Source organism: Cupriavidus sp. GA3-3 (assembly GCF_000389805.1).
Taxonomy (GTDB): domain Bacteria; phylum Pseudomonadota; class Gammaproteobacteria; order Burkholderiales; family Burkholderiaceae; genus Cupriavidus; species Cupriavidus necator_D.
Genome location: NZ_KB944471.1, coordinates 229,519 through 286,843, shown reverse-complemented (window position 1 = coordinate 286,843; position 57,325 = coordinate 229,519). Strand labels below are relative to the sequence as shown.

Genomic DNA, 57,325 nt, shown 5'->3' with positions numbered 1-57,325 from the left:
ACAACATCGTGAAATCGCAATATTTCGCACGCGCCGGACAACTTTTTGCGGCCTCGGCGCTGACGGCCCTGCTGGCCGCCTGCGCCAATTCGCCGATGCCGGCACCTGTGGTTGACCGTACCTCCACTTCCGGTACCACGGCCGCGACGCTGGAACCGGCACCCCCCGGATACTATCGGGTCAAGCGAGGCGATACCCTTTACCGAATCGCGCTGGAGAACGGCCAGTCGTATCGCGATGTGGCAACGTGGAACAACCTGACCAATGTGAACCAGATCGAGGTCGGCCAGCTGCTGCGCATCGTGCCGCCGGGTGCCGACGTCAACACTGCGCCCGGCGTGGCCACCATGCCGGTGGCGCCGGGCACGGTGCAGGCGCAGCCGATCGACCAGGCCCGCCCGGCCGCCACGCCGGTGCCGCCGGCTGCGGCCGCTTCGGCGCCTGCGGCAACGCCCGCCGCGCCCGCCGCGGCCGCGGCGCCGGTCGCCGATGGCTCGATGAAGCTGGCCTGGCCGGCAACCGGCCAGACGGTCGGGAAATTCGACGACAAGGGCAATAAAGGCATCGATATTGCGGGCAAGAAGGGCGATGCGGTGCTGGCCGCGGACGATGGTCGGGTGATTCACGTTGGCCCCTTGCGCGGCTACGGGAATCTTGTCATCATCAAACACAACGAGACATTTCTTACTGCTTACGGGCACAACGACAAGGTGCTCGTGGCTGAGCAATCCGCGGTCCGAAAAGGCCAGAAGATTGCGGAGATGGGCAACAGCGATACCGACCGGGTAAAGCTTCACTTCGAAGTCCGCAAGAACGGAAAACCGGTTGATCCGATGCGGTACCTGCCGCCACAGTGAGGGTTCATGCCACGCCAGAAAACTGTCTCCTCCGGAACCGTAAGCAGGGCTCGCCGTCCCAAGCAGCCGGAAGTGAAGGCTGGTGTGGCACATCCCGACGCGCGCGCCGATGCTGAAGGCTTCGAGCCTGATCTCGCCGCCGAACTGATTCCCGTGACCGACGAGCCCATCGCCACGTCCACTTCGGTGGGCCTGCGCGAGGCCGACCTGCTTGCCGACGACAGTGAGCGCATCGTGCGCGACGACGACGAGGACGAGTCGGAAGACGAGGAAGAAGAGAGCGCGGAAAATGGCACCGACAGTGCCGCCCCCGAGCATGATGATTTCCGCACCGTGCTGCATACCGAGCTGGCTGCGGACACCGTCCAGCACTACCTGAACCGCATCAGCATCAAGCCGCTGCTGTCGGCCCCGGAAGAGCTGCATTTCTCCACGCTGGCCAAGGACGGCGACTTTGCCGCGCGCCAGGTCATGATCGAGCGCAACCTGCGGCTGGTGGTCAGTATCGCCAAGGGCTACCTCAATCGCGGCGTGCCGCTGCTCGACCTGATCGAGGAAGGCAATCTCGGCCTGATGCACGCGATCGAGAAATTCGATCCGTCGCGCGGTTTCCGCTTCTCGACGTACGCGACCTGGTGGATCCGCCAGAGCATCGAGCGCGCCATCATGAACCAGGCGCGCACGGTCCGCCTGCCGGTCCACGTGATCCGAGAACTCAACCAGGTGCTGCGCGCCAAGCGCCATCTGGAGAAGGGCGGCACCGACGGGCGCGACGCCAGCCTTGAAGACATCGCCCACCTGCTGGGCAAGACGCCGGACGAAGTGCAGGACGTCCTGGCACTCAACGAACATACCACCTCGCTCGATACGCCGTTCGATCTCGATCCCGGCTCGAGCCTCCTGGATTTCCTCTCCGACGAGCACAACGCCGCCCCCGACCAGGAGGTGGCGCACCGCGAGCTGGAAGGGCTGATGAAGCTCTGGCTGGCGCGCCTGTCGGAAAAGCATCGCTATGTGGTGGAGCGCCGCTTCGGCCTCAACCATATCGAGCCCGCCACGCTGGAAGAGCTGGCCGAGGAAATGGGCCTCACGCGCGAGCGCGTGCGCCAGATCCAGCAGGAGGCGCTGGTCAAGCTCAAGCGGCATTTCGCTTCGCAAGGTGTCAGGAAGGACGCTGTTCTATGACCCCTGTGCTGGTATTCGACATCGAGACCATTCCCGATGTTGCCGGCCTGCGCCGTTTGCATGACCATCCCGATGCGATGAGCGACGCCGAAGTCGCCGAGCATGCGTTTGCCGCCCGCCGCGAAAAGACCGGCAGCGATTTTCTCCCGCACTACCTGCAGCGCATCGCGGCGATTTCCTGCGTGCTGCGCCGCACGCACCGCGACGGCTCGGCGGTGTTCCACGTCGGCTCGCTCGGCACGCCGGAAGACGGCGAGGCCACGCTGATCCAGAAGTTCTATGAACTGATCGCGCGCTACAGCCCGCAACTGGTTTCATGGAACGGCGGCGGCTTCGACCTGCCGGTGCTGCATTATCGCGGCCTGGTCAACGGCGTCACCGCGCCGCGCTACTGGGAGATGGGCGAGGGCCGCGACGACGACAGCCGCGACTTCAAGTGGAACAACTACATCAGCCGCTACCACATGCGGCACTTGGACCTGATGGACCTGCTGGCGATGTACCAGCCCCGCGCCAGCGCGCCGCTGGATGACCTGGCCAAGCTGTGCGGCTTCCCGGGCAAGCTGGGGATGGACGGCAGCAAGGTCTGGCAGGCGTTCCAGGCCGGCCAGCTCGATGAGATCCGCGCCTATTGCGAGACCGACGTCGTCAACACCTACCTGATGTACTGCCGCTTCCAGCTGATGCGCGGCGGCATGTCGCCGCGCGAGTTCGACATCGAGATGGAGTTCGTCCAGGAGTCATTGGCCGAACTGCCCGGCGAGCAGTGGATGGAATACCTGCAGGCATTCCGGCTGCAGCGTCTCACGCCCGATGCCGAAGACCTCGACTGAGCACGGCGGCGACGCGCCGCCGACACGAATTCACAAATCCAGCGACAGCAGGATCGGCTGGTGGTCCGAGCTGGCCGTATCGGCATCGACCTCGCAGCGCCGGATCCGCCCGGCGAGATTCTCGGTCACGAACATGAAATCGCAGGCGAACGGCGGCTCCGGCCATTGCTCCTTGTCGTACAGGGCGCAGGTCGGCGCATGCGGCTGGCCTGGGTGTGTGTGCAGCCAGGCATCGCGCCAGGGCGGCGTGGCATCGTCAAAGGGCTCGAGCACACGGCGGTAGGCGATATCGTCAGGCTTGCTATTGAAGTCGCCGCACAGGACGGCCTCGGCCGGGCGCGGCTCCGGCGTGAACGGGCCCGGCCATTTCTCGCTGCGGCCGGGGCGGCGCGCATGGTCGCAGGCTTCGGCGTGCCAGGTGCGCAAGGCTTCGGCCTGGGCGGCGCGCTGGTGTGATGAGTAATACTCCAGGTGCGTGCAGATCACGCGCAGCCGCCGGGTGCTGACTTCGACCGAGGCTTCCAGCGCCACGCGCGGCATCGAGGCCACCTGCGGGTCCGCCGGCCAGGGCAGGGCGTGGCGGAAGACTTCGCGCACCGGCAGGCGCGTGGCGATGAGGTTGCCGAACTGCTTGCGTCCTCCGGTGGCGGTGCGCCGGTCGACACCAGGCGCGTAGAGCAGGTGGTAGCCGGGCAGCAGGGCAGTCAGCTCCGTCACCTGGTCTTCCCCCGGGCTGCCACGCAGTTCACCGAAGCCGCGCGTGACCTCCTGCAGGCAGATGACGTCGGCATCGGCAATGCCGCGCAAGGTGTCGACCTGCCGGCCCAGGTCGACATGCCCGTCGGCGCCGCGACCCCATTGGATATTCCAGGAAATCAGTTCCATTTGCCGTCTCCGTCACGTCGCCGGGAAGCAGCCGCCGATGCCGGCCTGGTCTGGCATACAATCCCGCTTTCACAAAACAATACGTCAGGTTTCGTCTGGTGTCCCAAGCCGTGTCCTCCCCACAAGAAACGCCGGCAGCCCCGGCCGCTGTTGCCGATCAAGGTGCTGCTCCCGTCGCAAAAGAGTCCCGTGTCCGCGCCGACGCTGGCGCCCCCGCGGCCGATCCCGCGGTGTCGATCGACAGCCTCGACATGGAGGCCCGCGGCGTTGGCCGCCTGCTGAATGAGGACGGCACGCCCGGCAAGGTGATCTTCGTCGAAGGCGCGCTGCCCGGCGAGACCGTCAGCTACCGCAGCTTTCGCCGCAAGCCCAGCTACGAGCAGGCCCACCTGGTCGAGGTCCGGCAGGAATCGGTGATGCGCGTGAAGCCCGGCTGCCAGCATTTCGGGGTCTGCGGCGGGTGCTCGATGCAGCATCTCGATTCGCGTGCCCAGCTGGCGATCAAGCAGCGCGTGCTGGAAGACAACCTGTGGCACCTGTCCAAGGTGAAGCCCGACGTGGTGTTCCGTCCCATCGCCGGGCCGGACTGGGGCTATCGCTACCGCGCGCGGCTGACTGTGCGCCATGTGGCCAAGAAGGGTGGGGTGCTGGTCGGCTTCCATGAGCGCAAGAGCAGCTATGTGGCCGACATGACCCGTTGCGAGATCCTGCCGCCGCACGTGTCGGCCATGCTGGTGCCGCTGCGCGAGCTGGTCGGCGGCCTGTCGATCCGCGACCGCATGCCGCAGATCGAGCTGGCCGTGGGGCAGGAAGTCACCGCGCTGGTGCTGCGCATCCTGGAGCCGCTGACCGATGCCGACAAGGACCTGCTGCGCGCCTTCGCCGACCAGCACAAGGTGCAGTTCTGGCTGCAGCCCAAGGGTCCGGATACGGTCTACCCGTTCTACCCGGCCGATGCCGAGCTGGCCTATACGCTGCCGGAATTCGGCATCCGCATGCCGTTCAAGCCGACCGATTTCACCCAGGTGAATCACCAGATCAACCGTGTGCTGATCGGCCGCGCGCTGCGCTTGCTGGACGCGCAGCCGCAGGACCGCCTGCTCGACCTGTTCTGCGGCATCGGCAACTTCACGCTGCCGCTGGCCACGCAGGGCAAGTCGGTGATGGGCATCGAAGGCAGCGAGGCGCTGACCACGCGTGCGCTGGCCAACGCCGAATACAACGGGCTGGCGGCCAGGACCGAGTTTGCATGCCGCAACCTGTTCGAGGTCACGGCCGAGGACATTGCCGCGCTGGGCCGCTTTGACCGCTGGCTGGTCGATCCGCCGCGCGAAGGCGCGCTGGCCGTGTGCAAGGCGCTGGGCGAACTGGCGCAGCAGGGCAGCAACGTGCTGCCGCAGCGCATCGTCTACGTCTCGTGCAGCCCAGCCACGCTGGCGCGCGACGCCGGCCTGCTGGTGCACGGGGCGGGCTACCGGCTCGCCGGCGCGGGCGTGGTCAACATGTTCCCGCACACCTCGCACGTGGAGTCGATCGCGGTGTTCGAGCGCGGCTGATCGCGCAAGTCGCACCAAAGAAAAACCGGCCATCAGGCCGGTTTTTTCATGCTGCAGGGGAGGTTGCCGTCACTCGCGGCTGCCGCCGAAGATGCCCAGCAGCGCCAGCAGGTTGACGAAGACATTGTACACGTCCAGGTAGATTGCCAGCGTGGCGGTGATGTAGTTGGTCTCGCCGCCGTTTACCACGCGCTGCACATCGAACAGGATGTACGCCGAGAAGATACCGATGGCGATCACCGACACCGTGATCATCAGCGAGGGCAGCTGCAGCCAGATATTGGCGACGCTGGCCAGGATCAGCAGGATCACGCCGACGAACAGGAACTTGCCCAGGCCGGAGAAATCACGCTTGCTGACCGTGGCGATGGTCGCCATTGCGCCGAATACCGCCGCCGTGCCGCCAAAGGCATACATGATCAGCGCCGGCCCGTTGGAGAACTGCAGCGTCACGCCGATCAGCCGCGACAGCATTAGCCCCATGAAGAACGTGAAGGCCAGCAGCAGGACCACGCCCATGCTGCTGTTCTTGGTCTTCTCGATACCGTAGAAGAACCCGAACGCAATGCCCAGGAACAGGATCAGCGACAGGAACGGGTTGCCCGCCATGAAGCTGAAGCCGGTGGCCACGCCGATCCACGCGCCGAGCACGGTGGGGATCATCGAGAGGGCCAGCAGCCAGTAAGTGTTGCGCAAGACCCGGTTGCGAACGACGACGTCAGTGACGGTCGACGCACTGTTGCCGAAACCGTAGGTGTTCAGCTTGTTATCCATGGTGACTCCTGTCTCAAAACGGTGAGGCGCCGGGCTGCGAGGCTTCGGATGCGAAGATTCGTATGGAACCCGGACGGAACCATCGTCAATGTGGCACCTGGGAGGCTAAATTGCAAGGGCGAGGTAACCCATGAGTCACCTATTGCATGCTTTGCGCCGTTCGGTGCCGCTCACATTGGATGTTAGCCGGGGCGGCGTGTTCCTGGCATGACAAGCTTGTAATGCGCTCATTGGCGCACTTTGCGCCCGGTTGTGCGGCAAGGGCGGCCCGACACACGCCAGAGCAGGGAAGACCCTCGAAAGGGTCATAGTCTTCGTGCTAGAATCGCACGTTTAATCCATTTGTAACCCCTTCATTTTTCGGAGTTTTTCATGGCGATCGAACGCACCCTGTCGATTATCAAGCCGGATGCCGTGGCCAAGAATGTCATTGGCCAGATCTACGCCCGTTTCGAGGCCGCCGGCCTGAAGATCGTTGCTGCCAAGATGGTGCACCTGTCGCGCGGCGAAGCCGAGCAGTTCTACGCTGTCCACAAGGAGCGTCCGTTCTTCAAGGACCTGGTGGATTTCATGGTTTCCGGCCCGGTCATGATCCAGGCCCTGGAAGGCGAGAACGCCATCGCCAAGAACCGTGACCTGATGGGCGCCACCGACCCGAAGAAGGCCGAGAAGGGCACCATCCGCGCCGATTTCGCCGACAGCATCGACGCCAACGCCGTGCACGGCTCGGACGCCGCTGAAACGGCTGCCGTGGAAGTGTCGTTCTTCTTCCCGGGCATGAACGTCTACAGCCGCTGATTGTCCGGCGCTGCTGCCAGGACTAGACTGACACCGAAGCTGAGTTTGCCGTCATGAACGCTCTCGTCAACCTGCTCGACCTCGACGCGGACGCGCTCACCGCTTATTGCGGCGAGCTCGGCGAGAAGCCGTTCCGTGCGCGGCAACTGCAACGCTGGATCCACCACTACGGTGCCAGCCGCTTCGACGCCATGTCGGATCTCGCCAAGTCGCTGCGCGAAAAGCTCGCGACGCGGGCCGAGATCCGCGCGCCTGCCGCCATTACCGACCACCTGTCGGCCGACGGCACGCGCAAGTGGCTGCTCGACGTGGGCCAGGGCAACGCGGTGGAAACGGTCTACATCCCCGAGGAAACGCGCGGCACGCTGTGCGTTTCCTCGCAGGCAGGGTGCGCCGTCAACTGCCGCTTCTGTTCCACCGGCAAGCAAGGCTTCTCGCGCAACCTCAGCACCGGTGAAATCATCGGCCAGCTGTGGATGGCGGAGTTCGCCATGCGCGAACAACTGGGCCGCGGCCCCAAGGACGACCGCGTCATCTCCAACGTGGTGATGATGGGCATGGGCGAGCCGCTGCTGAACTACGATGCTGTCGTGCCGGCCATGCGCCTGATGCTCGACGACAACGCCTACGGCCTGTCGCGCCGCCGCGTGACGCTGTCCACCTCCGGCGTGGTGCCGATGATGGACCGGCTGTCCAAGGATCTCCCGGTGGCTCTCGCCGTGTCGCTGCACGCGTCCAATGACGCCTTGCGCGACGTGCTGGTGCCGCTGAACAAGAAGTACCCGCTGGCCGAGCTGATGGCGGCATGCCGCCGCTACCTGGAATTCGCGCCGCGCGATTTCATTACTTTCGAATACTGCATGCTGGACGGCGTCAACGACGGCGTCGAGCATGCGCGGGAACTGCTGAAGCTTGTGGCCGACGTGCCGTGCAAGTTCAACCTGATCCCGTTCAATCCCTTCCCCGAATCGGGCCTGAAACGCTCCAACAACGATCAGATCCGGCGCTTTGCGCAGGTGCTGATGGACGCAGGGATCGTGACCACCATCCGCAAGACCCGCGGCGACGATATCGACGCCGCCTGCGGCCAGCTTGCCGGTGAGGTGAAGGACCGCACGCGCCTGGCCGAGCGCGGCAAGTTCGGCAAGATCACGCCACTGGTGCCGGTCGCTGCTTCCGGCCAGCCTCGGGAGGTTCGCCCTGCATGATCCGTCTGATCGCTGCGGCCCTGCTGGGGCTGCTGATGTTGTCCGGCTGCCAGCTGCCGCATGCGCCGGCGCAGGATCCCCAGACCGCTTCCGACCAGACCGATGCAAGGCGCCGTGCCGGCATCCGGCTGCAGCTCGCCACCAACTATCTGGAGGCCGGCCAGAACGCGGTCGCCCTTGACGAGATCAAGCAGGCCATTGCCATCGATCCGGCGCTTGCCGATGCCTACCATGTGCGCGCGCTGATCTACATGAACATGAATGAGCGCACGCTGGCCGACGACAGCTTCCGCACGGCGGTGTCGATGCGTGCCAACGACGGCGACCTGCTCAACAACTACGGCTGGTTCCTGTGCCAGGAAGGGCGCTACGGCGAGGCCGTGCCGATGCTGCAGCGCGCGATGGCGGCGCCGTCAGCAGGCGGCCCCGCCAAGCCGCTGATCAGCCTGGGCGCGTGCGAACTGCGCCAGGGCCACAGCGCCGAAGCGGAAAAGAACCTGAAGGCCGCGCTCGGCTACGACCGCAACAACCCGGTGGCCAACACCAACCTCGCGCTGGTCTTCTACCGGCGCGGCGACTTCGCGCAGGCCCGGCAATATATCCAGCGCGTCAACAACAGCCAATATGTCAATGCGCAATCCCTCTGGCTGGGAGCGCGCATTGCCCACCGTCAGGGCGACAGCCGCACGCAGGATGCGCTTGGGGCGCAACTGCGCAGCCGCTTCCCCGACTCGCGTGAGTTGACCGCCTACGAACAAGGAGCATGGGATGAGTGAGCACGACCGCGCCGCAGGCCAGGCCGTACCGACGCAACAAGTCGGCGGGGGCGCGCACGAAGGAGAACGCGAAGCTGCCGCACGCGAGATCGGCGCAGCGCTGGCGCGCGAGCGCGAGGCGCAGCGCATGTCGGTGGAAGACGTCAGCGCGCGCCTGAAGGTGGCTGCAGGCAAGCTGCGCGCGATCGAGGCCGGCAACCTGCAGGCACTGCCCGACGTGACCTTCGCCAAGGGCGTGATGCGTGCCTATGCGCGCATGCTGCACGTCGACATCGACCCGCTGCTGGCACGCTTCCAGCCGCGCCCGGTGGCGCAGGTGGCGGAAATTGCCCGGCAGCGCGAAGGTGGCATCAATGCGGCCTTCGACGACCGCAACCGCTTCCGCTCGGGCGGCAACGGCGGCCGCTGGGTCTGGCTGGCGCTGGTGGCCGTGCTGGTGGCCGCGGGCGGCTGGTTCGGGCTTGACCATATCCGCGCATGGATCGATGCGCGCAGCAGCGCTGCCGAGACCGTAACGGCTGAAGCGCCTGCCGTGATCCAGAGCACGGAAGCCGGCACCGTGACGGCGGTGCTGCCGCCGGTCATGGCCGCCAGCGATTCGCCGGCGCCGTCTGCCGAAACCGCTCCGGCCAGTGCCGCCGCGGCCCCCGTGGCCGCGCTGGCGCCCGCAGCCGCTTCCGCGCCTGCAGCTGCCGCGGCACCGGCTGCGCCAGCAGGAGAGGGCGAACTGCAGATCCGCTTTGCCGCCGATACCTGGTATGAGATCCGGGACAATAGCGGCAAGATCGTCATGGGCGGTACCGCCAAGGCTGGCCAGACCGTGGCCGGTGGCGGCACGGCCCCGTACAAGGTGGTGATCGGCAACGTCAAGGGCGTCGAGTCGCTGACGCGCAATGGCACGCCGGTCGACCTGAAGGCAGCCAACCGCAACAACGTGGCGCGCCTGACGCTGCCCTGACGCGGGCGCGAGGTGCGTCTTTGCAAGGTGGTAACGCTATGAACCAACAGCTCTGTCTCCCGGTCCTGCCCGGTCCGCTGCCGCGCCGCCAGACGCGCCAGGCGCGCGTTGCGTGGGGCGACAATGTGGTGACCATTGGCGGCGGTGCGCCGGTGCGCGTGCAGTCGATGACCAACACGGATACGGTCGACGCCATCGGCACGGCCATCCAGGTCAAGGAACTGGCGCGTGCGGGCTCGGAGATCGTGCGCATCACGGTGAACACGCCCGAGGCCGCCGCCGCGGTGCCGTCGATCCGCGAGCAGCTCGACCGCATGGGCGTGGACGTGCCGCTGGTGGGCGACTTCCACTACAACGGCCACAAGCTGCTGCAGGACTATCCGGCCTGTGCCGAGGCGCTGTCCAAGTACCGGATCAACCCCGGCAATGTCGGCCAGGGCGCCAAGCGCGACACGCAGTTCGCGCAGATGATCGAGATGGCGTGCCGCTACCACAAGCCGGTGCGCATCGGCGTGAACTGGGGCAGCCTGGACCAGGACCTGCTGGCACGGATCATGGACGAGAACGCCGGGCGCGCCGAGCCGTGGCCGGCGCAGAGCGTGATGATCGAGGCGCTGATCACCTCGGCCATCGACTCGGCCAAGAAGGCCGAGGAAATCGGCCTGCCGGGCGACCAGATCATCCTGTCGTGCAAGGTGTCGCAGGTGCAGGAACTGGTCGCGGTGTACCGCGAGCTGGCACGCCGCTGCGACTACGCGCTGCACCTCGGGCTGACCGAGGCCGGGATGGGCAGCAAGGGCATCGTGGCGTCGACCGCGGCGCTGTCGGTGCTGCTGCAGGAAGGCATCGGCGACACCATCCGCATCTCGCTGACGCCTGAACCCGGCGCGCCGCGCGAGAAAGAGGTGTACGTGGGGCAGGAGATCCTGCAGACCATGGGCATGCGCAACTTCACCCCGATGGTGATTGCGTGCCCGGGCTGTGGCCGCACCACCAGCACCGTTTTCCAGGAGCTGGCGGCAAGCATCCAGGCCTATCTGCGCGAGCAGATGCCGCAATGGAAGACCGCCTACCCGGGCGTCGAGGAAATGGATGTGGCCGTGATGGGCTGCATCGTCAATGGCCCGGGCGAGAGCAAGCACGCCAACATCGGCATCTCGCTGCCGGGCTCGGGTGAATCGCCGGCGGCGCCGGTGTTCGTCGACGGCGTCAAGGTGAAGACGCTGCGCGGCGAGCGCATTGCAGAAGAATTCCAGGCGATCGTAGATGAATACGTTCGCACACATTACGGCCCGGGCGCTGCGCGGGCCGACAAAGAAGTGGCAGCCTGAGCCGGACCGGCCGGGTGCCAGCAGCCTGACAAGAACAGAATGACGCAATCCGAGAACGTTGCCGCCGCAGGCGGTGCCAAGACCGAACCGAAGGTGCGCCCCGCCAAGGCCCTGCAGGGCGTGAAGGGCATGAACGACATGCTGCCGGCGGACGCGCCGCTGTGGGAGCATTTCGAGAATGCCGCACGCGCCATGCTGCGTGCCTACGGCTACCAGCAGATCCGCACGCCGATCGTCGAGCATACGCAGCTGTTCGTGCGCGGCATCGGCGAGGTCACTGACATCGTCGAGAAGGAGATGTACTCCTTCACCGATTCGCTCAACGGCGAGCAGCTGACGCTGCGCCCCGAAGGCACCGCCGCGGCCGTGCGCGCCACCATCGAGCACAATCTGCTGTACGACGGCCCCAAGCGCCTGTGGTACACCGGCCCGATGTTCCGCCACGAGCGTCCGCAGCGCGGCCGCTACCGCCAGTTCCACCAGCTCGGCGCCGAGGCGCTGGGCTTTGCCGGCCCGGACGTGGATGCCGAAATCATCCTGATGTGCCAGCGCCTGTGGGACGACCTGGGCCTGGTTGGCGTGCGCCTGGAGCTCAATTCGCTGGGGCAGGCCCATGAACGCGCCGCGCACCGCGAACAGCTGATCAAGTACCTGGAAGGCTTCCAGGACATCCTGGACGACGACAGCAAGCGCCGCCTGTACACCAATCCGCTGCGCGTGCTGGACACCAAGAACCCGGCGCTGCAGGAGATGGCGGCGAACGCGCCCAAGCTGATCGATTTCCTGGGCGAGGAGTCGCTGGCGCACTTCGAGGGCGTGCAGCGCCTGCTCAAGGCCAACAACATCCCGTTCAAGATCAATCCGCGCCTGGTGCGTGGCCTGGACTACTACAACCTGACGGTGTTCGAGTGGATCACCGACAAGCTGGGTGCGCAGGGCACCATCGCCGGCGGCGGGCGCTATGACCCGCTGATCGCGCAGATGGGCGGCAAGCCGGCGCCGGCCTGCGGCTGGGCCATGGGCATCGAGCGCATCATCGAGCTGATCCGCGAAGAGGGCGTGGTGCCCGACGCGGCGGGCTGCGACGTCTACCTGGTGCACCAGGGCGAAGCCGCCGCGCAGCAGGCGATGATCGCCGCGGAACGGCTGCGCGACGCAGGCCTGGACGTGGTGCTGCACGCCAGCCCCGACGGCAAGGGCGGCAGCTTCAAGTCGCAGATGAAGCGCGCCGACACAAGCGGCGCGGCCTATGCCGTTATCATTGGCGACGACGAAGTGGCTGCCGGCGTGGTCCAGGTCAAGGAACTTCGCCAGCGCGAGCAGGCCGAAGGCGGTGGACAACAGGCCACCGTGCCGGCCGAGGGACTGGTCGATTACCTGATCGACGCCATGGTCGGCGCCAGCGAATAAATCGCGCACCGGCCACCCGGAAAACCCAGTACACGAGTACCTAACTCAACGCAGGTGATTGCCTCGACATGGCTTACGATCTAGAAGAACAGGAACAGCTTGAGAATCTGAAGGCCTGGTGGCGCCAGTACGGCAATGCGCTGACCTGGGTGCTGATCGTCGCGCTGCTGGCGTTCGCCGGCTGGAACGGCTGGAAGTACTGGGAACGCAAGCAGGCCGGCGAGGCCGCGGTGCTGTACGAGCAGGTGCTCAAGGCCGCCGAGGCGCGCGACATCGAGCGCATCAAGCGCGCCGCGACCGACCTGGAAGACAAGTACGGCCGCACCGCCTATGGCCAGATGAGCGCGCTGGTCGCGGGCCGCGTGCTGTACGATGCGGGCGACCTCGCCGCGGCCAAGAGCCAGCTGCAATGGGCCATCGACCATGGCGACCAGGAGTATTCGCACCTGGCGCGCGTGCGCCTGGCCGGCGTGCTGCTCGACGAGAAGGCCTACGACAAGGGCCTGGCGCTGCTCAAGGATGAACCGCCGGCAGCGTTCGTGGCGCTGTATGCCGACCGCCGCGGCGACCTGCTCGCCGCGCAGGACAAGCGCGACGATGCGCGCACGGCCTATCGCAAGGCGCTGGACAAGCTGGGCCAGGAAGAGCCGGCGATGCGCCAGATCATCCAGTTCAAGCTTGATGCGCTGGGCACGGCCTGATCCGGCCGCTCCCGAACGCATGCAAACACCGCATATCCAGCGGATCGTATAAACAGGACCGTAACCCTATGACGTCAGTGCTTTCCCGTGCCGTACATCGCCAGCCTGCCCGCGCCATGACCCGTGCGCTGGTGGCGGTTGCCTGCCTGGCCACACTGGGCGGCTGCTCGCTGTTCAGCAAGGAAAACAAGCACCCGCCCGCCGAGCTCAAGCCGGTCTCGGGCACGCTGTCGGTGCGCCAGGCCTGGAAGGCCGACGTGGGCAAGAGCGGCCCCTATTCGATGCAGCCGGCCGCGGCGGGCAACAACGTCTACGTGTCGTCCAATAACGGCAACGTGATGGCGCTGGAAGGCGCCAGCGGGCGCGTGCTGTGGAAGTCCAAGGCCGACCTGGACCTGACCTCGGGTCCGGGCAGTGATGGCTCGGTGACGGCGGTCGCCGGCGAGAAGGGCGCCATCTATGCCTTTGACGCCAGCGGCAAGCAGATCTGGAAGAAGCAGGTCAACGGCGAGGTGCTGTCGGCGCCGCTGGTCGGCAATGGCCTGGTGGTGGTGCGCACCACCGACACGCGCGTATTCGGCCTGGACGCCGAGACCGGCGAGCGCCGCTGGATCTACCAGCGTTCGCAGACGCCGCTGAACCTGCGCGCGGCGATGGGGATGGTGTTTGCCGGCGACGGCATCGTGATGGGCTTCCCCGGCGGCAAGCTGGGCGTGCTGACGCCGGGCAACGGCGTGCTGCGCTGGGAGAGTGCGGTCTCGTACCCGAAGGGCGTGTCGGAGATCGAGCGCCTGAACGACGTCACCGGCCTGCCGATGGTGAGCGGGCGCCAGGTCTGCGCCACCACCTTCCAGGGCCGGGTGGCCTGCCTGGAACTGGCCAGCGGGCAGCCGCAGTGGGGCAAGGATTTCTCGTCGCCGAGCGGCCCGGCGCAGGATGACAATGCAATTTACGCCAGCGACGAGCAGTCGGTCGTGCATGCGTTCGACCGCCAGAACGGCAACGAGCGCTGGAAGAACAACGACCTGCGCAATCGCCGCCTGGGCGCGCCGCTGGCCCTGGGCCGCTCGGTGGTAATGGGCGACTTTGAAGGTTATGTACACTTCCTGTCGCGCGAAGACGGCCAGGTCATCGCACGCATGAAGACCGATGGCAGTGCCATCACCGCCGCGCCCGTGGTGGCGGGGCAGACCCTGGTAATCCAGACCCGCGACGGCGACGTCTACGGTTTCCAGCCTGGCTGACAGGAATCCAATGCGCGCTGCCGTACACCTGTCGGTACGGCCAGCGCCGAATCCGGTAGCATGATCCTTAGCGCGGCAATTGCAGCGGGTCCGTTGACCCGGCGCCGCGCCCGACAGGACAAGCGGCAGACCGCGCCCTAGGTGGCGCGGCGTGCCGTCGGATCCATTGACTCCGGAGTTACCGGGGGGCGGCGTGCCGGCCCCCGTTTCCGTTTATTGCATGAAACCAGTTATCGCACTTGTCGGCCGCCCCAATGTGGGCAAGTCGACGCTATTTAACCGCATGACCCGATCGCGCGACGCCCTTGTCGCCGACCTGCCGGGCCTGACGCGCGACCGCCATTACGGGGAAGGGCGCATCGGCGAACGTCCGTTCATCGCCATCGATACCGGCGGCTTCGAGCCGGTGGTCAAGGAAGGCATCGTCGCCGAGATGGCCAAGCAGACCAAGCAGGCCGTGGTCGAGGCTGACGTGGTGATCTTCATCGTCGACGGCCGCCTGGGCCTGGCGCCGCAGGACCGCGCCATCGCCGACTACCTGCGCAAGACCGGACGGCGCATCATGCTGGCGGTCAACAAGGCCGAGGGCATGAAGTACACCTCGGTGGCGGCCGACTTCTATGAGCTGGGCATGGGCGATCCGTACGCGATCTCCGCTGCCCACGGCGACGGCGTGAGCGAACTGGTCGACGAAGCCATCGAACTCGCGGTCCAGGAGCGCCCCGAGCTGGGCGAAGAGATTCCGGACGAAGGCAAGGGCGTCAAGATCGCCATCGTCGGGCGCCCCAATGTGGGGAAATCCACGCTGGTCAACACGCTGATCGGCGAAGAGCGCGTGATCGCGTTCGACATGCCCGGCACCACCCGGGATGCCATCTACGTGGAGTTCGAGCGCGGCGGCAAGCCCTACACGCTGATCGACACGGCAGGCTTGCGCCGGCGCGGCAAGGTGTTCGAGGCGATCGAGAAGTTCTCGGTGGTCAAGACGCTGCAGTCGATCGCCGATGCCAATGTGGTGATCCTGCTGCTCGATGCGCAACAGGATATTTCCGACCAGGACGCGCATATCGCCGGCTTTATCGTGGAATCGGGCCGCGCACTGGTGGTGGGCGTCAATAAATGGGATGGGCTGGACGGCCATACCCGCGACCGCATCAAGCATGACCTGGAACGCAAGCTGCAATTCCTTAGCTTCGCGAATTTCCATTTTGTCTCGGCACGCGAGCGTACCGGCATTGGCGCGCTGATGCGTTCGGTCGATGACGCGTTCGCCGCGGCCATGGTCAAGCTGCCGACGCCGCAGCTCACGCGTGTGCTGCAGGAAGCGGTGGAATTCCAGCAGCCCAAGCGGGTCGGCGCGTCGCGGCCCAAGCTGCGCTACGCGCACCAGGGCGGCTCGAATCCGCCCATTATCGTGATCCACGGCAATGCGCTCTCGGGCGTTGCGGAAACCTACCGGCGCTACCTGGAAAATCGTTTCCGTACGGCATTCAAGCTAAAGGGCACCCCTCTTCGCATCGAATTTCGTACGAACAAAAATCCGTACGCGGACTCGAAGGATTGAGTCCGGAATCGGATTCCTGGCGGGGCAAGTTTTCGTTTGCGTTCGTTTGGAACTGCGGCTAAATTTGCGGTAGCAGGGGGTTCCCTGTGCATTGACGCCGACTTGGTACCGTTTTTGATCTTTTTTCTGGCGCGTTTTTGCGCCGCCTGACTTGAACCGGGGATTTCCATCCCCATCATTCACCACTAAACCTATAAATTTGGAGTGTGCCATGAGCAACAAAGGGCAACTGCTACAAGACCCGTTCCTGAACGCGCTGCGCAAAGAGCACGTGCCGGTTTCCATCTACCTCGTCAATGGCATCAAGCTGCAAGGCAATATCGAATCGTTCGACCAGTATGTCGTCCTGCTGCGCAACACCGTGACGCAGATGGTCTACAAGCATGCGATTTCCACTGTCGTTCCTGCGCGCGCGGTCAATTTCCGCGTGGATGACGCCGCCGAGGCCTGATCTCCTTGCGGGCATCGTGCGGGCGCCCCGCGGCGCCGCACCGATGCCCGGCGCCGGTGCGCCATTGCGCCCGGTGCCGCGCGGCCTGGCGGTTGCCAATGCCGCCACCGCTGCCGCCACGTTCCGCATCATGCGGCGGCCTGTCCCGGCAGGGGCCGGGACAGTGTCCGACATCCGCCCGCCTTCCCCCTGAACCCGTTTTTCCCTGCGCTTTCGCGCCCGCCCTTGGACCCCAGAGCCACTTCAAATACCGCCCCTTCGCGCGCCATTCTGGTCGGCGTCGACTTCGGCAAGCATGATTTCCAGGAAAGCCTCAGCGAACTGGCGCTGCTGACCTCTACCGCTGGCTCTGTGCCGGTGCATACGTTGACGGGCCGCCGCTCGCGGCCGGATCCGGCGCTGTTCATCGGCTCGGGCAAGGCCGAGGAGCTGAAGGAGGCCGCCGACGCGCTGGATGCCGACGTGGTGGTGTTCAACCACGCCCTGAGCCCGGCACAGCAGCGCAACCTGGAGCGCTTCCTGAACCGCCACGTGATCGACCGCACCGGCCTGATCCTGGACATCTTCGGGCAGCGCGCGCAGAGCCACGTGGGCAAGGTGCAGGTGGAGCTGGCGCAGGTCCAGTACCGCGCGTCGCGGCTGGTCCGCGCGTGGAGCCACCTGGAGCGGCAGAAGGGCGGCATCGGCATGCGCGGCGGCCCCGGCGAGCGCCAGCTCGAGCTGGACCGGCGCATGCTGGACGAGCGCGCCAAGCGGCTCAAGTCCGATCTGTCGCGGCTGCAGCGCCAGCACAGCACGCAGCGGCGCGCGCGCGCGCGCAATGACACGCTCAGCATTTCGCTGGTGGGCTATACCAACGCGGGCAAGTCGACGCTGTTCAATGCGCTGACTAAGGCTGGCGCCTATGCGGCCGACCAGCTGTTCGCCACGCTCGACACCACCTCGCGCCGCCTGTTCCTGGACGGGCTGGGCAACGTGGTGCTGTCCGACACGGTCGGCTTTATCCGCGACCTGCCCACGCAACTGGTGGCGGCATTCCGCGCCACGCTGGACGAGACCGTGCATGCCGACCTGCTGCTGCATGTGGTGGATGCATCGAGCCCGGTGCGCCACGAGCAGATCGAGCAGGTCAACCGCGTGCTGGCGGAAATCAACGCGCTGGACATCCCGCAGATCGTGGTGATGAACAAGATCGATGCCGCGCCCGAGCTGCTGGAGCAGGGCCCGCGCCTGGAGCGCGACGAGGACGGCATCCCCACCCGCGTGTTCCTGAGCGCGCGCGAGGGCATGGGCCTGGATGCGCTGCGCGAGGCCGTGGTCGAGGTGGCGCAATGGCTGGCCAGCCGCCCGCCCGAGCCGCAACCCTATGACCCGCGCCTGGCCGACGTGCCCCAGTACGCCGATGCCGGCGATGATGGCAGTGCAGATGAGGGCGGCGTGGCTGACGGCAGCGACGACGCCGATGCGGGGGATTCGGACAGGCTGTAGCCTGTCAAGTTGCCGTCAGTTCGCCGCCAGTGCTCCGGCCGTTCTGCCCAATCCCGGTGCGATTGCTGCCGGGATTGCGCGAATTGGCCAAAAGTGGCTCGGATGACTGCTAGAATCCCCCTGTTACAAACTTCCCCGGACCCGTGCACTTCATGCCCCAGTTTCCCCGGAATGCTGATTCGAGCCTGACACCAGGCGGCCGCTTCGCGCTGCGCGCGGGCTGGCAGCGCCTGCGCGCCATCTTCTCGCTGAACGATCCGCGCTGGGGTCGCAACGGTCAGGACGACGACGACAAGAAGGACGGTCGCGACGACAACCGCCAGCAGAACCAGCGCCCGCAGCAGGACGGCGGCCCGCCTGACCTGGACGAACTGTGGCGCGACTTCAACCGCCGCCTGAACGGCCTGCTCGGCCGCAAGGACAACGGCGGCGGCAACAACCAGGGCTTTGGCGGTCCGCGCACGCCGGGCAAGGGCTCGGGGGTGGGCGCTGGCGTGATCGTCGCGGCCGTGGTCGGCATCTGGCTGGCCAGCGGCTTCTTCATGGTTCAGGAAGGCCAGACCGCGGTGATCCTGCAGTTCGGCAAGTTCAAGTACTCCACCGGCCCCGGCATCAACTGGCGCATGCCCTGGCCGGTCCAGTCGGCCGAGATCGTCAACCTGTCGGCGGTGCGTTCGGTCGAGGTGGGGCGCTCCACCTCGATCAAGGACAGCAACCTGAAGGACTCGTCGATGCTGACGCAGGACGAGAACATCATCGACGTGCGCTTTACCGTGCAGTACGTGATCCAGGACGCCGGCGAATTCCTGTTCTTCAACAAGACCGACCGCGGTGGCGATGAAGAGCTGGTGACGCAGGCCGCCGAGACCTCGGTGCGCGAGATCGTCGGCCGCAACAAGATGGACGCGGTGCTGTACGAGAGCCGCGAACAGATCGCGCAGCAACTGGCCAAGTCGATCCAGGCCATCCTGACGGCGTACAAGACCGGCATCCGCGTGCTGTCCGTGAACGTGCAGAGCGTGCAGCCGCCCGAGCAGGTGCAGGCCGCGTTCGACGACGTCAACAAGGCCAGCCAGGACCGCGAGCGCGCGATCAGCGAAGGCCAGGCCTATGCCAATGACATCCTCCCGCGCGCCAAGGGTACCGCGGCGCGCCTGAAGGAAGAGTCCGAAGCCTACCGCTCCCGCGTGGTGGCGCAGGCCGAGGGCGATGCCTCGCGCTTCCGTTCGGTGCAGACCGAATACGCCAAGGCGCCGCAGGTGACGCGCGACCGCATCTATCTGGAAACCATGCAGCAGATCTACACCAATTCGACCAAGGTGCTGGTGGACGCGCGCCAGGGCAACAATCTTCTCTACCTGCCGCTGGACAAGCTGATGGCACAGGCCGACGGCCGCGCTGCGCCGCAGCCGGGCCAACCGGGTGCGGCCAGCCCGCCGGCGTCCGCGCCGGATGCATCGACGGACGCCCGTTCGCGCGAAGCGCTGCGCAACCGCGACCGCGACTCGCGCTGAGGAGACCGTCATGAACCGACTGATTTCCTTCGCGATTGGCTTTTTCATCCTGCTGGCCGTGGTTTCGTCCATGCTGTTCGTGGTCGACCAGCGCCAGTACGCCGTGGTGTTCGCCTTCGGCCAGATCAAGCAGGTGGTGCGCGAGCCCGGCCTGCACTTCAAGCTGCCGCCGCCGTTCCAGAACGTGGTGTTCATGGACCGCCGCCTGCAGACCATCGACGTCGCCGCCAACGAGCGTTTCCTGACTGCCGAGAAGAAGAGCATGGTGGTGGACTGGTTCGTCAAATGGCGCATCACCGATCCGCGCAAGTTCTTCGTGGCCTTCGGCGGCAACCTGCGCGGCGCGCAGGACCGCATGACCCAGCGCATCGACTCGGTGGCGCGCGAGGAGTTCGGCAAGCGCACCGTGGCCGACGTGGTCGCCGGCGAGCGCGAGCAGGTGATGCAGGCCATCCGCAACGGCATGGCTGAATATGCCAAGTCGGTCGGCGTCGAGATCCTGGACGTGCGCCTCAAGCGCGTTGACCTGCTGCCCGCGATCAGCGAATCGGTGTACCGTCGCATGGAGGCCGAGCGCAAGCGCGTGGCCAACGAGCTGCGCTCAACCGGCGCCGCCGAGGGCGAGAAGATCCGCGCCGATGCCGACCGCCAGCGCGAAGTGGTGCTGGCCGAGGCCTACCGCGACGCCCAGGTGATCAAGGGCCAGGGCGATGCCAAGGCCTCGCAGATCTATGCCGACGCGTTTGGCCGCGATCCGCAGTTCGCGCAGTTCTGGCGCAGCATGGAGGCTTACCGCAACACCTTCCGCGACAAGCGCGACGTGCTGGTGCTTGAGCCCAACTCCGAGTTCTTCCGCTACATGCGCTCCAGCGGTGGTGCCGCCGCGGCGGCCTCGGGCGGATCCGGAGGCAAGCGCTAGCACCGTCGCTTGTCCGTGTGGCGAATTGACGAAACCCCGGCTTGCCGGGGTTTTGTCCGGCTGGAGCCATCCTCGCCGGGTGATGGCGCGGGCGCGTGGCGCCTGCGATGACGTTTCTGGTCAAGGACCGGTGCCTTGGGGCATTGCCTCGCGAGGTGGTCCGAATGACTGAGAAGAGATTGATTGAGAAGAGATTCACTATGTCCAACCATTGGCTGCTGCCAGAAAACATTGCCGACGTGCTGCCGTCGGAAGCGCGCAAGATCGAAGAACTGCGCCGCCGCATGCTGGACCTGTTCCGCACCTACGGCTATGAGCTGGTGATGCCGCCGATGCTGGAATACCTGGAGTCGCTGCTGACCGGCACCGGCCATGACCTGGACCTGCGCACGCTCAAGCTGGTGGACCAGCTGTCGGGCCGCACCATGGGCCTGCGTGCCGATATCACGCCGCAGGTGGCGCGCATCGACGCGCACCTGCTGAACCGCCCGGGCGTGACCCGCCTGTGCTACGCGGGCAACGTGCTGCATGCACGCCCGGCGGGCTTCCACGCCACGCGCGAGCCGATCCAGATCGGCGCCGAGATCTATGGCCATGCCGGCCTGGAAGCCGACATCGAGATCCAGGACCTGATGCTGGCCGCGCTGCAGGCGGCGGGGTTGTCCGATGTCCGCATCGACATGTGCCATGCCGGCATCCTGGAAGCGCTGCTGGCGGGCCTGCCGTCGATCCGCAAGATCGAGGACGCGCTCTTTGCCGCGCTGGAAACCAAGGATGTGCCGGCCCTGCGCGAACTGACCGTGGGCATGCCGCAGACCGAGCGCGATGCGCTGCTGGCGCTGCCGACGCTGTACGGCGGCGTGGACGTGATCGATCGCGCGCGCGCGACGCTGCCGGCCAGCCCGGCCATCGGCCGCGCGCTGGACGAACTGGCGGCACTGGCGGTGCAGGTGCGCGGAGCCAGCGTGAATATCGACCTGTCGGATTTGCGCGGTTACCACTATCACAGTGGCGTGATGTTCGCGGCCTATGTTGCTGGCCTGCCCAATTACGTGGCGCGCGGCGGCCGTTACGACAAGGTGGGCGAGGCCTTCGGCCGTGCGCGCCCGGCCACGGGTTTCTCGCTGGATCTGCGAGAAGTGGCGGCGCTGTCGCCCGTGGAAGTGCGCGCCCAGGCGATTTTTGCGCCCTGGGATGCGGATCCGGCACTCCGGGCCGCGATTTCCGCGCTGCGCGCGGCCGGCGAGATCGTGATCCAGTCGCTGCCCGGCCATACCCACGAGCTCGATGAATTCAACTGCGACCGGCAGCTGGTGCGCCAGGATGCCGGCTGGGCCGTGGTGCCGCGCTGACGCTTGGGCGCCGGGCGTGCCCAAAAATCGAGAATCGCCCGGCAACAAGAGTAGAATACGTTTTTAACCTATTGACCAAAGCAATATGTCCGCATCCGCAGTAGGCCAGGGACGCAATGTCGTCGTGATCGGCACCCAATGGGGTGACGAAGGCAAAGGAAAAATCGTCGATTGGCTTACCGACCAGGCACAGGGTGTGGTGCGGTTCCAGGGTGGCCACAACGCTGGCCACACGCTGATCATCGGTGGCAAGAAGACCATTCTCCGCCTGATTCCGTCCGGGATCATGCGCGACGGCACGGTCTGCTACATCGGCAACGGTGTGGTGCTGTCGCCCGAAGCTTTGTTCCGTGAAATCGAAGAGCTCGAAGGCGCAGGCCTGCAGGTGCAGAGCCGCCTGCGCATTTCCGAGGCTGCCACGCTGATCCTGCCGTACCACGTTGCCATCGACAAGGCGCGCGAAGCGCGCCGTGGCGCCGCCAAGATCGGCACCACCGGCCGTGGCATTGGCCCGGCCTATGAAGACAAGGTGGCCCGCCGCGCGCTGCGCGTGCAGGACCTGTTCGATCCGCAGCAGTTCGCCGAGCGCCTGCGCGAGAACCTGGACTACCACAACTTCATGCTGACCCAGTACCTGGGCGCCGAAGCCGTGGACTTCCAGCAGACCCTGGACGAAGCGCTGGCCTACGCGCCGCGCCTGGCGCCGATGGTGGCCGACGTGTCGGCCGAGCTGTACGCGGTCAATGCCGCCGGCGGCAACCTGATGTTCGAAGGCGCGCAAGGCACGCTGCTGGACGTGGACCACGGCACCTATCCGTTCGTGACCTCGAGCAACTGCGTGGCCGGTGCTGCCGCGGCGGGCGCCGGCGTCGGCCCGGGCCGCCTGAACTACATCCTGGGCATCACCAAGGCCTACTGCACGCGCGTGGGCGCGGGCCCGTTCCCGAGCGAGCTGTACGACAACGACAACCCGTCGCGCCAGGACCCGGTCGGCGTGCGCCTGGCCAACGTCGGCAAGGAATTCGGTTCGGTCACCGGCCGTCCGCGCCGCACCGGCTGGCTGGATGCCGCCGCGCTCAAGCGCTCGGTGCAGATCAACGGCGTGTCGGGCCTGTGCATGACCAAGCTGGACGTGCTCGATGGCCTGGAAACCATCAAGCTGTGCGTGGGCTACGAGCTCGACGGCAAGACCGTCGACATCCTGCCGCGCGGCTCTGATGCCGTGGCTCGCTGCGTGCCGGTCTACGAGGAATTCCCCGGCTGGAACGAGTCGACCTTCGGCGTGAAGACGTGGGACGCGCTGCCCGAGCAGGCCCGCGTCTACCTGAAGCGCGTGGAAGAAGTGGTCGGCATTCCGATCGACATGATCTCGACCGGCCCGGACCGCGACGAGACCATCCTGCTGCGTCATCCGTACAAGGCCTGACCCGGCAGCAGCCCACCACCAGGCTGCGGCGCCACGAGCGCTGCGGCCCGCCAGAAATAAATCGGCCCGCGCAAGCGGGCCGAGCCATATCGGTCAACCGACCCGACGATACAAAGAGTAAAACGATGAACCTGCCAACGAACGATGACGAGAACCTGTGGGTCTCCTGGGACGAATACCATCGCCTGATCGCACGCCTGTCGCTGAACGTGCATGAGTCGGGCTGGAAGTTCGACAAGATCCTGTGCCTGGCGCGCGGCGGGCTGCGCGTGGGCGACCAGATGTCGCGCATCTTCGACGTGCCGCTGGCCATCCTGGCCACCAGCAGCTACCGCGAGGCCGCGGGCACGCAGCAGGGCAACCTGGACATCGCTCAGTACATCACCATGACCCGCGGCGAACTGACGGGCAGGGTGCTGCTGGTCGACGACCTGGTGGATTCGGGCATCACGCTGGAACGTGTGGGCCGCCACCTGAAGGAACGCTATCCGGCCGTGACCGAGGTGCGTTCGGCCGTGCTGTGGTACAAGGCGTGCTCGAAGGTCGAGCCGGACTACCACGTGACCTTCCTGCCGTCGAACCCGTGGATCCACCAGCCGTTCGAAGAGTACGACACGCTGCGCCCGCACAACCTGGCCGCCTGGCTCAAGCGCGGCAAGCGCGCCAGCCAGGACGACGGCGCGCAGGCCTGATGCGCTTGTGCCGGGGCCTGCCGCTACGGGCGGCCCCCGGCGGCCGGCTTAATAGCCGACCGTGAAACGCTGGCGCGAATGCGCCGGCTTTTCGATCTCATCGAGCATCGCGATGGCATAGTCTTCCATCGAGATCCAGCTCTTGCCTGCTGCGTCGCTCAGCAGGTTTTCCTCGCCAACGCGGAACTTTCCGGTACGCTCGCCCGGCTCGAACAGTGCCGACGGCGACAGGAAGGTCCAGTCGATCTGTTGTTCGCCGCGCAGCGCGTTGAGGAAGTCGCGGCCTGCGAGGGCTTCGGGCTTGTAGGCATCGGGGAAGTTCGGGGTGTCGACCAATTGCACCCCCGGCGCGACATGGAGGCTGCCGGCGCCACCCACCACCAGCAGGCGCGGCACGCCGGCCTGGCGCACGGCCGAGGTCACCTGCTGCGCGTTCAGCTGCGCAAAGCGCGCGCTGCTGATGACCACGTCGTTGCCGGCCAGGGCGGCAGCCAGTGCGGCGCCGTCGGCGCCGTCCACGTCCGCGGTGGTCACGCCGTCGCGTGCGGGCAGTTTGCTGGCCTGGCGCGCAATGGCGGTCACCTGGTGGCCGCGGCGCAGGGCTTCGTCGGTCAGGCGCGTGCCAACACGGCCGGTGGCGCCGATGATTGCGATCTTCATGGTCACTCCTTCTTTCGGTCAGGTTGATATGAAACCATTGTGGTTACATATCGGGGCAAAAAAATTCAGCGCTTGCGGCGCTGGCTGTTGCCTTCGACATCGGCGAGCATGCTGGCGATGGTGGCGCCGGCAAGGGTATCGTCCATGGCCGCCTGCGCACGGTCCGCGACCTTGCGCAGCGCACCGGTGATCTCGCGCCCGACCGGGCAGGCCGGGTTGGGCGCGCTCTGGTGCAGCGTGATCAGCGCGGTGGTTTCCACCACGCGGAACACGTCGAGCAGCGTGATTGACGCAGCCGGGCGCGCCAGCGTGGCGCCGCCGGTGCTGCCCATGGTGGTCGCCACCAGCCCGGCTTCAGCCAGTTGACCGACCAGCCGCCGGATCAGCGCCGGGTTGGTGCCCACGCTGGCGGCGATCAGCGACGAGGGCACCGGCTCGGCCGAACTGGCGAGCAGGGTAAGGATGTGGACTGCCACGGCGAACCGGCTGCTTGTGCTCAACGCTTGTGCTCGGGATGTCAGGTGCAATGTGAAACCATGATAGTTACACATTGTCGGGCATGTCAAGCACGGACAGGAGCGCAAGGAGGGCGGAGTACCGGGAGGGAAGGAGGTAATACGCCGATGTGGCAGCCAATGGTCGGTGGAATGCCGGAATCGCCACTGAAGCTGTTACACTCCTCGACATTGCCGTACCGTTGTGGTTCGGCTGTCGCGCGGGGTACGGTGCGCGGTTTCACGGACGGGAAAAAACCCGTACGCTCGCAGGTATGACATCGCGGCATGGCCGCCAAGCAAGGAGTGCAAGTTGCCGGATCTGATGCGCGAAACAGGCGTCAAAAACAAAAAACCCGCAGGGCTCGAAAGCGCTGCGGGTTTTCCGGTAACTTGGTGCCCAGGAGAGGACTCGAACCTCCACAGTGTTGCCACCGCTAGGACCTGAACCTAGTGCGTCTACCAATTCCGCCACCTGGGCAGGTGTCGAAACAACCGAAGCGCTCATTATAGAGAGCGCGAGAATTTTGTCAATTAGTTTCCAGAAAAAATTGAATCAGAACAACTATCCGATCCCCAGCCGGGAAGAAATCCTGGGCGTGCTGAGAACGTCGGGATCCCCGCAGTCGGCCGGCGATATTGCCAAGGCCCTCTCCGTCACGCGCAAAGAGCATGACGGTTTCCAGAAGCGCCTGGCGGCCATGGAGCGCGACGGCCAGATCGAGCTGAACCGCAAGGGCCGCTATGAGCTTGCCCATCAGCCGAACTTCGTCACCGGCCGGGTGCAAGGTCACCGCGACGGCTTCGGCTTCCTGATCCGCGACGACGGCGAAGACGACATCTTCCTGCCCGAGCGCGAGCTGCAGAAGGCCATGCACAACGACCGCGCGCAGGTGCGCGTGGTGGGCTACGACCGGCGCGGGCGCCCTGAAGGGCAGATCGTCGAGATCATCGAGCGCGCCAACCGTTTTGTCATCGGCCGTCTGCTCAGTGAAGGCGGCGTGCTGGTGGTGGCGCCTGAAGACAAGCGCATCAGCCAGGACATCCTGATCCCGCCCAAGGCGCAGGGCAAGGCACGGGTGGGGCAGGTGGTCAGCGTCGAGCTGATCGAATTCCCCGACCGCTACGTGCAGCCGGTGGGCCGCGTGGTGGAGGTGCTGGGCGAAATCGACGATCCCGGCATGGAGATCGAGATCGCCGTGCGCAAGTACGGCGTGCCACATGCGTTCTCGCCGGCCGCTGCCCAGGAAGCCTCCGCGCTGCCCGACGAGGTGCGCCAGGCCGACCTGGACCACCGCATCGACCTGCGCGACATCCCGCTGGTGACCATCGACGGCGAAGACGCACGCGACTTCGACGATGCGGTCTATTGCGAGCCGGTCAAGATCGGCCGCGCCAAGGGCTGGCGCCTGATCGTGGCGATCGCCGACGTGTCGCACTATGTGCGCCCCGGCACCCCGCTGGATGCGGATGCGCTGGACCGGGCCACTTCGGTCTACTTCCCGCGCCGCGTGATCCCGATGCTGCCGGAGAAGCTGTCCAACGGGCTGTGCTCGCTCAATCCGCACGTGGACCGGCTGTGCATGGTGTGCGATGCCGTGATCACCGCCAAGGGCGAGCTCAAGGGCTACCAGTTCTACCCGGCCGTGATGCATTCGACCGCGCGCCTGACCTACAACGAGGTCTGGTCGGTGCTGTCCAACACCAAGGGCCCCGAGGCGCACAAGCGCGGCGAGCTGGTGCCGCACCTGCAGAACCTGTATGAGTTGTTCCAGGTCCTGCTCAAGGCACGGCGCGCGCGCGGCGCGATCGACTTCGACACCACCGAGACCTATATCGTCTGCAACGCGCAGGGCAAGATCGAGCAGATCCTGCCGCGCACGCGCAACGATGCGCACCGGCTGATCGAGGAGTGCATGCTGACCGCCAACGTCTGCGCGGCCGACTTCCTCGAACGCTTCAAGCACCCGGCGCTGTACCGCATCCACGCGGGCCCCAGCGAAGAGAAGCTGAAGAACCTGCGCGACTTCCTGCGCACCGCCGGCCTGTCGCTGGGCGGCGGCGACAAGCCGCAGGCATCGGACTACGCCGAGGTGATGGACAAGATCAAGTCCCGTCCCGACGCGCCGATGCTGCAGACCATGCTGCTGCGCTCGATGCAGCAGGCGGTGTACAGCCCGGACAATATCGGCCACTTCGGCCTGTCGTACGAGGCCTACGCGCACTTCACCAGCCCGATCCGCCGCTACCCCGACCTGCTTGTGCACCGCGCGATCAAGGCGGTGCTGGCACATACCAAGTACCAGCCGGCGTTTGCGCACGGGACCGAGCTGAATACCGCGATCTCGCCCAAGGCGCGCCGGCTGCAGGCCAAGGACGCCGAGCAGAAGGCAGAACTGACCGCGGCGCGCGCCAGGCGCAACGAGGCCATCTGGGACGAGCTTGGCCTGCACTGCTCGGCCAATGAGCGCCGCGCGGACGAGGCTTCGCGCGATGTCGAGGCCTGGCTCAAGTGCTACTTCATGCGCGACAAGCTGGGCAGCGACTACGCCGGCACCGTCAGCGCCGTGACCTCGTTCGGCATCTTCGTGCAGCTCGACGAGCTGTACGTGGAAGGCCTGGTCCACGTGACCGAGCTGGGCAGCGACTACTTCCAGTACGACGAGGCCCGCAACGAACTGCGCGGCGAGCGCACCGGCATCCGCTACCGCCTGACCGACCGCGTGCGCGTGCAGGTATCGCGCGTGGACCTGGATGCGCGCAAGATCGACTTCCGCCTGGTGCAGGAGCCGTCGGCGAAAACCCTGCGCGCCCGCGCGGGGGGCACCGAGACCCAGCCGCGCGTGCCCGCCGCCCATGCGGTGCCAGCACGCAAGAAGGGCCGCCAGCTGGCGGCGCTGCTGGGCGGCTCGTCCAAGCCGGAAGAGTCGTTCGACGAGACGCTGGACCGCGTGATCGAGGAGCAGCCGGTGTTCGAGGCCGTGATCACGCCGCTCAGGCCGCACGTGAAGACCGGCGGCAAGCCGGCCAAGCGCGCGGCCAAGCCCAAGCCCGCGCACCTGGAGAAGCCGCACAAGCCGGCCTCCAAGTCGCACCAGGCCAAGCCGGCGGGCAAGACGCCGGCCAAGAGCCCGCGCACCCCGCGCAAGCGCTGAAGCTTGCGGCGGCCGCCATGCCGCCGCCTCTCGCCCCCGGCCTGCTGCCGGGGGCGAGAGGGCGAGTACAATCGCGCCATGGCTAAAAACAAACTCCTGATCGGCTTTCACGCCGTCACCGCACGCCTGCGCCAAGATGCCAAGGGCGTGACCGATGTCTATATCGAATCCGCGCGCCGCGACCGGCGCATGCAGGACTTCGTGCGCCTGGCCGAAAGCCTGGGCGTGCGCCTGCATCCGGTCGATGCCGAGCGCCTGCGCGGCATGGCCGGCACCGACCGCCACCAGGGCGTGGTGGCACGTGCCGAAGACGTGGCACTGGCGCTGAACCTGGATGAACTGCTCGACGGCATCGAAGGCACGCCGCTGCTGCTGGTGCTGGACGGCGTCACCGACCCCCACAACCTGGGTGCCTGCCTGCGCGTGGCCGACGGCGCCGGCGCGCATGCCGTGATCGCCCCCAAGGACCGCAGCGTCGGCCTCAATGCCACCGTGGCCAAGGTCGCCAGCGGCGCCGCCGAGACCGTGCCCTATATCACCGTCACCAACCTGGCCCGCACCCTGCGTGAGCTGCAGGAACGCGGCATCTGGGTCATCGGCACCGCCGACGGCACCGAAAAATCGCTGTATGACATCGACTTCAAGGGGCCGACCGCGATCGTGATGGGCGCCGAGGGCGAGGGCATGCGCCGCCTGACGCGCGAGACCTGCGACGAGCTGGTCGGCATCCCGATGGCGGGCGGTGTGGAAAGCCTGAACGTCTCGGTCGCCAGCGGCGTATGCCTGTACGAAGCCGTGCGCCAGCGGCGCCTGCCGCGATAAGTCCATGGCCGCTGATTACGGTCTCCTTGACATGCCGGGGCTTGAGGAAGCACGCCGGCTGATCGCGGCCGCCGGCAATATCTTCGTGCTGACCGGCGCCGGCATTTCCGCCGAATCCGGCGTGCCGACCTTCCGCGACGCGATGACCGGGCTGTGGCAGCAGTTCGACCCGGAAGAGCTGGCCAGCGAGGACGCCTACCGCCGCCAGCCGGCGCTGGTCTGGGAGTGGTACCTGCATCGGCGCGAGCTGGTCGCAGCCGTGCATCCCAACCCGGCGCACCATGCGCTGGTCGCGCTGGCTGCGCAGAGACCTTTCACGCTGGTTACGCAGAACGTGGACGGCCTGCACCAGCGCGCCGGCAGCGCGGGCGTGATCGAACTGCATGGCAACCTGTTCGCCAACAAATGGCTGGACGGGTGCGGACGCTGCAACGAGGCGACCGCGCTGCCCGGCATGCCGCCGCGCTGCAACCTGTGCGGCGCGCTGATGCGTCCGGGCGTGGTGTGGTTCGGCGAGGACCTGCCGCGCGTGGCGCGCTACCGCGCCGAGCATGCGGCGCAGCACTGCGACCTGTGCCTGGTGGTCGGCACCTCGGGGCTGGTCTATCCGGCGGCGGGGCTGCCGGGCCTGGCGCGCGAGCATGGCGCGCCGGTGATCGTGGTCAATCCGCAGCCGTCGGCGCTGGACCAGACCGCGGATATCGTGCTGTCCGCCGCGGCGGGGGCATGTCTGCCATTGCTGTGGCCGCCGCAGCCGGCGCCCTCGGCCGGCTGAGCCTGGATCCGGGCGTTGCCGCCCGGACCATCCTTACTTCGCAATCTCGCCGATCAGCTTCTCCAGCTTGACCGCATCCGCCGCAAACAGGCGGATGCCTTCGGCCAGCTTCTCGGTCGCCATCGCATCCTCATTCAACTGCCAGCGGAAGGCCGGCTCGTCGGCCGCGATGCGGGCGATATTGGCGGCCTGGGCCTGGTCCACCGACAGCTTGTGCGCCACCGGGCCCTGGCCGGCCGCGAGCTGCTCGAGCAGCTCGGGGCTGATGGTGAGCAGGTCGCAGCCGGCCAGCGACAGGATCTGCGTGGTGCTGCGGAAGCTGGCGCCCATCACCTCGGTCGGGTAGCCGAACTTCTTGTAGTAGTCGTAGATCTGGCGCACCGAGCGCACGCCGGGGTCGTTGTCGCCGCCATTGGCGGCCGCGTCCCATTGCTCGCCGGCCTGCTTCTTGTACCAGTCGAAGATGCGGCCGACGAAGGGCGAGATCAGCTGCGCGCCGGCCTCGGCGCACGCCACCGCCTGCACCAGCGAGAACAGCAGCGTCATGTTGCAGCGGATGCCGTCGCGCTGCAGGATCTCGGCTGCGCGGATGCCTTCCCAGGTGGAGGCAATCTTGATCAGCACGCGTTCGCGCGCAATGCCGCGCTGCTCGTACAGCTGGATCAGGTGGCGCGCCTTGGCCACGCTGGCCTCGGTGTCGAAGGACAGGCGCGCATCGACTTCGGTCGAGACGCGGCCTGGCACGATCGCCAGGATCTCGCAGCCGAAGGCGATCAGCACTTCGTCCATCACCGCATCGACGCCGCCGTTGCCGTGGTGGTCCTGTACCGCCTTCTCCAGCAGGTGCCGGTATTCGGGCTTTTGCACGGCCTTCAGGATCAGCGACGGATTGGTGGTCGCGTCCTGCGGGGTGTACTGCTTCATCAGCTGGAAGTCGCCGGTATCGGCCACTACCGTGGTGAACTGCCTGAGTTGTTCGAGCTGGTTCATGGTCGCTTGGTCGTCTGCTTGTGCGTCTGCAAAATCGTTCGCGGGCATCAGGGGTGCGCGTACGGCACCCGGTCCGGTCCATTGTACCGTCGCCCGCGTGACCTGCCGCCGCAATCCGCTACACTACGCGTTTCCCCCAACGCAATCTGGCTGTTGTCATGACTCAGGATGAACTCAAGGCGCTGGTCGCGCAAGTTGCCGCCGACTACGTGAAGCAGGAAGTGCCCGAAGGGGCAGTGCTCGGGGTGGGCACTGGCTCCACTGCCAATCTCTTCATTGACGCCGTGGCGGCATTCAAGGAGCGCTTCGCCGGTGCGGTGTCGAGCTCCGAGGCCTCCACGCGCCGCCTGCAGCAGCACGGCTTCAAGGTGCTGGACCTGAACGAAGTCGACGAGATCCCGGTGTATGTCGACGGCGCCGACGAGATCGACGCCAGCGGCGCCATGATCAAGGGCGGCGGCGGGGCGCTCACGCGCGAGAAGATCGTGGCTTCGGTCGCGAAGCGCTTTGTCTGCATCGCCGACGGCAGCAAGCTGGTCCAGACCATGGGCACCTTCCCGCTGCCGGTCGAGGTGATTCCGATGGCACGTGCAGCGGTGGCGCGCAAGCTGCAGGCCCTGGGTGGCCAGCCGCGTCTGCGCATGACCAAGGAAGGCGGCATCTACAAGACCGACAACGGCAATGTGATCCTGGACGTGGCCGGCCTGAAGATCGACGATCCGCGCGGCCTGGAACAGGCCGTCAACCAGGTGCCGGGCGTGGTCACGGTGGGCCTGTTCGCGCTGCGCGGCGCGGATGTGTTGCTGCTGGGCACCGGCGACGGCGTGCAGCGCACTGACTACTGAGCAAAGTCGTCCGCTGCCAAGCAAAAAGGGGTGCCTGAGGCACCCCTTTTGTCATTTGCCGGTCCGGTTCAGGACTGCGGCGGCACGTAGCCCTGGGCCTGGTCGGCGCCCTCGCCGAAGAAGTACTTCTCGGTCTGCTTGAGCAGGTACTGGCGCGCGCGCGCATCGGCCATGTTCAGGCGGTTTTCGTTGATCAGCATGGTCTGGTGCTTGAGCCAGCCAGCCCAGGCTTCCTTCGACACGCTTTGCCAGATCTTCTTGCCCAGTTCGCCGGGCAGCGGCGGGAAGTCGAGGCCTTCGGCTTCCTTGTTCAGCTTGATGCATTGGACCATGCGGGCCATGGGGACTCCTTGGTATGTTCGTTAGAGCTTCGGCGCTGGCGCTATTGTAGCCAAGCGGGGCACCGGGCCGCGGCGCTGCGGCGATTGCCCCTACGGCTTCAGAGCTTTTTCATCAGCACCATGGACTTGCGCTGCCAGTTGTAGAGCTTGCGCTTGTCCTCGGGCAGGTCGTCGACGTTGGCGTGGACGAAACCGCGCTTCAGGAACCAGTGTTCGGTCCGGGTGGTGAGCACGAACAGCTTCTCCAGGCCGAGCGCGCGGGCGCGGCGCTCGATGCGCTTGAGCAGGCGCTCGCCGTCGCCGGTGCCCTGGGCTTCCTGCGATACCGTCAGGCAGGCCATCTCGCCCATGTTCTCGCGCGGGTAGTCGTAGAGCGCCGCGCAGCCGAACAGCACGCCGTCGTGCTCGATCACCGAGAAGTTGGAGATATCGCGCTCGATCAGGTGGCGTCCGCGCGGCACCAGCGTGCCATCCTGCTCCAGCGGGGCGATCAGCTGGACGATGCCGCCGACGTCGTCGAGCGTGGCTTCGCGCAGGCTTTCCAGGTCGGTGTCGGACAGCATGGTGCCGACGCCGTCGTGCAGGAACAGTTCCAGCAGCACCGCACCGTCGAGCGAATAGGGGATCAGGTGCGCACGCGGCACACCGCCCTTGAGCGCCTTGACCAGGTGCTGCAGGTAGTTGGCCACGTCCGGCGGCAGATGGTTGTTTTGCAGGCGCTCCACGGCGGTGCGCAGGGACATTTCCTGCATCATCTTGCCGACCGGATCGGGCACGCCCGGCACCTCGGTGATGAAGATCAGCTTGTCGGCCTTGAGCGCCGTGGCGGTGGCGCTGGCCACGTCTTCCATCGACAGGTTGAAGGCCTGGCCGGTGGGCGAGAAGCCCAGCGGCGACAGCAGCACCACCTTGCCGTGCGACAGCGACATGCGCACGGACTCGGCGTCGATCTTGCGCACCAGGCCGGTGTGCTGGTAGTCGGTGCCGTTGACGATGCCGACCGGGCGGGCAGTCACGAAGTTGCCGGAGATCACCGACAGCTGGGCGCCGGCCATCGGCGTATTGGGCAGGCCCTGGCTGAAGGCGGCCTCGATGTCCAGGCGCAGTTCGCCGGCGGCTTCCTTGGCGCATTCGAGCGCGGCGTTGTCGGTGACGCGCACGCCATCGACGAACTGTGACTCGACATGGCGCAGCGCCAGCTGTTCTTCCACCTGCGGGCGCGAGCCGTGCACCAGCACGATCTGCATGCCCATGGCGTGCAGCAGCGCGACGTCGTTGACCAGCGCATTGAGCACGCCCGACTTGACCAGTTCTCCGGCGAAGGCGATCACAAAGGTCTTGCCGCGGAAGGCATGGATATACGGCGCCACCATGCGCAGCCAGTCGACGAACTGCTGGTGGTCGGGGCCGCTGCGCTCGGGCTCGGCCGCCGTGGGCGCCGGGGCGGCGGGCACGGGGGAGGTCGGGGCAGGCGCGGGGAATTCAGCCGCGGGCGGCTGCGCCGGCACGGGGGCGGCGGGTGAGGAGGCAGGCGCCGTCTGCGGCGCGTCGGTTCTGGCGTTCATCCCGCGGATTATAATCCCGGCCAATGTCAGAACAACGCCCCGTCAAGCCTAAACCACCCGCCGCGCCGCGCCAGCGCGCCGGTGCCGCTCAGCCAGCCTCCCCAACCCAGCCCCGGCCGGCCCCAGGCCCGGCCAGGAAGCCGGACGTCCGTGCGCAGCCAGCCGCTGCCCGGCCGGCCGGTGAAGCCGGGCAGCGCCCGCCACGCGGTCCCCGCGAGGCGCGTGCGCCGCGTGCGCCAAGGCCGGTCAACCCGCTGCCGCCCATCACCTTCCCGGAGGCCCTGCCGGTCTCCGGCCGCCGCGACGAAATCGCCGCGGCGCTGCTGGCCAACCAGGTGGTGATCGTCTCGGGCGAGACCGGCTCGGGCAAGACCACCCAGCTGCCCAAGATCTGCCTGTCGATCGGGCGCGGCCCGGGGCGCGAGGGTGGGGGGCTGATCGGCCACACCCAGCCGCGGCGCATCGCCGCCACCTCGACCGCCAAACGCATTGCGCAGGAGATCGGCACGCCGCTGGGCGAGCACGTGGGCTACCAGGTGCGTTTCAACGACACCATGTCGTCGGGGGCGTCGGTCAAGCTGATGACCGACGGCATCCTGCTGGCCGAGACTCAGAACGATCCGCTGCTGCGCGCCTACGACACGCTGATCATCGATGAGGCGCACGAGCGCAGCCTGAACATCGACTTCCTGATCGGCTACCTGCGCCAGATCCTGCCGAAGCGCCCGGACCTGAAGGTGATCATCACCTCGGCCACCATCGATGCCCAGCGCTTTGCCCAGCATTTCGCCTCGGGCGACAAGCCGGCGCCGGTGATCGAGGTCAGCGGCCGCCTGTACCCGGTGGAAGTGCGCTACCGTTCGATCACCGAGGACGTGCCCGCGGGCGCGCCGCGCAGCCCGCAGGCGCGCGAGCGCGACCTGTACGACGGCATTGTCGAGGCGGTCGACGAGGTGTGCCGCGTCGGCCCGGGCGATGTGCTGGTGTTCCTGCCCGGCGAGCGCGAGATCCGCGAAGCCGCCGAGGCGCTGCGCAAGCACCACCCGCCGCATACCGAGATCCTGCCGCTGTTTGCGCGGCTGTCGGTGCAGGAGCAGGAGCGGGTGTTCAAGCCGTCCAACGCGCGGCGCATCGTGCTGGCGACCAACGTCGCCGAAACCTCGCTGACGGTGCCGGGCATCCGCTACGTGGTCGATACCGGGCTGGCGCGGGTCAAGCGCTACTCGTACCGCAACAAGGTCGAGCAACTGCAGGTCGAGTCGATCTCGCAGGCCGCTGCCAACCAGCGCGCCGGCCGTTGCGGCCGGGTTGCCAACGGCGTGTGCATCCGGCTGTATGAGGAGTCCGATTTCGCCGGCCGGCCGCGCTTTACCGACCCCGAGATCCTGCGCTCGTCGCTGGCCGCGGTGATCCTGCGCATGAAGGCGCTGCGGCTGACCGAGATCGAGTCGTTCCCGTTTATCGAGCCGCCGCTGGGCCGCGCCGTTGCCGACGGCTACCAGCTGCTGCAGGAACTGGGCGCGGTCGACGACGCCAACCAGCTTACCGGCACCGGGCGCCAGCTGGCCAAGCTGCCGCTGGACCCGCGCGTGGCGCGCATGATCCTGGCCGCGCGCGAGCATCACTGCCTGCGCGAGGTGCTGGTCATCGCCAGCGCGCTGTCGGTGCAGGACCCGCGCGACCGCCCGCAGGAGGCGCAGGAAGCCGCCGACCAGGCGCACCGCAAGTTCATGGACGAGAAGTCCGAGTTCCTGGGCTGGGTCAGGCTGTGGAAGTGGTTCGAGGACGCGGTCGCGCACAAGAAGTCCAACCGCCAGCTGCAGGACCAGTGCCGCGCCCACTTCCTGTCGCACCTGCGGCTGCGCGAGTGGCGCGACGTGCATTCGCAACTGCTGACCACGGTGACCGAGCAGGGCTGGCGCCTGAACGACAGCGAGCCCACCTATGAGCAGGTGCACAAGGCGCTGCTGACCGGCCTGCTGGGCAATGTCGGCTGCCGCATCGAGGATGGCGACGGCAAGGGCCGCGAATACCTGGGCGCGCGCGGCATCAAGTTCCACCTGTGGCCGGGCTCGCTGATCGCGCGCAAGGTCGGGCGCTGGGTCGTCGCGGCCGAGCTGGTCGAGACCAGCCGGCTGTTCGCGCGCACGCTGGCGCGCATCGAGCCGGAGTGGCTGGAACAGGTGGGCCGTCACCTGCTCAAGGTCAGCTGGAGCGATCCGCACTGGGAAAAGAAGGCGGGCCAGGTGCTGGCGCTGGAGCGCGCCACGCTGTACGGGCTGGTGGTCTACCAGCACCGGCGCGTGCACTACGGCCCGATGAACCCGCAGGAAGCGCGCGAGATCTTTATCCGCCGTGCGCTGGTCGAGGGCGAGTTCGACACGCGCCTGCCGTTCTACGCGCACAACCAGCGCCTGGTGCGCGAGATCGAGAACCTGGAGCACAAGTCGCGCCGCCAGGACGTGCTGGTCGACGACGAACTGATCTACGCCTTCTACGATCGCGCGATTCCCGCCGACATCTGCCAGCAGGCCAGCTTCGAGCAGTGGTACCAGGCAGAGAGCGGCAAGGACCGCAAGCTGCTGTACCTGAACCGCGACGAGCTGATGCGGCACGAGGCGGCCGGCATCACCACCGACCTGTTCCCCAAGGCCATGAACGTGGCCGGGGTGGACATGGGGCTGACCTACCACTTCGAGCCAGGCAGCCACCGCGACGGCGTGACCCTGACCGTGCCGCTGTACGCACTCAACCAGGTGCGCCAGGAGCGCGCCGACTGGCTGGTGCCGGGCATGATCAAGGAGAAGGTGCACCTGCTGCTCAAGTCGCTGCCGCAGAAGCTGCGCCGCCACTGCGTGCCGCTGCCGGAATATGCCGCGGCCTTTGTCGCGCGCCAGCCGCTTGGCGAGGGCGAGCTGCTGGACGTGCTGATTGCCGATATCCGCGAGCAGACCGGCACCATGGTCAAGTGCGCCGACTTCAAGCTGGAAACGCTGCCCGCGCACCATACGATGAACTTCAAGGTGGTCGACGAGCACGGCCGCCAGCTTGAGATGGGCCGCAACCTGGCCCAGCTGCGCGCCGAGCTGGGCGGGCAGGCGCAGCAGTCGTTCCAGCGGGTGGCCGCGCAAGCCGCGGCACAGGCGGCAACCCAGGCCCCGGAGCAGGCGGCGCCGCTGGCCGCGGCCGAGCCCGGCAAGTACGAGGGACTGACCGGCTGGACCTTCGGTGAGCTGCCCGAGCTGCTGGAGATCCGCAAGGGCAGCCAGACCCTGTTCGGCTACCCCGCGCTGGTCGATCGCGGCACGCACTGCGACGTGGAAGTCTTCGACGACCCGCAGGAAGCCGCCCGCGTCCACCACCTGGGGCTGCGCCGGCTGTTTGCGCTGCAGCTGCGCGAGCAGGTCAAGTTCATCGAGAAGAACATCCCGGGCCTGCAGCAGATGGCGATGCAGTACATGACGCTGGGCACGCAGGAGATGCTGCGCGAACAGGTCGTGATGCTGGCGCTGGAGCGTGCCTGCATGCAGGCGCCGCTGCCGCGCAACGAGGCCGAGTTCAATGCACGCAAGGATGAGGGCCGCACCCGGCTGTCGCTGCTGGCGCAGGAGATCGCGCGGCTGGTGGGGACCATCCTGGCCGAGTACGCCGGACTGCCGCGCAAGCTGCTGCAGGCCAAGCCGTTCGCCGGGCCCCATGCGGACATGGAAGCGCAGCTCGGGCGGCTGATGGGCAAGCGCTTTGTCGACGAGACCCCATACACGCAACTGGTCCATTTCCCGCGCTACCTGAAGGGCATCGCCATGCGGGTGGACAAGCTCAAGGGCGACCCGGCGCGCGACACCCAGCGCACGCAGGAGATGGCGCCGCTGGTGCAGCAGTGGCAGCGGGCCGAAAAGCAGCTGCGCACTCAGGGCCGCGGCGGCGAGGACGCGCGGCTGGAGGAATTCCGCTGGATGCTGGAGGAGCTGCGCATCGCGCTGTTCGCCCAGGAGCTGCGCACACCGGTGCCGATGTCGGTCAAGCGGCTGCAGAAAGTGTGGGAATCGATGCAGCGCTGAGCGCCGGCGCGGGGCGCAATGCCGGGGCGAACCGCAAATGGTCGCTCCGGCGCAACAATCTGCCAAAATCTTGATCGAGTTCGGCCGCGGCGTCAGCGGATTTTCGTGCTCAACCGTTAGAATCGCCGGTTCAGTCTTCTTCTGGCGGGTCTTATGTTTGCGCTGCGGTTCGCATTGCGTCGTGTTGTAGCTGGTGGTTTCACGGTGGGCGCCCTGGCGCTGGGCCTGCTGGCCGCACCGGCATCGGCGGAAGTGGTGGTGATCCTGAATTCAGGTGATGCAACCGTCACGCTGATCGACAAAGATACGCAGAAGGTGCTGGAGACCTTCCCGATCGGCAAGGAACCGCACCACCTGATCGCAACGCCGGACGACAAGTCGCTGATCGTTGCCAACGCGGTCGGCAACGACCTGGTGTTCCTGGACCCGGTCTCGGGCAAGGTCCAGCAGCGCGTGCCCAATGTCGACGACCCGTACCAGATCGGCTTCTCGCCGGACCAGAAGTGGTTTGTCGCCACCGGCAACCGGCTCGACCGTGTCGACCTCTACCGCTGGGACGGCAAGGCGCTGAAGCTGGCCAAACAGTTCCCGCTGGCCAAGACCCCCAGCCATATCGCCTTTACCGCCGACAGCCGCATCGCCTTCATCACGCTGCAGGACTCCAATGAGGTCGCAGCCATCGACCTGGTCACGCAGAACGTGATGTGGCGCATGGAAACCGGCTCGGCGCCGGCGGGCATCTGGGTCACGCCGGACCAGAAATACCTGCTGGTCGGCATGACCGGGGCTGATTACGTGGCCGTGATCGACTGGCGCACGCGCACGGTGGTCAAGCAGATCCAGACCGGCAAGGGCGCGCACAACTTCCGCGCGGTCGGCGACAAGCGCCACCTGTTCCTCAGCAACCGGGTCACGAGCAGCATCAGCATTATCGACCAGCAGACGCTGGCCAAGGTCGGCGACATCACCGGCCTGCCGCCGGGCCCGGACGACATGGAGCTGACCGCCGACGGCAAGACGCTGTGGGTCACCTTCCGCTGGGCGCGCTCGGTCGGCCTGGTCGACGTGGCCAGCCGCAAGCTGGTCAAGACCGTGCGCGTCGGGCGCTCGCCGCACGGCATCTATTTCCGCACTCGCGCGCCGCTGTATTGACCGGGCAGGGCAGGGACCATGGGCGATACCAGGGCATCGCGATCCGGACGGCTGGGCAGGCTGCTGGCTGCGCTGGCGCTTGCCTGCGTCCTGCCGTCGGCGCTGCAGGCGGCTGACGTGCCCAAGCCTGGCGCCAAGGCGTGCCCGGCCGGCACGCTTTACCTGACCTTCGACACTGGCAGCATGAGCCAGGCGCAGTTGATCGCCGATACGCTGCGCCGCCACCATATCCGCGCCACCTTCTTCCTGGCCAATGAGCCGACCGTGCGCCAGGACAGTTCGCTGGACCCATCCTGGGCGCCGTACTGGAAGTCACTGGTGGCCGACGGCCACGCCTTTGGCACGCATACCTTCGACCATGTCTACCTGCGCAGCGTGCACGCCGGGCATGTGACCATGAGGCCGCAGTTCGGCACGCAGGCGGGCAAGGACATGGTCATGGACGCGGCCGGATTCTGCCAGGAGCTGCGGCGCAGCGCCGACGCCTTCCACGGCATGACCGGCGCCGCCATGGTGCCGCTGTGGCGCGCCCCGGGCGGGCGCACCGCGCCGCAGACGGTGCAATGGGCCGAGCAGTGCGGCTTCCGCCACGTCGGCTGGGCGCCGGCCGGGTTCCTGGGCGACGAGCTGTCGTCCGACCGCTATCCCAACGCGGCGCTGCTGGAACGCGCGCTGGCCAACCTGCGCGACGGCGATATCACCATGGCGCACCTGGGCATCTGGTCGCGCAAGGATCCGTGGGCGCCCGGCGTGCTGGAGCCGCTGCTCGCCGGCCTTGAGCGCAAGGGATTCTGTTTCGCGACGCTGCGCGAGCACCCGGCCTACCGCGACTGGATCGCCAGGCCGCAGCCAGTCGGGCAAAAGGAGGGCAGGCGCTGATGTGGGAGACGCTGAACGGCTGGATCGGCCAGGTCGAGGGCACGCTGTTCCAGGACGTGGTGCTGCCCGTGGTCTACGACCTCGGGTTTGGCCGCTATGCCGAGGAAGCCTTCACCGGCACCGAGTGGCTGCTGGTGGGCCTGGTGCAGATCGTGGTGATGGCATTGATCCTGGGGCCGCTGGAGAAATGGCGCCCGGTCGAGCCGGTATCCGACCGCGCCGGCATCCGCACCGATATCTTCTACACGGTGATCCACCGGCTCGGGCTGTTCCGGCTGGCCATGTTCTTCCTGCTCGCGCCGCTGACCGACGCCCTGGAAGGCGACCTGCGGCTGATGGGCTGGCACCGCATCAATGTGGAAGACTGGTGGCCGGGCGTGACCTCGGTGCCGCTGATCAGCTTCTTTGTCTACCTGCTGCTGTTCGACTTCCTCGACTACTGGTACCACCGGCTGTCGCATTCGTTCCGCTGGTGGTGGCATCTGCATGCGGTGCACCACAGCCAGCGCCAGATGACGCTGTGGAGCGACAACCGCAACCACCTGCTGGACGACATGCTGCGCGATCTGGTGTTCGCGCTGGTGGCGCTGGGCGTGGGCGTGGAGCCGTCGCAGTACGTGCTGCTGGTGGCGTTGTCGCAGTTGCTGCAGAGCCTGCAGCATGCCAACGTGCGACTGCACTTCGGCGCCATCGGCGAGCGGCTGCTGATCTCGCCGCGCTTTCACCGCACCCACCACGCCGTGGGCATCGGCCATGAGGCCGACGGCGCACCGGCCAAGCTGGGCGGCTGCAACTACGGCGTGATCTTCCCGTGGTGGGACATGGTGCTCGGCACCGCGGTCTTCACCGAGACCTACCACCCGACCGGCATCCGCGACCAGTTGCCGCCGCCGCTGGGCAAGGGCCACGACTACGGCGCGGGCTTCCTGGCGCACCAGTGGTACGGCATCAAGCGGCTGCTGCGGCTGCGCTGAAACGGCGGGTCTGGAGGTAGTCCTCCACCCGCGGCGCAACACGGCGCGCCGCGGCGGCAAGCGGCGTATGCTAGTGTTCCGGGTTGCCGCCGGTCCGGCCCAGTCGGACTTCTGCCGCGCCCGGCGCCTTTCCTCCTGTCTGCCTTCGACTGCATGAACGATATCTTCCGCTCGTTTGGCCGCGCGCTGGTCAGCCAGCTGCATCCCCGCATGCTGATGCTGACCGTGCTGCCTTTCGTCCTGGCCACGCTGCTGTGGGGCGGTCTGCTCTGGTGGGGCTGGGACCCCATCATGGGCGCCACGCGCAGCTTCCTGGAAACCTCCATCCTGACCAGCTGGATCTACAGCGCGCTCGACTGGTTCGGCCTGCAATCGATGCGCACCATCGTGGCGCCGCTGTTCGTGGCGGCGCTGGCAATCCCGCTGGTGATTGCCTCGATGCTGATGTTTATCGGCGTGTTCTCGGTGCCGGCGGTGGTGCGCCACCTGGAGCGCAGCTACCCGGACCTGGCCAAGGCCCATGGCGGCAGCATCCTGGGCAGCGTGTTCCAGTCGCTGGGCAGCACGCTGGTGTTCCTGGTGCTGGTGCTGGTGACGCTGCCGCTGTGGCTGATCCCGCCGTTCTTTGCGCTGATCCCGCCGGTGCTGTGGGGCTGGCTGACCTACCGCGTGATGACATATGACGCGCTCGCCGACCACGCCAGCGCCGAAGAGCGCAAGACGCTGGTGCGCCGCCACCGCACGCCGCTGCTGGTGATCGGGGTGGCGGTGGGGCTGCTGGGCTCGGCGCCGACGCTGCTGTGGGTGTCGTCGGCGGCGGTGATCTTCCTGTTTCCGTTCGTGCTGGCCGGCACGCTGTGGCTGTATGTGCTGATCTTTATCTTCTCGGCGCTGTGGTTCGGCCACTTCTGCCTGCGCGCGCTGGCGCAGCTGCGGGCCGAGCGCGCGGCGGTGCCGGCCCAGCCGCCGGCGCATCAGCCGGACCAGCCGGCGCTTGACGGCGACGTCATCGACCTGGCGCCGAGCGACGTGCGCCGCATCGAAAATTCCTGAAGCGAGGGCAATATGGGTTTTGGCCTGATCGTCATTGGCGACGAGATCCTGTCGGGGCGGCGTGAAGACAAGCATCTGCGCCGCACCATCGAACTGCTGGGCGCGCGCGGGCTGGCGCTGGACTGGGCCGAATACGTCGGCGATGACCGAGCCCGCATCACCGCCACGCTGCGGCGCACGCTGGCCGGCCCGGACGTGGTGTTCTGCACCGGCGGCATCGGCGCCACGCCGGACGATCACACCCGCCAGTGCGTGGCCGCCGCGCTGGGCGTGCCGCTGGTGCTGCATCCCGAGGCGCGCGAACTGATTGCGCTGCGCATTGCCGAGACCGCCGGCGGCGACCCGGTCAAGGCCGACCTGAATCAGCCGGAAAACCAGCACCGCTTCAAAATGGGCGAGTTCCCCAAGGGCGCGCGCATCATTCCCAACAGCTACAACCGCATCCCGGGCTTTTCGGTCGGTCACCACCACTTCATGCCGGGATTCCCGGTGATGGCATGGCCGATGATGGAATGGGTGCTGGACCACGACTATGCGCACCTGTTCCACCAGGTGCAGCAGCAGGAGCGGGCCTTCTACGTGTTCGAGGCGCCGGAGTCCACGCTGACGCCGCTGATGGAGAAGGTCGAAGCGGCGCATCCGGGCATCCGCGTGTTCAGCCTGCCCTCGGTCGGCGACGTGCAGCGCGGCGACCGCTTCGCGCGCCGCCATATCGACCTGGGGGTCAAGGGCCCGGCCGATCTGCTGGCACCGGCCTATGCGATGCTGCTCGCAGGCGTGCAGGCGATGGGGTTCGAGATCGTGGAGCAGCCGCCGCGCGAAGTGGCGCAGGCTTAAGGCGGCACGGGCCAGAATGAGAGAAGGGGCAGCCTTGGCTGCCCCTTCTCTCATTCTGGCCCGACCGCGATCAGGCGCCGTGCCACGGCAGTCCGCGCACGCACCAGCCTTCAACAGTCTTGCGGTGGTGGTGGTCGTCGCGGTTGCCCTCGAAGCCTTCCAGCACGTCCATGGCGAAGTGGTAGCCGGCTTCGGTGGCCACGCGCGCGGCGTGCTTGGAGCGCGCCGCGCTGCGGCACAGGAACAGCACCGGCACGTCGGCCGGCACGCGTGCCCTCAGCTCTTCGACAAAGCGGGCATTCTGCGCACCGCCCGGATAGGACATCCATTCGACATGGGCGAACTGCGCATCCGGCACGTCAACGCCGCCGACCCAGTCCAGTTCGGCCTGGGTGCGCACGTCGACCAGCACGGCGGAAGGATCGTTCTGCAGCAGCGCAAAGGCTTCCTGCGGCGACAGCGCGCCAAAATACGGGAGCTGGTTCTGTTGCTGGCGCTGGCGGGCGGCCTGGAGGAGATCGTCTCGGGTGGTCATCTGCGTGACAAATTTGAGGAATGGAATTGGAGGCGGCAAAGCCGCAACGCACTATTCTATAGCGCCGGGCCGATTCGAAGCCTCATTGACTGCTGTTGGGGCGTCGGGTGACTCATTTTGGTGCATCCGCACTGTTCAAGTGCGACGCCTTGCTGAATGCACCATTGTGGTGTTTTATTAGGAGGCGCTACGCCGGAATGCGTGTAACCGGTGCGCCACTCGGCAGCCGAGCCGCTGCTTCTCTTACGCCGCCGCGGTGCGCGGTTCGCCGACGTTGCACTTTTTTCGGGCTGCCGGTGGCGGTGGGGCGTTCGCATGGCACGCTTTCTGCTAACATTCTTCGTCCTTTCGTGGCTGGTCGGGACGGCGCGGCAGAGCATGCATCGGCGCCGGTGACGACAGGCCCAAGAATTGGCTTTCTCAGACTTCCGCCGAATATCCAGGAGATTGGCATGGCCCACAGCGTTGCAGACGTGATGAAGCTGGTGAAGGAAAACGACGTCAAGTTCGTCGATTTCCGTTTCACCGATACCAAAGGCAAGGAGCAACACGTGTCCGTGCCCGTGTCGCACTTCGATGAAGACAAGTTCGAAAGCGGCCACGCCTTCGACGGTTCGTCGATCGCCGGCTGGAAGGGTATCGAAGCTTCGGACATGCTGCTGATGCCGGATTCGAACACCGCCCACATCGACCCGTTCTACGAAGAGCCGACGCTGGTGCTGTCCTGCGACGTGGTCGAGCCGTCGGACGGCAAGGGCTATGACCGCGACCCGCGTTCCATCGCCAAGCGCGCCGAAGCCTACCTGAAGAGCACCGGCCTGGGCGACACCGCTTTCTTTGGTCCGGAGCCCGAGTTCTTCATCTTCGACGGCGTGACCTGGAACGTCGACATGCAAGGCTGCTTCGTGAAGATCCATTCCGAAGAAGCCCCGTGGTCGTCGGCCAAGGAATTCGAGCACGGCAACAGCGGCCACCGTCCGGGCAAGAAGGGCGGCTACTTCCCGGTCGCCCCGATCGACACCTTCCAGGACATGCGTTCGGAAATGTGCCTGATCCTGGAATCGCTGGGCATCCCCGTTGAAGTCCACCACCACGAAGTGGCTGGCCAGGGCCAGAACGAAATCGGCACCCGCTTCAGCACGCTGGTGCAGCGCGCCGACTGGACCCAGATGCAGAAGTACGTGATCCAGAACGTCGCCCACACCTACGGCAAGACCGCCACCTTCATGCCGAAGCCGATCGTTGGCGACAACGGTTCGGGCATGCACGTGCACCAGTCCGTGTGGAAGGACGGCCAGAACCTGTTCGCGGGCAACGGCTACGCCGGCCTGTCGGAATTCGCGCTGTACTACATCGGCGGCATCATCAAGCACGCCCGTGCCCTGAATGCCATCACCAACCCGGGCACGAACTCGTACAAGCGCCTGGTGCCGGGCTTCGAAGCTCCGGTGAAGCTGGCCTACTCGGCCCGCAACCGCTCGGCTTCGATCCGCATCCCGTATGTGGCCAACCCGAAGGGCCGCCGCATCGAGACCCGCTTCCCGGATCCGCTGATGAACCCGTACCTGGGCTTCTCGGCGCTGCTGATGGCCGGCCTGGATGGCGTGATGAACAAGATCCACCCGGGCGAAGCTGCCGACAAGAACCTGTACGACCTGCCGCCGGAAGAGGATGCAAAGATCCCGACCGTGTGCTCGAGCCTGGACCAGGCGCTGGAGTACCTGGACAACGACCGCGAGTTCCTGACCCGCGGCGGCGTGTTCTCGAACTCGATGATCGATGCCTACATCGAACTGAAGATGGAAGAAGTCACGCGTTTCCGCATGACCACGCACCCGGTCGAGTTCGAAATGTACTACTCGCTGTAAGCGGCCTTTGCCCGGGAATGACGCAGGTTGTGGCCGGGCAACAGTTGCACCAGAAAGGGGCGGCTTCGGCTGTCCCTTTTTGCTTTGCTCGCTAGAATGGGGAATCGTGTTCCATCCCGTTCAAACCTAACGCCATGTTCATGGACGCCTCTTCACGCACGGCCCGCCGGACCCTGACCTTGCCCCGATCTCTGCACCAATTTCGTCTCGGATTCCCTGTTCTGGTGAGTGCCGTGGCGCTGACGCTGGGCGCGTGGGCCGGGCAGTCTTCCGCGCAGTCCTCGGACGTCTATGTCTGCACCGGGCCCAATGGCGTGCCCGAGTATCGCAATGGCAACGCGGGCAAGGGCTGCAAGAAGCTGAACCTGCCGGAGGTGGTGACGGTCCCGGGCGGGCGTATCGCTGCGCCGGCCAAGGGCGCTGGCAGCACCGCCGGCGCGGCGGCTGGCGGCACCAGCTTCCCGCGCGTGGACAGTGCCACGCAGAAGAGCCGCGACGGTGAGCGCCGCGCGGTGCTCTCGCAGGAGCTGCAGGCCGAAGAGGCCAAGCTGCAGGCGCTGCGTGCCGAGTACAACAACGGCCAGCCGGAGCGCCAGGGCAATGAGCGCAACTATCAGAAATACCTCGATCGCACGGCAGCGCTGCGCGACGACATCGCCCGCAGCGAGGCCAATGCGGCGTCGCTGCGGCGCGAGCTTGGCAATTTGAAGGACTAGTCTTATGCGTCGCCTGATTCGCGGAGTGTCGCGCAAGGCCAGCGGTGCCGACGGCGCCCGTGGCGAATCGCCGGCGGCTGATGCGGCGCCGGCCGAAGGCAGCGCCCAGGTGCTGACCATGGGCGCCGTGGCGTTCCATGCCGGCCTGGACGTAGTGGCCAACCCGGTGCTGCTGGTGCAGCAGCCGGGGCTGCGCGTCGTCTTTGCGAACCCGGCCGCTGAAGCCACCTTCGGCGTGTCGCGCAAGGGCATGGTGGAGCTGACGCTGCCTGACCTGTTCGGGCGTTCCGATGAGCTGCACAGCATGATCGACACCGTGGTCACGCGGCAGTTCGACGTGCGCCGGCAGGACCTGATCCTGCACCCGCCGCTGCAGGAGCCGGCCCATGTGCACGTGGTGATCTCCGCGCTGGAAGCGGTCGGCGACACCGTGGTGGTGGAAATCCTGCCCAATGAACAGAAGGTGCGCAGCGAACGCGAAGAACGCATCCTGGACCTGACCTCGGCCAACAAGGAACTGATCCGCAACCTGGCCCACGAAATCAAGAACCCGCTGGGCGGCATTCGCGGCGCGGCGCAGCTGCTGGAGTTCGAGCTGCCGGAGCGCTCGCTGCGCGAATACACGCAGGTCATCATCAAGGAATCGGACCGGCTGCAGACGCTGGTGGACCGGCTGCTGGAGCCGCACCGGCATCCGCATATCGTGTCCAGCCTGAATATCCACGAAGTGCTGGAGCGCGTGCGCTCGGTGGTGCTGGCGGAGTTCCCCAACGGGCTGGAGATCGTGCGCGACTACGACGCCAGCCTGCCCGAGCTGCAGGGCGACATGGAGCAACTGATCCAGGCCGTGCTCAACATCGTGCACAACGCCGCGCAGGCGCTGGCCGACCGCATGGCGCGCGGCGATGCACAGATCGTGCTGCGCACGCGCGTGGCGCGCCAGGTCACGATTGCCAAGCGCTTGTTCAAGCTGGCATTGGACTTGCATGTCATCGACAACGGCCCGGGAATTTCCGAAGACATCCGCGAACGCATCTTCTATCCGCTGGTATCGGGCAGGGATGGCGGCAGCGGACTCGGTCTCACACTCGCTCAAACCTTCGTGCAGCAGCACGAGGGCTTGATCGAATGCGAGAGCAGGCCGGGCTGTACCGACTTCCGCATCCTGCTGCCGCTGCACTAGCTTTTGCTGGCGTGCGCGAGCGATGGTGCATCCGCCGTGGCCGGGCATGCGGAAGACCAAATGACACCGAGCAGACAAGCGACGCACATGAAGCCGATCTGGATAGTCGACGACGATCAATCAATCCGCTGGGTCCTGGAAAAGGCCCTGGCCCGTGAAAGCCTGCTCTCGCGCAGCTTCACCAATGTGCGGGATGCGCTGGCCGCGCTGGAAGAAGACCAGCCCCAGGTGCTGATATCGGATATCCGCATGCCCGGCGGATCGGGCCTGGACCTGCTGCAGGCCATCAAGGCGCGGCATCCGGGCCTGCCGGTCATCGTGATGACGGCCTACTCTGACCTGGACAGCGCCGTGGCCGCGTTCCAGGGCGGTGCCTTTGAATACCTGGCCAAGCCCTTCGATGTCGACAAGGCGGTCGAGCTGATCCGCCGCGCGCTGGAAGAAAGCCTGCGCGAGGAAGAACTGGACGACCGCCTCGTCGATGCGCCCGAGATCCTCGGCCAGGCGCCGGCGATGCAGGACGTGTTCCGCGCCATCGGCCGGCTCTCGCAGTCCAACGTGACGGTGATGATCACCGGCGAGTCTGGCACCGGCAAGGAGCTGGTCGCACGCGCGCTGCACAAGCACAGCCCGCGTGCCAACGGTCCCTTTATCGCGCTCAATACCGCAGCCATCCCCAAGGACCTGCTCGAATCCGAACTGTTCGGCCATGAGCGCGGCGCCTTCACCGGTGCGCAGACCATGCGGCGCGGCCGCTTCGAGCAGGCCGAGGGCGGCACGCTGTTCCTCGACGAAATCGGCGACATGCCGTTCGACCTGCAGACGCGCCTGCTGCGCGTGCTGTCCGATGGCAACTTCTATCGTGTCGGCGGCCACAACCCCTTGCGCGCCAATGTGCGCGTGATTGCCGCCACCCACCAGAACCTGGAGCTGCGCGTCAAGGAAGGGCTGTTCCGCGAAGACTTGTTCCACCGCCTGAACGTGATCCGGCTGCGCCTGCCGCCGCTACGCGAACGCCCGGAGGACATCACGCTGCTGGCGCGTCATTTCCTGCAGAAGAGCGCCAAGGAACTGGGCGTCGAGCCCAAGCGCATGTCCGACGAAGCGCTGGCCTATGTCAGCACGCTGCCATTCCCCGGCAACGTGCGCCAGCTGGAGAACCTGTGCAACTGGCTGACCGTGATGGCGCCGGCCCAGACCATCGAGGTCAAGGACCTGCCGCGCGAGATGCTGGAAGCCGGCACCAGCGAGCCGGTCAATGCGCCGCGGCCCGAGCGCGTTGGCGAAGCGCGCGCGCCCGAGTATGAAAGCGCGCCTGACCTGGCCGACTACGGCGGCTACGCGACGACGGTGGCAGAGGCCGACACGGCCACCGCAGTCCGGCCCGCGTCCGTGGCGACGGTGGTCCCGGCCCTGGCCTCGGCCGGCTGGGAAAGCCTGCTCGCCGGCGAAGCACGGGCAATGCTCGAAGCCGGCCAGCCGGAGGTCATGGATGTGCTGACGCGCCGCTTCGAGAAGGCCGTGCTGGAGGCCGCGCTGGGTGTCACGCGCGGGCGCCGCGTCGAGGCGGCGACCCGGCTCGGGATCGGGCGCAATACCATCACGCGCAAGCTGCAGGAGCTTGGGTTCGACTGAGCCAGGGCAGGGCGGGTGACCAGAAAAACCGGCCGGGACTTTCCCGGCCGGTTTTCTTGTTTTGCGTGAGGTATTCAGCCGCGCGCTTCGACCAGCCGCTGCGCCATCTCGGCAAAGCCCTCGCCACCGGCCGCTGCGGTGATATAGGCCGGCGGCACCGGCAGCTGCGGCAGGATGTCGCGCACATTGGCCACGCCAACCGACAGCGGAAAGTGGGCGAACATGCTGGCATCGTTGGCCGAATCGCCGATAAACAGCCATTCGTCGCGGCGCGCGTCCACGTCTTCGCCCAGCAGTTCGGCCACGCACAGCCTGCTCATCGACAGCTTGTCGTGCAGGCCGAACCAGCCGTTAACATGGATCGAGCTGACCGTGGCGGTCATGCCGGCCTCGCGCATGATGGCGGCGATGCGGGCCACGGCGTCTGCAGGCAACGGCGCGACGTCCTCGGCATGGTCGATGGCCAGGTCGGCGGCATGCCAGGCCTGGTCCGAGGCCAGCGCGCAGCCCGGCACTTCGCGCACGATGCGCTGGCCCAGCGCTTCGATGCGCTCCAGGTTGCGCGCGCGCGTGGCGGCATCGTCCAGGAAGCGGGTCTGCAGGCGGCCGTTGTGCAAGTGCGAGTAGAACGCACCGTTCTCGCCGATGATGGCGTCGACCGGCCACAGCCGGGTCAGGATCTCGGCCCAGGCGATGCAGCGCCCGGTGACCGGGATCACGTGCAGGCCCGCGCGGCGCAGCCCGTCGAGCGCCAGGTAGGTCGAGGCCGGCAGCCGCCCGTCGGTGGTCAGGGTGCCGTCGATGTCGGTCAGCACGCCGCGCACGCGCTGCAGCACGGAATTAGAGAGCTTGTTCAGGGATTGCATGGCGGGCCATTGTAACCGCGGATCTGGCGGCAATTTCCCTTATTGCACTGCAAAAGGCATCGTACTGGCCATACTGGTGAATCTGCTGATTTGCTAGCTCAGGTGCGACAGGCGTAACATGCCGCTGTCACAAAAAAATCACATACTGTCGGATTTTCGACCGACCGGAACAGACAGACCAAAGGAGAGCCACCGATGTCCTTATCCCGTACCGTGCTCAAACTCGCAGCGCTGGCAGCCCTGACCGGGGCCGGCAGCGCCCACGCCGCCGTTGAAATCCAGTGGTGGCACGCCATGCAGGGCGCCCTGAACGACAAGGTGAACGAGATCGCCAACAAGTTCAACGCCAGCCAGTCCGAATACAAGGTGGTGCCGGTCAACAAGGGCAACTACGACGAAACCATGGCTGCGGGCATTGCGGCCTTCCGCGCCGGTGGCTCGCCCGCCATCCTGCAGGTGTTTGAAGTGGGCACCGCCACCATGATGAGCGCCAAGGGCGCGATCAAGCCGGTATCGGCGGTGATGAAGGACGCCGGCGAGAAGTTCGACCAGAAGGCCTATATCCCGGCGGTGGCGGGCTACTACACCTCGTCCAAGGGCGAGATGCTGTCGTTCCCGTTCAACAGCTCGACCACGGTGTTCTACTACAACAAGGACGCCTTCAAGAAGGCCGGCCTGGATCCGGAAAAGCCGCCCAAGACCTGGCCCGAGGTGATGCAGTACTCGGCCAAGCTCAAGGCCTCGGGCACCAACTGCGCCTACACCACCGACTGGCAGGGCTGGGTCCACCTGGAGAGCTTCTCGGCCTGGCACAACACGCTGTATGCGACCAAGAACAACGGCTTCGGCGGCACCGACACGCGCCTGCTCTTCAACAGCCCGCTGCACGTCAAGCACATCACCAACCTGCAGGACATGGTGAAGAAGGGCTATTTCAGCTACGGCGGGCGCAAGGCTGAGTCGCAGGCCAAGTTCTACAACGGCGAGTGCGCGATGTTCACCGGCTCGTCGGCATCGCTGGCCAATATCCGCAAGAATGCCAAGTTCGCGTTCGCGGTGGCACAGCTGCCGTATTACCCGGAGGTGCAGGGTGCCCCGCAGAACACCATCATCGGCGGCGCTTCGCTGTGGGTGATGGGCGGCAAGAAGCCCGACGAGTACAAGGGCGTGGCCAAGTTCTTCAATTTCCTGTCGCGCCCCGAGATCCAGTCTGACTGGCACCAGGCCACCGGCTACCTGCCGGTGACGATGGCCGCCTACGAGATGACGAAGAAATCGGGCTACTACGACAAGAACCCGGGTGCCGATGTGTCGGTGCAGCAGATGGTGGTCAAGACCACCGACAAGTCGCGCGGCGTGCGCCTGGGCAACATGGTGCAGATCCGCACCGTGGTGGACGAGGAACTGGAAGCCGTCTGGGCCGGCAAGAAGGAGCCCAAGGCGGCGCTGGACTCGGCCGTGGCCCGCGGCAATGATCTGCTGGAGCGCTTCCAGAAGACTGCCCGCGAGTAAGCCGGCATAGCCAGCAAGCTGATGTGACAATCGGGCGGTGGCGAAACCTCCGCCCGATTGCATTGTGGACGGCCCTGTCTCACCGATCGGGGCCCTCCGCAACTCCGTACCTAGTCCGATGCCGCGACCCGCAGCATTCGCCGGAATCCGTTCATGGAAAAACGCGTCGTTTTCCGTTCGCCGTGGCTGCCGTATCTGCTGGTGTTGCCGCAGATCGCGATCACGCTGATCTTCTTCTTCCTGCCCGCCGGGCAGGCGCTGTACCAGTCGATGCTGCAGCAGGATGCCTTCGGCATCAACCTTGAGTTCGTCGGCCTCGACAACTTCCGCATGCTGTGGAACGACCCGCTGTACGTGGAGTCGTTCCAGACCACCGCCATCTTTGCCGTGGGCGTGACCGTGGTGGGCCTGACTACCGCGCTGCTGCTGGCCTATTTTGCCGACCGCATCATCCGCGGCGCCGTCGGCTACAAGACGTTGCTGATCTGGCCGTATGCGGTGGCGCCGGCCGTGGCCGGCGTGCTGTGGATGTTCATGTTCAACCCGACGCTGGGCGTGGTGTCCTATGCGCTGCGCAAGCTCGGCGTGGAATGGAACTTCCTGCTCAATGGCGACCAGGCATTGCTGCTGGTGGTGCTGGCCGCCGCCTGGAAGCAGATCAGCTACAACTTCCTGTTCTTCCTGGCGGGTCTGCAGAGCATCCCGCGCTCGCTGATCGAGGCCGCCGCCATCGACGGCGCCGGCCCATGGCGCCGCTTCTGGTCGATCATGTTCCCGCTGCTGTCGCCGACCACCTTCTTCCTGATGGTGATCAACGTGGTCTACGCGTTCTTCGATACCTTCGCGATCATCGACGCGGTCACCCACGGCGGCCCGTTCAATTCGACCAACACGCTGGTCTACAAGGTCTTCCATGACGGCTTCCGCGGCATGGACATCGGGGGCTCGGCCGCGCAGTCGGTGGTGCTGATGGTGATCGTGATCGCGCTGACCGTGGTGCAGTTCCGCTATGTTGAACGCAAGGTCCAGTACTGACGGAGACAGCACATGGTAGAACGTCGCCCCTTCCTTGATTTCCTGAGCCATGCGGTGCTGATCCTGGGCATCGTGATCGTGGTGTTCCCGGTGTACCTGACCTTCGTTGCGTCCACGCTGACCGCCGAAGAGGTGCTGGACGCGCCGATGACGCTGATCCCAGGCAGCCACCTGATCGAGAACTATCGCACCGTGCTGTTCCAGGGCGTGGGCGAGGCCGCATCGCCTGTCTCGACCATGATGAAGAACAGCCTGATCATGGCGCTGGGCATTGCGCTGGGCAAGATCGCGATCTCGATCATCTCGGCCTTTGCCATCGTCTATTTCAAGTTCCCGCTGCGCAAGACCTTCTTCTGGCTGATCTTCATCACGCTGATGCTGCCGGTGGAGGTGCGCATCCTGCCGACCTACAAGGTGGTGTCGGACCTCGGCATGCTGGACAGTTACTTTGGCCTGACCGTCCCGATCATCGCGTCGGCCACCGCCACCTTCCTGTTCCGCCAGTTCTTCCTGACCATTCCGGACGAGCTGGCCGAGGCCGCGCGCATCGACGGCGCCGGGCCGCTGCGATTCTTCTGGGACGTGGTGCTGCCGCTGTCGCGCACCAGCATCGCCGCGCTCTTCGTGATCCAGTTTATCTACGGCTGGAACCAGTACCTGTGGCCGCTGCTGATCACCACGCAGAAGTCGATGACGCCGGTGGTGGTGGGCGTGACGCAGATGATCTCGCGCTCGGGTGACGCGGCCACCGACTGGAACCTGGTGATGGCCACCGTGATGCTGGCGATGATCCCGCCGGCGGTGGTGGTGGTGCTGATGCAGAAGTGGTTCGTCAAGGGCCTGGTCGAAACGGAAAAATAAGGCGCGGTGGCCACGAGCCACGCGCAGGACAACAGCAATGGCAAAACTGTCGCTACGCAACGTTCAGAAAACCTACGCCGGCAGCGTCCAGGTCGTGCACGGCATCGACATGGAGATCGCCGACGGCGAATTCATCGTCATCGTCGGCCCCTCGGGCTGCGGCAAGTCCACGCTGCTGCGCATGGTGGCGGGGCTGGAAACCATCACCGGCGGCGAAATCCATATCGGCGACAAGGTCGTGAATAACCTGGAGCCGGCCGAGCGGGACATCGCCATGGTGTTCCAGAACTACGCGCTCTATCCGCATATGAGCGTGTACGACAACATGGCCTACGGCCTGAAGATCCGCGGCATGGCCAAGGCCGAGATCGCGCAGCGGGTGAACCATGCCGCCGGCATCCTGGAGCTGGCGCCGCTGCTGGACCGCAAGCCGCGCCAGCTGTCGGGCGGACAGCGCCAGCGCGTGGCCATGGGCCGCGCCATCGTGCGCGAGCCGGCGGTGTTCCTGTTCGACGAGCCGCTGTCCAACCTGGACGCCAAGCTGCGCGTGCAGATGCGGCTGGAACTGAAGGAGCTGCACCGGCGCCTGGGCACCACCAGCCTGTACGTCACGCACGACCAGGTCGAGGCGATGACGCTGGCCGACCGCATGATGGTGCTCAACGCCGGACGCGTCGAGCAGATCGGCACGCCGCTGGAAGTCTATTCGCGTCCGGCCAGCACCTTCGTGGCCGGCTTTATCGGCTCGCCGCCGATGAACCTGATCCCGGTGGCGCGCAACGCCGGCGGCGACACTGGCGCGCAGATGCGCGTGGTGGCGAAGGAAGGCGAGGCCGCCAACGCCACGCTGGGGCACCTGCCGATGGGGCTGCACCTGCCGGAGCAGGCACTGCTGGGGCTGCGCCCGGAGCATATCGAGCCGTGCGCCGCGCATGAGGCCATCGCCGAAGTCGATGTGCGCGTGGTCGAGGCCCTCGGCGCGGATTCCTTTGCCTATGGCTCGCTTGGCGGACAGGCGGTGGTGGTGCGCCTGGACAGCCATGCGCACGTGCGCGCCGGCGACCGCCTGCCGGTGACGTCGTCGGCGGAGCACCTGCATTTCTTTGCGCCCGATACGGGCAAGCGCATCGAGGCCTGACATGACCAGCGTAACCGACACTGCCTGGCGGTACCCGAGCCATATCGCGCACCGCGGCGCCGGCAAGCTGGCGCCGGAGAACACGCTGGCAGCGTTTCGCCACGGCGCCGGCTTTGGCTACCGGATGTTCGAGTTCGACGTGAAGCTGTCGGCCGACGGCAAGCCGGTGCTGATGCACGACGCCACGCTGGACCGCACCACCAGCGGCCAGGGCAGGGTGGATGCGCTGACACTGGGCGAACTCGCGCAGCTGGACGCCGGCACGTGGCACAGCCCCGCCTTCGCCGGCGAGCCCGTGCCGACGCTGGCGGCCATCGCACGCTATACCCAGGCCAACGGCTTGATGGTCAATATCGAGATCAAGCCAGTGCCCGGCACCGAGGCGCGCACCGGTGCGGCGGTGGCGCTGGACGCGCAGTCGCTGTGGGCGGCTGCCGCGGTGCCGCCGTTGCTGTCATCGTTTTCTGAAGAGGCGCTGGCCGCCGCGGCGCGCGTCGCGCCGGACCTGCCGCGCGCGCTGCTGCTCGACCAGCTGCCCGCGGACTGGCTGGAGCGGCTGCGCCGGCTGGGCTGCGTGGCGCTGGATGCCAACCACCGCGAACTGGATGCCGGCGTGATCGCCGCCGCGCACGCGGCCGGTTTCCGGGTCCTCTGCTATACCGTGAACGATCCGGCGCGGGCGGCGCAGTTGCTGGCCTGGGGCCTGGACGGGCTGATCACAGACGCCGTCGACCAGATCGCGCCTTGATTCAAATTGTTGTGCGGGTGTTGCTAATTCGCTGATTGCGAACCGAATTGTCGTGGGTAGGTGTTTCGTATCGCGAAAAGTCCACATTGATCAAAGGCAATTCATGCTATTCTTAACGCCGTGAAGACTTTAGGTCCTTCCCCGCACAACTTGCCCTTTCGGGCCTTGTGAGGAAGCCATCACACGCGGCACCCAAGCGGTGCCGTTTGTGTAGGCGCCTCAGTTGGGCTCCCAAGAGTTGTTTGCGATCCGCTAACCGGTCAAGCCGTGTCGCGGAAGGTTGAATAACCCGCTGAACTCCGGCATTCCCGGAGAATAGTGAGCGTCCCATGATGCAGCAGTATCAGAGCAACTCGTACCTCTTCGGCGGTAACGCCCCGTATGTCGAAGAACTGTACGAGGCCTACCTCCAGAACCCCGCCTCGGTTCCCGACAATTGGCGCGCGTATTTCGACGCCATGCAGAACGTTCCTGCGGTCGACGGCTCGAACGGCCGGGATATCCCCCACGCCCCCATCGTTGCCTCGTTCGCCGAGCGCGCCAAGCAAGGCCCCATCAGGACCATCGTTGCCTCGGCCGATTCCGACATGGGCCGCAAGCGCGTCGCTGCCACCCAGCTGATCGCCGCCTACCGCAACATCGGTTCGCACTGGGCCGACCTGGACCCGCTCAAGCGCCAGGAGCGTCCGCCCCTGCCGGACCTGGACCCGGCGTTCTACGGCTTCTCCGAAGCAGACCTCGACATCGTCTTCAATGCCAGCAATACCTACTTTGGCAAGGAGTCGATGAGCCTGCGCGAGCTGCTCAACAACCTGCGCGAAACCTACTGCGGCACCATCGGTTTCGAATTCATGTACGTGAGCGACCAGGCGCAGAAGCGCTGGTGGCAGGAGCGCCTGGAAACCACGCGTTCCAAGCCCGTGTTCACGCTGGAAAAGAAGAAGCACATCCTGGACCGCCTGACCGCGGCTGAAGGCCTGGAGCGCTTCCTGCACACCAAGTACGTCGGCCAGAAGCGCTTCTCGCTGGAAGGCGGCGAAAGCTTCATCGCCGCCATGGACGAGCTGATCCAGCACGCCGGCAGCAAGGGCGTGCAGGAAATCGTGATCGGCATGGCCCACCGTGGCCGCCTGAACGTGCTGGTCAACACGCTGGGCAAGATGCCCGCCGACCTGTTCGCCGAATTCGAAGGCAAGCACGTCGACGACCTGCCGGCCGGTGACGTCAAGTACCACAAGGGCTTCTCGAGCGATGTCTCGACCGAAGGCGGCCCGGTCCACCTGTCGCTGGCGTTCAACCCGTCGCACCTGGAAATCGTCAACCCGGTGGTCGAAGGCTCGGCCAAGGCCCGCCAGGAACGCCGCGGCGAAGTCGGCCACAAGGAAGTGCTGCCGGTGCAGGTGCACGGCGACGCGGCCTTTGCCGGCCAGGGCGTGGTGATGGAGACGCTGAACCTCGCGCAGACCCGCGGCTACGGCACGGGCGGCTCGATGCACATCGTCATCAACAACCAGATCGGCTTCACTACCTCCGACCCGCGCGACGCGCGTTCGACGCTGTACTGCACGGACGTGGTCAAGATGATCGAGGCCCCGGTGCTGCACGTGAACGGCGACGATCCCGAAGCCGTGGTGTACGCCATGCAGCTGGCCGTGGACTTCCGCATGGAGTTCAAGAAGGATGTCGTGGTCGACATCATCTGCTTCCGCAAGCTGGGCCACAACGAGCAGGACACCCCGGCGGTCACGCAGCCGCTGATGTACAAGAAGATCGCCCAGCACCCCGGCACGCGCAAGCTGTACGCTGACAAGCTGGCCGCGCAGAACCTGGTCCCGGCCGAGTTCGGCGACGAGAAGGTCAAGGCATACCGCGCCGCGATGGACGCCGGCAAGCACACCGCCGACCCCGTCCTGTCGAACTTCAAGAACAAGTTCGCCGTGGACTGGATGCCGTTCCTGAACCGCAAGTGGACCGACGCCGCCGACACCGCCGTGCCGGTGACCGAGCTCAAGCGCCTGGCCGAACGCATCACCACCACGCCTGAGACCCTGAAGCTGCACCCGCTGGTGGAGAAGGTCGTCAAGGACCGCGCCAACATGGGCCGCGGCGACCAGCCGCTGGACTGGGGCATGGGTGAGCACCTGGCCTTCGCCTCGCTGGTGTCGTCGGGCTACCCGGTGCGTATCACCGGCCAGGACGCTGGCCGCGGCACCTTCACCCACCGCCACGCCGTGCTGCACGACCAGGCCCGCGAGCGCTGGGATGCCGGCAGCTACGTGCCGCTGCAGAACGTGTCGGAAAACCAGGCACCGTTCACGGTGATCGACTCGGTGCTGTCCGAAGAGGCCGTGCTCGGCTTCGAATACGGCTACTCGGCCGCCGAACCGAACGCGCTGGTGATCTGGGAAGCCCAGTTCGGCGACTTCGTCAACGGCGCCCAGGTGGTGATCGACCAGTTCATCTCGTCGGGTGAAGTAAAGTGGGGCCGTGCCTCGGGCCTGACGCTGATGCTGCCGCACGGCTACGAAGGCCAGGGCCCGGAACACAGCTCGGCCCGTATCGAGCGCTTCCTGCAGCTTTGCGCGGACCACAACATGCAGGTCTGCCAGCCGACCACGCCGGCCCAGATCTTCCACCTGCTGCGCCGACAGATGATCCGTCTGTTCCGCAAGCCGCTGGTGATCATGACGCCGAAGTCGCTGC

At 66.4% G+C, this 57,325-nt stretch carries 49 protein-coding genes and 1 tRNA gene (2 of these 50 running past the window's edge); 40 read left to right on the top strand and 10 right to left on the bottom strand.

Going from position 1 to position 57,325, the window contains the following annotated elements:
* The 3 genes in view from C265_RS11310 to C265_RS11300 are tightly spaced (at most 6 nt apart) and all read left to right on the top strand, a layout consistent with a single transcriptional unit that may run on beyond the window.
* Positions 1 to 857, top strand: partial view of a peptidoglycan DD-metalloendopeptidase family protein gene (locus C265_RS11310; protein WP_010809416.1) — the 3' portion only. 4 nt of this gene lie to the left of the window's left edge; 857 of the gene's 861 nt are visible here — the last part of the coding sequence; the start codon falls outside the window, past its left edge; the stop codon is at positions 855 to 857.
* A 6-nt stretch (positions 858 to 863) separates the two neighbouring features.
* On the top strand, positions 864 to 2,042 hold the full coding sequence (gene rpoS / locus C265_RS11305) for an RNA polymerase sigma factor RpoS (RefSeq protein ID WP_011615628.1): 1,179 nt from the start codon (positions 864 to 866) through the stop codon (positions 2,040 to 2,042).
* The gene (locus C265_RS11300) at positions 2,039 to 2,875 is read left to right on the top strand and encodes a 3'-5' exonuclease (protein ID WP_010809418.1); all 837 of its coding nucleotides are present in this window, start codon (positions 2,039 to 2,041) and stop codon (positions 2,873 to 2,875) included. Before rpoS ends, C265_RS11300 begins: the two co-directional genes overlap by 4 nt.
* Before the next feature lie 30 nt (positions 2,876 to 2,905).
* Here C265_RS11300 and C265_RS11295 read toward each other — a convergent pair whose 3' ends face one another.
* Positions 2,906 to 3,760: an endonuclease/exonuclease/phosphatase family protein gene (locus tag C265_RS11295; protein WP_010809419.1), complete on the bottom strand. Its 855-nt coding sequence runs from the start codon at positions 3,758 to 3,760 to the stop codon at positions 2,906 to 2,908.
* Between the two features lie 230 nt (positions 3,761 to 3,990).
* Between C265_RS11295 and rlmD the strand changes: the two genes are divergently transcribed.
* The gene (gene rlmD, locus C265_RS11290; protein WP_010809420.1) at positions 3,991 to 5,316 is read left to right on the top strand and encodes a 23S rRNA (uracil(1939)-C(5))-methyltransferase RlmD; all 1,326 of its coding nucleotides are present in this window, start codon (positions 3,991 to 3,993) and stop codon (positions 5,314 to 5,316) included.
* Positions 5,317 to 5,385: 69 nt separating this feature from the next.
* On the opposite strand, the gene C265_RS11285 is transcribed toward rlmD, so the two are convergent.
* Entirely contained in the window at positions 5,386 to 6,090 is a 705-nt protein-coding gene (locus tag C265_RS11285; RefSeq protein WP_010809421.1) for a Bax inhibitor-1/YccA family protein, read from the bottom strand.
* A 372-nt stretch (positions 6,091 to 6,462) separates the two neighbouring features.
* Between C265_RS11285 and ndk the strand changes: the two genes are divergently transcribed.
* The 16 genes from ndk to C265_RS11205 all read left to right on the top strand — a co-directional run bounded on the left by ndk (position 6,463) and on the right by C265_RS11205 (position 23,922).
* The gene (ndk, locus tag C265_RS11280; RefSeq protein WP_010809422.1) at positions 6,463 to 6,888 is read left to right on the top strand and encodes a nucleoside-diphosphate kinase; all 426 of its coding nucleotides are present in this window, start codon (positions 6,463 to 6,465) and stop codon (positions 6,886 to 6,888) included.
* Positions 6,889 to 6,941: 53 nt separating this feature from the next.
* Positions 6,942 to 8,096 (top strand): 23S rRNA (adenine(2503)-C(2))-methyltransferase RlmN, encoded by a 1,155-nt coding sequence (rlmN, locus tag C265_RS11275; RefSeq protein WP_010809423.1) that lies wholly within the window; start codon positions 6,942 to 6,944, stop codon positions 8,094 to 8,096.
* A complete protein-coding gene (gene pilW / locus C265_RS11270; protein ID WP_010809424.1) occupies positions 8,093 to 8,872 on the top strand; it encodes a type IV pilus biogenesis/stability protein PilW in 780 nt (259 codons plus the stop codon). Before rlmN ends, pilW begins: the two co-directional genes overlap by 4 nt.
* Positions 8,865 to 9,830 carry a RodZ domain-containing protein gene (locus C265_RS11265; RefSeq protein ID WP_010809425.1) on the top strand — a complete coding sequence of 322 codons (966 nt, stop codon included), beginning with the start codon at positions 8,865 to 8,867 and terminating at the stop codon, positions 9,828 to 9,830. The genes pilW and C265_RS11265 overlap by 8 nt, the downstream gene beginning before the upstream one ends.
* A gap of 38 nt (positions 9,831 to 9,868) precedes the next feature.
* Positions 9,869 to 11,161, top strand: coding sequence for a flavodoxin-dependent (E)-4-hydroxy-3-methylbut-2-enyl-diphosphate synthase (ispG, locus tag C265_RS11260; protein WP_010809426.1), 1,293 nt, complete (start codon positions 9,869 to 9,871; stop codon positions 11,159 to 11,161).
* A 39-nt stretch (positions 11,162 to 11,200) separates the two neighbouring features.
* Complete coding sequence (gene hisS, locus C265_RS11255; protein WP_010809427.1) at positions 11,201 to 12,571, top strand: histidine--tRNA ligase; 1,371 nt, start codon at positions 11,201 to 11,203, stop codon at positions 12,569 to 12,571.
* 68 nt (positions 12,572 to 12,639) lie between these two features.
* Positions 12,640 to 13,272, top strand: coding sequence for a tetratricopeptide repeat protein (locus C265_RS11250; RefSeq protein ID WP_010809428.1), 633 nt, complete (start codon positions 12,640 to 12,642; stop codon positions 13,270 to 13,272).
* A gap of 68 nt (positions 13,273 to 13,340) precedes the next feature.
* Positions 13,341 to 14,516 (top strand): outer membrane protein assembly factor BamB, encoded by a 1,176-nt coding sequence (gene bamB / locus C265_RS11245; protein WP_011615625.1) that lies wholly within the window; start codon positions 13,341 to 13,343, stop codon positions 14,514 to 14,516.
* Positions 14,517 to 14,736: 220 nt separating this feature from the next.
* Positions 14,737 to 16,080, top strand: coding sequence for a ribosome biogenesis GTPase Der (der, locus tag C265_RS11240; RefSeq protein ID WP_010809430.1), 1,344 nt, complete (start codon positions 14,737 to 14,739; stop codon positions 16,078 to 16,080).
* Between the two features lie 211 nt (positions 16,081 to 16,291).
* Positions 16,292 to 16,531 (top strand): RNA chaperone Hfq, encoded by a 240-nt coding sequence (gene hfq, locus C265_RS11235; protein WP_010809431.1) that lies wholly within the window; start codon positions 16,292 to 16,294, stop codon positions 16,529 to 16,531.
* A gap of 225 nt (positions 16,532 to 16,756) precedes the next feature.
* Positions 16,757 to 18,019, top strand: a complete 1,263-nt coding sequence (hflX, locus tag C265_RS11230; RefSeq protein ID WP_010809432.1) for a GTPase HflX — start codon at positions 16,757 to 16,759, stop codon at positions 18,017 to 18,019.
* A 152-nt stretch (positions 18,020 to 18,171) separates the two neighbouring features.
* Positions 18,172 to 19,533, top strand: a complete 1,362-nt coding sequence (hflK, locus tag C265_RS11225) for an FtsH protease activity modulator HflK (protein ID WP_010809433.1) — start codon at positions 18,172 to 18,174, stop codon at positions 19,531 to 19,533.
* A 10-nt stretch (positions 19,534 to 19,543) separates the two neighbouring features.
* Positions 19,544 to 20,452: a protease modulator HflC gene (gene hflC, locus C265_RS11220; protein WP_010809434.1), complete on the top strand. Its 909-nt coding sequence runs from the start codon at positions 19,544 to 19,546 to the stop codon at positions 20,450 to 20,452.
* Positions 20,453 to 20,652: 200 nt separating this feature from the next.
* Entirely contained in the window at positions 20,653 to 21,804 is a 1,152-nt protein-coding gene (locus C265_RS11215) for an ATP phosphoribosyltransferase regulatory subunit (protein ID WP_010809435.1), read from the top strand.
* Between the two features lie 85 nt (positions 21,805 to 21,889).
* Complete coding sequence (locus C265_RS11210) at positions 21,890 to 23,230, top strand: adenylosuccinate synthase (RefSeq protein WP_010809436.1); 1,341 nt, start codon at positions 21,890 to 21,892, stop codon at positions 23,228 to 23,230.
* Positions 23,231 to 23,355: 125 nt separating this feature from the next.
* On the top strand, positions 23,356 to 23,922 hold the full coding sequence (locus C265_RS11205; RefSeq protein ID WP_010809437.1) for a phosphoribosyltransferase: 567 nt from the start codon (positions 23,356 to 23,358) through the stop codon (positions 23,920 to 23,922).
* Positions 23,923 to 23,970: 48 nt separating this feature from the next.
* On the opposite strand, the gene C265_RS11200 is transcribed toward C265_RS11205, so the two are convergent.
* The 3 genes from C265_RS11200 to C265_RS11190 all read right to left on the bottom strand — a co-directional run bounded on the left by C265_RS11200 (position 23,971) and on the right by C265_RS11190 (position 25,557).
* Positions 23,971 to 24,582: an NAD(P)-dependent oxidoreductase gene (locus C265_RS11200; RefSeq protein WP_010809438.1), complete on the bottom strand. Its 612-nt coding sequence runs from the start codon at positions 24,580 to 24,582 to the stop codon at positions 23,971 to 23,973.
* A 65-nt stretch (positions 24,583 to 24,647) separates the two neighbouring features.
* A complete protein-coding gene (locus C265_RS11195; protein WP_010809439.1) occupies positions 24,648 to 25,082 on the bottom strand; it encodes an Rrf2 family transcriptional regulator in 435 nt (144 codons plus the stop codon).
* Between the two features lie 388 nt (positions 25,083 to 25,470).
* Positions 25,471 to 25,557: transfer RNA gene (locus C265_RS11190), tRNA-Leu, on the bottom strand.
* A 70-nt stretch (positions 25,558 to 25,627) separates the two neighbouring features.
* Between C265_RS11190 and rnr the strand changes: the two genes are divergently transcribed.
* The 3 genes from rnr to C265_RS11175 all read left to right on the top strand — a co-directional run bounded on the left by rnr (position 25,628) and on the right by C265_RS11175 (position 29,828).
* Positions 25,628 to 28,231 (top strand): ribonuclease R, encoded by a 2,604-nt coding sequence (gene rnr / locus C265_RS11185; protein WP_010809440.1) that lies wholly within the window; start codon positions 25,628 to 25,630, stop codon positions 28,229 to 28,231.
* A 78-nt stretch (positions 28,232 to 28,309) separates the two neighbouring features.
* The gene (gene rlmB, locus C265_RS11180) at positions 28,310 to 29,053 is read left to right on the top strand and encodes a 23S rRNA (guanosine(2251)-2'-O)-methyltransferase RlmB (protein ID WP_010809441.1); all 744 of its coding nucleotides are present in this window, start codon (positions 28,310 to 28,312) and stop codon (positions 29,051 to 29,053) included.
* 4 nt (positions 29,054 to 29,057) lie between these two features.
* Positions 29,058 to 29,828, top strand: coding sequence for an NAD-dependent deacylase (locus C265_RS11175; protein ID WP_051398485.1), 771 nt, complete (start codon positions 29,058 to 29,060; stop codon positions 29,826 to 29,828).
* 33 nt (positions 29,829 to 29,861) lie between these two features.
* Here the strand turns inward: C265_RS11175 and tal are convergent, their stop codons facing one another.
* Positions 29,862 to 30,818 (bottom strand): transaldolase, encoded by a 957-nt coding sequence (gene tal / locus C265_RS11170; RefSeq protein WP_010809443.1) that lies wholly within the window; start codon positions 30,816 to 30,818, stop codon positions 29,862 to 29,864.
* 158 nt (positions 30,819 to 30,976) lie between these two features.
* Here tal and rpiA point away from each other — a divergent pair, with 158 nt between their 5' ends.
* Positions 30,977 to 31,663 carry a ribose-5-phosphate isomerase RpiA gene (gene rpiA / locus C265_RS11165; RefSeq protein WP_010809444.1) on the top strand — a complete coding sequence of 229 codons (687 nt, stop codon included), beginning with the start codon at positions 30,977 to 30,979 and terminating at the stop codon, positions 31,661 to 31,663.
* A 68-nt stretch (positions 31,664 to 31,731) separates the two neighbouring features.
* Here rpiA and C265_RS11160 read toward each other — a convergent pair whose 3' ends face one another.
* Together C265_RS11160 and argA are read right to left on the bottom strand one after the other, a co-directional pair.
* On the bottom strand, positions 31,732 to 32,004 hold the full coding sequence (locus C265_RS11160) for an oxidative damage protection protein (protein WP_010809445.1): 273 nt from the start codon (positions 32,002 to 32,004) through the stop codon (positions 31,732 to 31,734).
* 98 nt (positions 32,005 to 32,102) lie between these two features.
* On the bottom strand, positions 32,103 to 33,569 hold the full coding sequence (argA, locus tag C265_RS11155) for an amino-acid N-acetyltransferase (protein ID WP_010809446.1): 1,467 nt from the start codon (positions 33,567 to 33,569) through the stop codon (positions 32,103 to 32,105).
* 23 nt (positions 33,570 to 33,592) lie between these two features.
* On the opposite strand from argA, the gene hrpA reads away from it, so the two are divergent.
* From hrpA to C265_RS11125, 6 genes are all read left to right on the top strand, one after another.
* Positions 33,593 to 37,630: an ATP-dependent RNA helicase HrpA gene (hrpA, locus tag C265_RS11150; RefSeq protein ID WP_037024109.1), complete on the top strand. Its 4,038-nt coding sequence runs from the start codon at positions 33,593 to 33,595 to the stop codon at positions 37,628 to 37,630.
* A 153-nt stretch (positions 37,631 to 37,783) separates the two neighbouring features.
* Positions 37,784 to 38,782, top strand: coding sequence for a beta-propeller fold lactonase family protein (locus C265_RS11145; RefSeq protein ID WP_010809448.1), 999 nt, complete (start codon positions 37,784 to 37,786; stop codon positions 38,780 to 38,782).
* Between the two features lie 18 nt (positions 38,783 to 38,800).
* The gene (locus C265_RS11140) at positions 38,801 to 39,661 is read left to right on the top strand and encodes a polysaccharide deacetylase family protein (RefSeq protein ID WP_010809449.1); all 861 of its coding nucleotides are present in this window, start codon (positions 38,801 to 38,803) and stop codon (positions 39,659 to 39,661) included.
* Entirely contained in the window at positions 39,661 to 40,635 is a 975-nt protein-coding gene (locus C265_RS11135; protein ID WP_010809450.1) for a sterol desaturase family protein, read from the top strand. Before C265_RS11140 ends, C265_RS11135 begins: the two co-directional genes overlap by 1 nt.
* A gap of 153 nt (positions 40,636 to 40,788) precedes the next feature.
* A complete protein-coding gene (locus tag C265_RS11130; RefSeq protein WP_010809451.1) occupies positions 40,789 to 41,688 on the top strand; it encodes an EI24 domain-containing protein in 900 nt (299 codons plus the stop codon).
* Between the two features lie 12 nt (positions 41,689 to 41,700).
* Positions 41,701 to 42,525, top strand: a complete 825-nt coding sequence (locus C265_RS11125; RefSeq protein ID WP_010809452.1) for a molybdopterin-binding protein — start codon at positions 41,701 to 41,703, stop codon at positions 42,523 to 42,525.
* A gap of 70 nt (positions 42,526 to 42,595) precedes the next feature.
* On the opposite strand, the gene C265_RS11120 is transcribed toward C265_RS11125, so the two are convergent.
* Positions 42,596 to 43,060 carry a rhodanese-like domain-containing protein gene (locus C265_RS11120; protein ID WP_010809453.1) on the bottom strand — a complete coding sequence of 155 codons (465 nt, stop codon included), beginning with the start codon at positions 43,058 to 43,060 and terminating at the stop codon, positions 42,596 to 42,598.
* A gap of 452 nt (positions 43,061 to 43,512) precedes the next feature.
* Between C265_RS11120 and C265_RS11115 the strand changes: the two genes are divergently transcribed.
* From C265_RS11115 to ntrC, 4 genes are all read left to right on the top strand, one after another.
* Positions 43,513 to 44,928, top strand: a complete 1,416-nt coding sequence (locus tag C265_RS11115; protein ID WP_010809454.1) for a 3-hydroxylaminophenol mutase — start codon at positions 43,513 to 43,515, stop codon at positions 44,926 to 44,928.
* A gap of 140 nt (positions 44,929 to 45,068) precedes the next feature.
* Positions 45,069 to 45,644 (top strand): hypothetical protein, encoded by a 576-nt coding sequence (locus C265_RS11110; RefSeq protein ID WP_037024141.1) that lies wholly within the window; start codon positions 45,069 to 45,071, stop codon positions 45,642 to 45,644.
* Positions 45,645 to 45,648: 4 nt separating this feature from the next.
* Positions 45,649 to 46,827 carry a nitrogen regulation protein NR(II) gene (gene glnL, locus C265_RS11105; protein WP_010809456.1) on the top strand — a complete coding sequence of 393 codons (1,179 nt, stop codon included), beginning with the start codon at positions 45,649 to 45,651 and terminating at the stop codon, positions 46,825 to 46,827.
* A gap of 87 nt (positions 46,828 to 46,914) precedes the next feature.
* A complete protein-coding gene (gene ntrC / locus C265_RS11100; RefSeq protein ID WP_010809457.1) occupies positions 46,915 to 48,462 on the top strand; it encodes a nitrogen regulation protein NR(I) in 1,548 nt (515 codons plus the stop codon).
* A 74-nt stretch (positions 48,463 to 48,536) separates the two neighbouring features.
* Here the strand turns inward: ntrC and C265_RS11095 are convergent, their stop codons facing one another.
* Complete coding sequence (locus tag C265_RS11095) at positions 48,537 to 49,328, bottom strand: HAD-IIB family hydrolase (protein WP_011615611.1); 792 nt, start codon at positions 49,326 to 49,328, stop codon at positions 48,537 to 48,539.
* Between the two features lie 195 nt (positions 49,329 to 49,523).
* Between C265_RS11095 and ugpB the strand changes: the two genes are divergently transcribed.
* The 6 genes from ugpB to C265_RS11065 all read left to right on the top strand — a co-directional run.
* Positions 49,524 to 50,840, top strand: coding sequence for a sn-glycerol-3-phosphate ABC transporter substrate-binding protein UgpB (ugpB, locus tag C265_RS11090; RefSeq protein ID WP_010809459.1), 1,317 nt, complete (start codon positions 49,524 to 49,526; stop codon positions 50,838 to 50,840).
* Positions 50,841 to 50,993: 153 nt separating this feature from the next.
* Complete coding sequence (gene ugpA / locus C265_RS11085; RefSeq protein ID WP_010809460.1) at positions 50,994 to 51,875, top strand: sn-glycerol-3-phosphate ABC transporter permease UgpA; 882 nt, start codon at positions 50,994 to 50,996, stop codon at positions 51,873 to 51,875.
* A gap of 12 nt (positions 51,876 to 51,887) precedes the next feature.
* Positions 51,888 to 52,736: a sn-glycerol-3-phosphate ABC transporter permease UgpE gene (gene ugpE, locus C265_RS11080; protein WP_010809461.1), complete on the top strand. Its 849-nt coding sequence runs from the start codon at positions 51,888 to 51,890 to the stop codon at positions 52,734 to 52,736.
* Between the two features lie 37 nt (positions 52,737 to 52,773).
* Positions 52,774 to 53,874, top strand: a complete 1,101-nt coding sequence (locus tag C265_RS11075; RefSeq protein WP_010809462.1) for a sn-glycerol-3-phosphate import ATP-binding protein UgpC — start codon at positions 52,774 to 52,776, stop codon at positions 53,872 to 53,874.
* A gap of 1 nt (position 53,875) precedes the next feature.
* Entirely contained in the window at positions 53,876 to 54,622 is a 747-nt protein-coding gene (ugpQ, locus tag C265_RS11070) for a glycerophosphodiester phosphodiesterase (RefSeq protein WP_010809463.1), read from the top strand.
* A gap of 329 nt (positions 54,623 to 54,951) precedes the next feature.
* Positions 54,952 to 57,325: the 5' portion of a 2-oxoglutarate dehydrogenase E1 component gene (locus tag C265_RS11065; protein WP_010809464.1), read on the top strand. 479 nt of this gene lie beyond the right edge of the window; 2,374 of the gene's 2,853 nt are visible here — the first part of the coding sequence; the start codon lies at positions 54,952 to 54,954; the stop codon falls past the right edge of the window.

Excerpts from the sequence above, each read along its gene's own strand:
- ispG (WP_010809426.1), top strand. The coding sequence starts at position 9,869 with ATGAACCAACAGCTCTGTCTCCCGGTCCTGCCCGGTCCGCTGCCGCGC.
- C265_RS11175 (WP_051398485.1), top strand. The coding sequence starts at position 29,058 with ATGGCCGCTGATTACGGTCTCCTTGACATGCCGGGGCTTGAGGAAGCA.
- hflK (WP_010809433.1), top strand. The coding sequence starts at position 18,172 with ATGCCCCAGTTTCCCCGGAATGCTGATTCGAGCCTGACACCAGGCGGC.
- C265_RS11095 (WP_011615611.1), bottom strand. The coding sequence starts at position 49,328 with ATGCAATCCCTGAACAAGCTCTCTAATTCCGTGCTGCAGCGCGTGCGC.
- C265_RS11135 (WP_010809450.1), top strand. The coding sequence starts at position 39,661 with ATGTGGGAGACGCTGAACGGCTGGATCGGCCAGGTCGAGGGCACGCTG.
- hflC (WP_010809434.1), top strand. The coding sequence starts at position 19,544 with ATGAACCGACTGATTTCCTTCGCGATTGGCTTTTTCATCCTGCTGGCC.
- rpoS (WP_011615628.1), top strand. The coding sequence starts at position 864 with ATGCCACGCCAGAAAACTGTCTCCTCCGGAACCGTAAGCAGGGCTCGC.
- C265_RS11140 (WP_010809449.1), top strand. The coding sequence starts at position 38,801 with ATGGGCGATACCAGGGCATCGCGATCCGGACGGCTGGGCAGGCTGCTG.
- C265_RS11215 (WP_010809435.1), top strand. The coding sequence starts at position 20,653 with ATGTCCAACCATTGGCTGCTGCCAGAAAACATTGCCGACGTGCTGCCG.
- hisS (WP_010809427.1), top strand. The coding sequence starts at position 11,201 with ATGACGCAATCCGAGAACGTTGCCGCCGCAGGCGGTGCCAAGACCGAA.
- C265_RS11115 (WP_010809454.1), top strand. The coding sequence starts at position 43,513 with ATGGCCCACAGCGTTGCAGACGTGATGAAGCTGGTGAAGGAAAACGAC.
- ugpQ (WP_010809463.1), top strand. The coding sequence starts at position 53,876 with ATGACCAGCGTAACCGACACTGCCTGGCGGTACCCGAGCCATATCGCG.
- ndk (WP_010809422.1), top strand. The coding sequence starts at position 6,463 with ATGGCGATCGAACGCACCCTGTCGATTATCAAGCCGGATGCCGTGGCC.
- ugpB (WP_010809459.1), top strand. The coding sequence starts at position 49,524 with ATGTCCTTATCCCGTACCGTGCTCAAACTCGCAGCGCTGGCAGCCCTG.
- C265_RS11285 (WP_010809421.1), bottom strand. The coding sequence starts at position 6,090 with ATGGATAACAAGCTGAACACCTACGGTTTCGGCAACAGTGCGTCGACC.
- rlmN (WP_010809423.1), top strand. The coding sequence starts at position 6,942 with ATGAACGCTCTCGTCAACCTGCTCGACCTCGACGCGGACGCGCTCACC.
- C265_RS11160 (WP_010809445.1), bottom strand. The coding sequence starts at position 32,004 with ATGGCCCGCATGGTCCAATGCATCAAGCTGAACAAGGAAGCCGAAGGC.
- der (WP_010809430.1), top strand. The coding sequence starts at position 14,737 with ATGAAACCAGTTATCGCACTTGTCGGCCGCCCCAATGTGGGCAAGTCG.
- tal (WP_010809443.1), bottom strand. The coding sequence starts at position 30,818 with ATGAACCAGCTCGAACAACTCAGGCAGTTCACCACGGTAGTGGCCGAT.
- C265_RS11250 (WP_010809428.1), top strand. The coding sequence starts at position 12,640 with ATGGCTTACGATCTAGAAGAACAGGAACAGCTTGAGAATCTGAAGGCC.
- C265_RS11110 (WP_037024141.1), top strand. The coding sequence starts at position 45,069 with ATGGACGCCTCTTCACGCACGGCCCGCCGGACCCTGACCTTGCCCCGA.
- C265_RS11125 (WP_010809452.1), top strand. The coding sequence starts at position 41,701 with ATGGGTTTTGGCCTGATCGTCATTGGCGACGAGATCCTGTCGGGGCGG.
- C265_RS11145 (WP_010809448.1), top strand. The coding sequence starts at position 37,784 with ATGTTTGCGCTGCGGTTCGCATTGCGTCGTGTTGTAGCTGGTGGTTTC.
- C265_RS11130 (WP_010809451.1), top strand. The coding sequence starts at position 40,789 with ATGAACGATATCTTCCGCTCGTTTGGCCGCGCGCTGGTCAGCCAGCTG.
- rpiA (WP_010809444.1), top strand. The coding sequence starts at position 30,977 with ATGACTCAGGATGAACTCAAGGCGCTGGTCGCGCAAGTTGCCGCCGAC.
- bamB (WP_011615625.1), top strand. The coding sequence starts at position 13,341 with ATGACGTCAGTGCTTTCCCGTGCCGTACATCGCCAGCCTGCCCGCGCC.
- C265_RS11075 (WP_010809462.1), top strand. The coding sequence starts at position 52,774 with ATGGCAAAACTGTCGCTACGCAACGTTCAGAAAACCTACGCCGGCAGC.
- ugpA (WP_010809460.1), top strand. The coding sequence starts at position 50,994 with ATGGAAAAACGCGTCGTTTTCCGTTCGCCGTGGCTGCCGTATCTGCTG.
- hfq (WP_010809431.1), top strand. The coding sequence starts at position 16,292 with ATGAGCAACAAAGGGCAACTGCTACAAGACCCGTTCCTGAACGCGCTG.
- C265_RS11210 (WP_010809436.1), top strand. The coding sequence starts at position 21,890 with ATGTCCGCATCCGCAGTAGGCCAGGGACGCAATGTCGTCGTGATCGGC.
- glnL (WP_010809456.1), top strand. The coding sequence starts at position 45,649 with ATGCGTCGCCTGATTCGCGGAGTGTCGCGCAAGGCCAGCGGTGCCGAC.
- hrpA (WP_037024109.1), top strand. The coding sequence starts at position 33,593 with ATGTCAGAACAACGCCCCGTCAAGCCTAAACCACCCGCCGCGCCGCGC.
- C265_RS11205 (WP_010809437.1), top strand. The coding sequence starts at position 23,356 with ATGAACCTGCCAACGAACGATGACGAGAACCTGTGGGTCTCCTGGGAC.
- C265_RS11200 (WP_010809438.1), bottom strand. The coding sequence starts at position 24,582 with ATGAAGATCGCAATCATCGGCGCCACCGGCCGTGTTGGCACGCGCCTG.
- rlmB (WP_010809441.1), top strand. The coding sequence starts at position 28,310 with ATGGCTAAAAACAAACTCCTGATCGGCTTTCACGCCGTCACCGCACGC.
- C265_RS11120 (WP_010809453.1), bottom strand. The coding sequence starts at position 43,060 with ATGACCACCCGAGACGATCTCCTCCAGGCCGCCCGCCAGCGCCAGCAA.
- C265_RS11295 (WP_010809419.1), bottom strand. The coding sequence starts at position 3,760 with ATGGAACTGATTTCCTGGAATATCCAATGGGGTCGCGGCGCCGACGGG.
- C265_RS11300 (WP_010809418.1), top strand. The coding sequence starts at position 2,039 with ATGACCCCTGTGCTGGTATTCGACATCGAGACCATTCCCGATGTTGCC.
- argA (WP_010809446.1), bottom strand. The coding sequence starts at position 33,569 with ATGAACGCCAGAACCGACGCGCCGCAGACGGCGCCTGCCTCCTCACCC.
- ntrC (WP_010809457.1), top strand. The coding sequence starts at position 46,915 with ATGAAGCCGATCTGGATAGTCGACGACGATCAATCAATCCGCTGGGTC.
- C265_RS11265 (WP_010809425.1), top strand. The coding sequence starts at position 8,865 with ATGAGTGAGCACGACCGCGCCGCAGGCCAGGCCGTACCGACGCAACAA.
- ugpE (WP_010809461.1), top strand. The coding sequence starts at position 51,888 with ATGGTAGAACGTCGCCCCTTCCTTGATTTCCTGAGCCATGCGGTGCTG.
- pilW (WP_010809424.1), top strand. The coding sequence starts at position 8,093 with ATGATCCGTCTGATCGCTGCGGCCCTGCTGGGGCTGCTGATGTTGTCC.